The 57305-nt window shown below is 54.3% G+C and carries 54 protein-coding genes (2 of these 54 cut by a window edge); 27 read left to right on the forward strand and 27 right to left on the reverse strand.

Annotation, left to right across the window (positions count from 1 at the left end):
- The 9 genes from murC to mutT form a co-directional block, all read left to right on the forward strand.
- Positions 1–650, forward strand: partial view of a UDP-N-acetylmuramate--L-alanine ligase gene (gene murC, locus ACOTYN_RS00795; protein WP_014882545.1) — the end only. Its footprint begins 826 nt before the window's first position; 650 of the gene's 1476 nt are visible here — the last part of the coding sequence; its start codon lies off the left edge, out of view; its stop codon occupies positions 648–650.
- A complete protein-coding gene (locus tag ACOTYN_RS00800; protein ID WP_049010314.1) occupies positions 643–1563 on the forward strand; it encodes a D-alanine--D-alanine ligase in 921 nt (306 codons plus the stop codon). The genes murC and ACOTYN_RS00800 overlap by 8 nt, the downstream gene beginning before the upstream one ends.
- A gap of 1 nt (position 1564) precedes the next feature.
- Complete coding sequence (ftsQ, locus tag ACOTYN_RS00805) at positions 1565–2407, forward strand: cell division protein FtsQ (protein WP_014882547.1); 843 nt, start codon at positions 1565–1567, stop codon at positions 2405–2407.
- Positions 2404–3660 carry a cell division protein FtsA gene (ftsA, locus tag ACOTYN_RS00810; RefSeq protein ID WP_006173845.1) on the forward strand — a complete coding sequence of 419 codons (1257 nt, stop codon included), beginning with the start codon at positions 2404–2406 and terminating at the stop codon, positions 3658–3660. The genes ftsQ and ftsA overlap by 4 nt, the downstream gene beginning before the upstream one ends.
- 63 nt (positions 3661–3723) lie before the next feature.
- A complete protein-coding gene (gene ftsZ, locus ACOTYN_RS00815) occupies positions 3724–4875 on the forward strand; it encodes a cell division protein FtsZ (protein ID WP_008501978.1) in 1152 nt (383 codons plus the stop codon).
- A 101-nt stretch (positions 4876–4976) separates the two neighbouring features.
- Positions 4977–5894 carry a UDP-3-O-acyl-N-acetylglucosamine deacetylase gene (lpxC, locus tag ACOTYN_RS00820; protein ID WP_014882548.1) on the forward strand — a complete coding sequence of 306 codons (918 nt, stop codon included), beginning with the start codon at positions 4977–4979 and terminating at the stop codon, positions 5892–5894.
- A 279-nt stretch (positions 5895–6173) separates the two neighbouring features.
- Positions 6174–6677 (forward strand): secA translation cis-regulator SecM, encoded by a 504-nt coding sequence (gene secM / locus ACOTYN_RS00825; protein WP_014882549.1) that lies wholly within the window; start codon positions 6174–6176, stop codon positions 6675–6677.
- A 58-nt stretch (positions 6678–6735) separates the two neighbouring features.
- Positions 6736–9441 (forward strand): preprotein translocase subunit SecA, encoded by a 2706-nt coding sequence (gene secA / locus ACOTYN_RS00830; RefSeq protein ID WP_014882550.1) that lies wholly within the window; start codon positions 6736–6738, stop codon positions 9439–9441.
- A 57-nt stretch (positions 9442–9498) separates the two neighbouring features.
- Positions 9499–9891, forward strand: a complete 393-nt coding sequence (gene mutT / locus ACOTYN_RS00835) for an 8-oxo-dGTP diphosphatase MutT (protein WP_014882551.1) — start codon at positions 9499–9501, stop codon at positions 9889–9891.
- A gap of 33 nt (positions 9892–9924) precedes the next feature.
- On the opposite strand, the gene yacG is transcribed toward mutT, so the two are convergent.
- From yacG to coaE, 3 genes are read right to left on the reverse strand one after another with little or no spacing between them, the layout of a single operon-like run.
- Positions 9925–10119 carry a DNA gyrase inhibitor YacG gene (yacG, locus tag ACOTYN_RS00840; RefSeq protein ID WP_014882552.1) on the reverse strand — a complete coding sequence of 65 codons (195 nt, stop codon included), beginning with the start codon at positions 10117–10119 and terminating at the stop codon, positions 9925–9927.
- 9 nt (positions 10120–10128) lie between these two features.
- A complete protein-coding gene (gene zapD, locus ACOTYN_RS00845) occupies positions 10129–10872 on the reverse strand; it encodes a cell division protein ZapD (protein WP_014882553.1) in 744 nt (247 codons plus the stop codon).
- Positions 10872–11492, reverse strand: a complete 621-nt coding sequence (coaE, locus tag ACOTYN_RS00850; RefSeq protein WP_014882554.1) for a dephospho-CoA kinase — start codon at positions 11490–11492, stop codon at positions 10872–10874. The genes zapD and coaE overlap by 1 nt, the downstream gene beginning before the upstream one ends.
- A gap of 228 nt (positions 11493–11720) precedes the next feature.
- Here coaE and ACOTYN_RS00855 point away from each other — a divergent pair, with 228 nt between their 5' ends.
- Positions 11721–12764, forward strand: a complete 1044-nt coding sequence (locus ACOTYN_RS00855) for a GMP reductase (protein ID WP_014882555.1) — start codon at positions 11721–11723, stop codon at positions 12762–12764.
- A 40-nt stretch (positions 12765–12804) separates the two neighbouring features.
- On the opposite strand, the gene hofC is transcribed toward ACOTYN_RS00855, so the two are convergent.
- The 4 genes from hofC to nadC form a co-directional block, all read right to left on the reverse strand.
- Complete coding sequence (gene hofC, locus ACOTYN_RS00860) at positions 12805–13989, reverse strand: protein transport protein HofC (protein ID WP_332956120.1); 1185 nt, start codon at positions 13987–13989, stop codon at positions 12805–12807.
- Positions 13979–15361 carry a type II secretion system protein GspE gene (gspE, locus tag ACOTYN_RS00865; RefSeq protein WP_332956118.1) on the reverse strand — a complete coding sequence of 461 codons (1383 nt, stop codon included), beginning with the start codon at positions 15359–15361 and terminating at the stop codon, positions 13979–13981. Before gspE ends, hofC begins: the two co-directional genes overlap by 11 nt.
- 10 nt (positions 15362–15371) lie before the next feature.
- On the reverse strand, positions 15372–15809 hold the full coding sequence (gene ppdD / locus ACOTYN_RS00870) for a prepilin peptidase-dependent pilin (RefSeq protein ID WP_014882558.1): 438 nt from the start codon (positions 15807–15809) through the stop codon (positions 15372–15374).
- Positions 15810–15982: 173 nt separating this feature from the next.
- The gene (gene nadC, locus ACOTYN_RS00875; RefSeq protein WP_014882559.1) at positions 15983–16876 is read right to left on the reverse strand and encodes a carboxylating nicotinate-nucleotide diphosphorylase; all 894 of its coding nucleotides are present in this window, start codon (positions 16874–16876) and stop codon (positions 15983–15985) included.
- 87 nt (positions 16877–16963) lie between these two features.
- Here nadC and ampD point away from each other — a divergent pair, with 87 nt between their 5' ends.
- Both ampD and ampE read left to right on the forward strand, forming a co-directional pair.
- Complete coding sequence (gene ampD, locus ACOTYN_RS00880; protein WP_180253646.1) at positions 16964–17515, forward strand: 1,6-anhydro-N-acetylmuramyl-L-alanine amidase AmpD; 552 nt, start codon at positions 16964–16966, stop codon at positions 17513–17515.
- A 9-nt stretch (positions 17516–17524) separates the two neighbouring features.
- A complete protein-coding gene (gene ampE / locus ACOTYN_RS00885; protein ID WP_032637499.1) occupies positions 17525–18379 on the forward strand; it encodes a beta-lactamase regulator AmpE in 855 nt (284 codons plus the stop codon).
- A gap of 18 nt (positions 18380–18397) precedes the next feature.
- Here ampE and ACOTYN_RS00890 read toward each other — a convergent pair whose 3' ends face one another.
- The 4 genes from ACOTYN_RS00890 to ACOTYN_RS00905 all read right to left on the reverse strand — a co-directional run bounded on the left by ACOTYN_RS00890 (position 18398) and on the right by ACOTYN_RS00905 (position 22563).
- The gene (locus tag ACOTYN_RS00890) at positions 18398–19348 is read right to left on the reverse strand and encodes a family 43 glycosylhydrolase (RefSeq protein WP_014882562.1); all 951 of its coding nucleotides are present in this window, start codon (positions 19346–19348) and stop codon (positions 18398–18400) included.
- Positions 19349–19358: 10 nt separating this feature from the next.
- The gene (locus tag ACOTYN_RS00895) at positions 19359–20756 is read right to left on the reverse strand and encodes a glycoside-pentoside-hexuronide (GPH):cation symporter (protein ID WP_014882563.1); all 1398 of its coding nucleotides are present in this window, start codon (positions 20754–20756) and stop codon (positions 19359–19361) included.
- Between the two features lie 163 nt (positions 20757–20919).
- Positions 20920–22290, reverse strand: a complete 1371-nt coding sequence (gene aroP / locus ACOTYN_RS00900; RefSeq protein WP_332956111.1) for an aromatic amino acid transporter AroP — start codon at positions 22288–22290, stop codon at positions 20920–20922.
- A 45-nt stretch (positions 22291–22335) separates the two neighbouring features.
- Complete coding sequence (locus ACOTYN_RS00905) at positions 22336–22563, reverse strand: hypothetical protein (RefSeq protein WP_248227957.1); 228 nt, start codon at positions 22561–22563, stop codon at positions 22336–22338.
- A 263-nt stretch (positions 22564–22826) separates the two neighbouring features.
- On the opposite strand from ACOTYN_RS00905, the gene pdhR reads away from it, so the two are divergent.
- From pdhR to traT, 5 genes are all read left to right on the forward strand, one after another.
- Positions 22827–23591: a pyruvate dehydrogenase complex transcriptional repressor PdhR gene (gene pdhR / locus ACOTYN_RS00910; RefSeq protein WP_014882565.1), complete on the forward strand. Its 765-nt coding sequence runs from the start codon at positions 22827–22829 to the stop codon at positions 23589–23591.
- A gap of 123 nt (positions 23592–23714) precedes the next feature.
- Positions 23715–26378 (forward strand): pyruvate dehydrogenase (acetyl-transferring), homodimeric type, encoded by a 2664-nt coding sequence (gene aceE / locus ACOTYN_RS00915; protein ID WP_014882566.1) that lies wholly within the window; start codon positions 23715–23717, stop codon positions 26376–26378.
- 14 nt (positions 26379–26392) lie between these two features.
- Positions 26393–28288, forward strand: coding sequence for a pyruvate dehydrogenase complex dihydrolipoyllysine-residue acetyltransferase (gene aceF, locus ACOTYN_RS00920; RefSeq protein WP_014882567.1), 1896 nt, complete (start codon positions 26393–26395; stop codon positions 28286–28288).
- A gap of 175 nt (positions 28289–28463) precedes the next feature.
- Positions 28464–29888: a dihydrolipoyl dehydrogenase gene (lpdA, locus tag ACOTYN_RS00925; protein WP_023332094.1), complete on the forward strand. Its 1425-nt coding sequence runs from the start codon at positions 28464–28466 to the stop codon at positions 29886–29888.
- Between the two features lie 194 nt (positions 29889–30082).
- Entirely contained in the window at positions 30083–30814 is a 732-nt protein-coding gene (gene traT / locus ACOTYN_RS00930) for a conjugal transfer complement resistance protein TraT (protein WP_014882569.1), read from the forward strand.
- A 63-nt stretch (positions 30815–30877) separates the two neighbouring features.
- Here the strand turns inward: traT and ACOTYN_RS00935 are convergent, their stop codons facing one another.
- Together ACOTYN_RS00935 and ACOTYN_RS00940 are read right to left on the reverse strand one after the other, a co-directional pair.
- Positions 30878–31669 (reverse strand): DUF2950 domain-containing protein, encoded by a 792-nt coding sequence (locus tag ACOTYN_RS00935; RefSeq protein WP_117580917.1) that lies wholly within the window; start codon positions 31667–31669, stop codon positions 30878–30880.
- Positions 31670–31679: 10 nt separating this feature from the next.
- Positions 31680–33233: a DUF3300 domain-containing protein gene (locus ACOTYN_RS00940; protein WP_063434187.1), complete on the reverse strand. Its 1554-nt coding sequence runs from the start codon at positions 33231–33233 to the stop codon at positions 31680–31682.
- An 891-nt stretch (positions 33234–34124) separates the two neighbouring features.
- On the opposite strand from ACOTYN_RS00940, the gene acnB reads away from it, so the two are divergent.
- Both acnB and yacL read left to right on the forward strand, forming a co-directional pair.
- Positions 34125–36722: a bifunctional aconitate hydratase 2/2-methylisocitrate dehydratase gene (gene acnB / locus ACOTYN_RS00945; RefSeq protein ID WP_023332097.1), complete on the forward strand. Its 2598-nt coding sequence runs from the start codon at positions 34125–34127 to the stop codon at positions 36720–36722.
- A gap of 190 nt (positions 36723–36912) precedes the next feature.
- Positions 36913–37275 (forward strand): protein YacL, encoded by a 363-nt coding sequence (gene yacL, locus ACOTYN_RS00950; protein WP_014882574.1) that lies wholly within the window; start codon positions 36913–36915, stop codon positions 37273–37275.
- Between the two features lie 47 nt (positions 37276–37322).
- On the opposite strand, the gene ACOTYN_RS00955 is transcribed toward yacL, so the two are convergent.
- The 4 genes from ACOTYN_RS00955 to ACOTYN_RS00970 all read right to left on the reverse strand — a co-directional run bounded on the left by ACOTYN_RS00955 (position 37323) and on the right by ACOTYN_RS00970 (position 40225).
- Positions 37323–38294, reverse strand: coding sequence for a hypothetical protein (locus tag ACOTYN_RS00955; RefSeq protein WP_047344019.1), 972 nt, complete (start codon positions 38292–38294; stop codon positions 37323–37325).
- An 18-nt stretch (positions 38295–38312) separates the two neighbouring features.
- Entirely contained in the window at positions 38313–38762 is a 450-nt protein-coding gene (locus ACOTYN_RS00960; protein ID WP_023332099.1) for a lysozyme, read from the reverse strand.
- Complete coding sequence (locus ACOTYN_RS00965; protein ID WP_023339019.1) at positions 38755–39474, reverse strand: DUF2589 domain-containing protein; 720 nt, start codon at positions 39472–39474, stop codon at positions 38755–38757. Before ACOTYN_RS00965 ends, ACOTYN_RS00960 begins: the two co-directional genes overlap by 8 nt.
- 79 nt (positions 39475–39553) lie before the next feature.
- Positions 39554–40225 carry a DUF2589 domain-containing protein gene (locus ACOTYN_RS00970; protein ID WP_023332101.1) on the reverse strand — a complete coding sequence of 224 codons (672 nt, stop codon included), beginning with the start codon at positions 40223–40225 and terminating at the stop codon, positions 39554–39556.
- Between the two features lie 312 nt (positions 40226–40537).
- Here ACOTYN_RS00970 and ACOTYN_RS00975 point away from each other — a divergent pair, with 312 nt between their 5' ends.
- Positions 40538–40873, forward strand: coding sequence for a hypothetical protein (locus ACOTYN_RS00975; protein WP_332956103.1), 336 nt, complete (start codon positions 40538–40540; stop codon positions 40871–40873).
- A 72-nt stretch (positions 40874–40945) separates the two neighbouring features.
- Entirely contained in the window at positions 40946–41158 is a 213-nt protein-coding gene (locus ACOTYN_RS00980; RefSeq protein ID WP_245005210.1) for a response regulator transcription factor, read from the forward strand.
- 66 nt (positions 41159–41224) lie between these two features.
- Here ACOTYN_RS00980 and speD read toward each other — a convergent pair whose 3' ends face one another.
- From speD to ACOTYN_RS00995, 3 genes are all read right to left on the reverse strand, one after another.
- Positions 41225–42019, reverse strand: a complete 795-nt coding sequence (gene speD, locus ACOTYN_RS00985; protein WP_014882580.1) for an adenosylmethionine decarboxylase — start codon at positions 42017–42019, stop codon at positions 41225–41227.
- Positions 42020–42889: a polyamine aminopropyltransferase gene (gene speE, locus ACOTYN_RS00990; protein ID WP_014882581.1), complete on the reverse strand. Its 870-nt coding sequence runs from the start codon at positions 42887–42889 to the stop codon at positions 42020–42022. It abuts the gene before it with no gap.
- Positions 42890–43004: 115 nt separating this feature from the next.
- Positions 43005–43352, reverse strand: a complete 348-nt coding sequence (locus ACOTYN_RS00995) for a YacC family pilotin-like protein (protein ID WP_014882582.1) — start codon at positions 43350–43352, stop codon at positions 43005–43007.
- Positions 43353–43497: 145 nt separating this feature from the next.
- Here ACOTYN_RS00995 and cueO point away from each other — a divergent pair, with 145 nt between their 5' ends.
- On the forward strand, positions 43498–45057 hold the full coding sequence (gene cueO, locus ACOTYN_RS01000) for a multicopper oxidase CueO (protein ID WP_332956098.1): 1560 nt from the start codon (positions 43498–43500) through the stop codon (positions 45055–45057).
- A gap of 133 nt (positions 45058–45190) precedes the next feature.
- Here cueO and ACOTYN_RS01005 read toward each other — a convergent pair whose 3' ends face one another.
- The gene (locus ACOTYN_RS01005) at positions 45191–47581 is read right to left on the reverse strand and encodes a glucose/quinate/shikimate family membrane-bound PQQ-dependent dehydrogenase (protein ID WP_032637492.1); all 2391 of its coding nucleotides are present in this window, start codon (positions 47579–47581) and stop codon (positions 45191–45193) included.
- 208 nt (positions 47582–47789) lie between these two features.
- Between ACOTYN_RS01005 and hpt the strand changes: the two genes are divergently transcribed.
- Positions 47790–48326, forward strand: a complete 537-nt coding sequence (gene hpt, locus ACOTYN_RS01010) for a hypoxanthine phosphoribosyltransferase (RefSeq protein WP_014882585.1) — start codon at positions 47790–47792, stop codon at positions 48324–48326.
- A 129-nt stretch (positions 48327–48455) separates the two neighbouring features.
- Here hpt and can read toward each other — a convergent pair whose 3' ends face one another.
- Positions 48456–49118, reverse strand: coding sequence for a carbonate dehydratase (gene can, locus ACOTYN_RS01015; RefSeq protein WP_014882586.1), 663 nt, complete (start codon positions 49116–49118; stop codon positions 48456–48458).
- Between the two features lie 107 nt (positions 49119–49225).
- Between can and ACOTYN_RS01020 the strand changes: the two genes are divergently transcribed.
- The 4 genes from ACOTYN_RS01020 (at position 49226) to ACOTYN_RS01035 (ending at position 52775) form a co-directional block, all read left to right on the forward strand.
- The gene (locus tag ACOTYN_RS01020; RefSeq protein ID WP_023332105.1) at positions 49226–50152 is read left to right on the forward strand and encodes an ABC transporter ATP-binding protein; all 927 of its coding nucleotides are present in this window, start codon (positions 49226–49228) and stop codon (positions 50150–50152) included.
- Entirely contained in the window at positions 50149–50919 is a 771-nt protein-coding gene (locus ACOTYN_RS01025) for an ABC transporter permease (RefSeq protein ID WP_023332106.1), read from the forward strand. The genes ACOTYN_RS01020 and ACOTYN_RS01025 overlap by 4 nt, the downstream gene beginning before the upstream one ends.
- A gap of 104 nt (positions 50920–51023) precedes the next feature.
- Positions 51024–51464 carry a PTS sugar transporter subunit IIA gene (locus ACOTYN_RS01030; protein ID WP_014882589.1) on the forward strand — a complete coding sequence of 147 codons (441 nt, stop codon included), beginning with the start codon at positions 51024–51026 and terminating at the stop codon, positions 51462–51464.
- A gap of 63 nt (positions 51465–51527) precedes the next feature.
- Positions 51528–52775 (forward strand): polysaccharide deacetylase family protein, encoded by a 1248-nt coding sequence (locus tag ACOTYN_RS01035; RefSeq protein WP_332956201.1) that lies wholly within the window; start codon positions 51528–51530, stop codon positions 52773–52775.
- Positions 52776–52777: 2 nt separating this feature from the next.
- Here ACOTYN_RS01035 and ACOTYN_RS01040 read toward each other — a convergent pair whose 3' ends face one another.
- The 5 genes in view from ACOTYN_RS01040 to ACOTYN_RS01060 are tightly spaced (at most 25 nt apart) and all read right to left on the reverse strand, a layout consistent with a single transcriptional unit that may run on beyond the window.
- Positions 52778–53860 carry a fimbrial protein gene (locus ACOTYN_RS01040; RefSeq protein WP_193970142.1) on the reverse strand — a complete coding sequence of 361 codons (1083 nt, stop codon included), beginning with the start codon at positions 53858–53860 and terminating at the stop codon, positions 52778–52780.
- 25 nt (positions 53861–53885) lie between these two features.
- Complete coding sequence (locus ACOTYN_RS01045; RefSeq protein WP_332956094.1) at positions 53886–54488, reverse strand: fimbrial-like protein; 603 nt, start codon at positions 54486–54488, stop codon at positions 53886–53888.
- A 13-nt stretch (positions 54489–54501) separates the two neighbouring features.
- Positions 54502–55065, reverse strand: a complete 564-nt coding sequence (locus ACOTYN_RS01050; RefSeq protein WP_047026707.1) for a fimbrial protein — start codon at positions 55063–55065, stop codon at positions 54502–54504.
- A 25-nt stretch (positions 55066–55090) separates the two neighbouring features.
- Positions 55091–55663: a fimbrial protein gene (locus ACOTYN_RS01055; RefSeq protein WP_332956090.1), complete on the reverse strand. Its 573-nt coding sequence runs from the start codon at positions 55661–55663 to the stop codon at positions 55091–55093.
- Positions 55664–55686: 23 nt separating this feature from the next.
- Positions 55687–57305, reverse strand: the 3' portion of a protein-coding gene (locus tag ACOTYN_RS01060; RefSeq protein WP_045134590.1) for an outer membrane usher protein. It continues 979 nt past the right edge of the window; the window shows 1619 of its 2598 coding nt (coding positions 980–2598); the start codon falls outside the window, past its right edge; its stop codon occupies positions 55687–55689.

Raw genomic sequence — 57305 nt, forward strand, 5'->3', positions numbered from 1 at the left:
GTCAGGACAAAGAGCTGCTGCACGTTACGCTGAATGCGCCAGGGCGTCATAACGCCCTCAACGCCGCAGCGGCGGTGGCGGTGGCGACAGAAGAAGGCATCGATGATGAAGCGATCCTGCGCGCCCTGGAAAGCTTCCAGGGCACTGGACGTCGTTTCGATTTCCTCGGCGAATTCCCGCTGGAGGCAGTAAACGGTAAAGCCGGCACCGCTATGCTGGTGGATGACTACGGCCACCATCCAACCGAAGTGGACGCGACCATCAAAGCTGCACGCGCTGGCTGGCCTGAAAAAAATCTTGTCATGATCTTCCAGCCGCACCGCTATACGCGCACCCGCGATCTGTATGACGATTTCGCCAGCGTACTGTCGCAGGTGGATACGCTGCTGATGCTGGATGTTTATGCAGCGGGCGAAACTCCGATTCCGGGGGCTGACAGTCGTTCTTTGTGTCGCACGATTCGCGGACGCGGTAAAGTTGACCCTATTTTGGTTTCTGACCCGGTACAGGTGGCGGAAATTTTGGCACCTGTGCTGACCGGTAACGATCTGATTCTGATCCAGGGTGCGGGAAATATCGGCAAAATCGCCCGTACCTTAGCTGAAATCAAACTGAAGCCGCAAACTCAGGAGGATGAGCATCATGGCTGATAAGATTGCTGTCCTGTCTGGCGGCACGTCCGCCGAGCGCGAGGTTTCTCTGAATTCCGGCGCTGCCGTACTGGCGGGTCTGCGTGAAGGGGGCGTCAATGCGCACCTGGTCGATCCAAAAGAGGTCGACGTGACGCAGTTAAAAGCAATGGGCTTCGATAAAGTCTTTATCGCATTACATGGCCGTGGCGGAGAAGACGGAACCCTGCAGGGGCTTCTGGAGTTGATCGACATGCCGTACACCGGCAGCGGCGTGATGGCGTCTGCCATCTCTATGGATAAACTGCGCAGTAAGTTACTGTGGCAGGGCGCGGGGCTACCGGTTGCACCGTGGGTGGCGCTGACGCGTCGCGAATTTGAATTGGGCCTGTCTGACAGCGTTAATACACGCATTGCGGCACTGGGCTTACCGGTTATTGTAAAGCCGAGTCGGGAAGGGTCGAGCGTAGGAATGTCAAAAGTCGATAAAGCTGAAGATTTAGCGTCGGCTTTAGCATTGGCATTTCAACACGATGAAGAAGTTCTGATTGAAAAATGGCTCAGCGGGCCGGAATTTACCGTCGCGATGCTTGGCGAAGAAATTTTACCGTCAATTCGCATCCAACCCGCCGGAGTCTTCTATGATTATGAGGCGAAGTATCTCTCTGATGAGACGCAATATTTCTGCCCTTGTGGTCTGGAAGCTGAGCGTGAAGCGGATTTACAGTCCCTGGTGCTTAAAGCCTGGAATATTCTCGGGTGTCGCGGCTGGGGACGCATTGATGTGATGCAGGACAGTGACGGGCAATTTTACCTGCTGGAAGCCAATACCTCTCCGGGAATGACCAGCCATAGCCTTGTGCCGATGGCTGCGCGTCAGGCAGGAATGAGCTTCTCTCAGTTAGTCGTACGTATTCTGGACCAGGCGGGCTGATATGTCTCAGGCTGCATTGAACACGCGCAACCGCGATGACGAAGAAGAATATGCTTCTTCACGCCGGAGTAATGGAACGCGTCTTGCAGGGATTATTTTCCTGCTCGGGGTGCTGTGCACCGTGTTTATCAGCGGCTGGATGGTGCTGGGCTGGATGGAAGATGCGCAGCGGTTGCCGCTGTCAAAGCTGGTGGTGACCGGCGAGCGTCACTACACGCGTAACGATGATATTCGCCAGTCAATTCTGGCGCTGGGATCGCCCGGCACCTTTATGACTCAGGACGTCAATATTATTCAGAGTCAGATTGAACGTCTGCCCTGGATAAAACAGGCGAGTGTCAGAAAGCAATGGCCTGATGAATTGAAGATTCATCTGGTTGAATATGTGCCCATTGCGCGTTGGAATGATCAGCACATGGTTGACGTAGACGGAAATTCCTTCAGCGTCCCATCCGATCGTGTCAACAAGCAAAATTTACCGATGTTGTATGGCCCTGAAGGTAGCGAAAACGAAGTCTTGCAGGGTTTTCGTGAAATGGGTCAGGTGCTGGCGAAGGACAGGTTTACGTTAAAAGATGCTGCAATGACGGCGCGCCGCTCCTGGCAGCTTACGTTGACGAACGGCATTAAGCTCAACCTGGGGCGCGGCGACACAATGAAACGTCTGGCGCGTTTTGTAGAACTTTACCCGGTTTTACAGCAGCAGGCGCAGACGGACGGCAAACGGATAAGCTACGTTGATTTGCGCTATGACTCAGGCGCAGCAGTCGGTTGGGAGCCGGCTCCGGTCGAGGAACCTAATCAGCAACAGAATCAGGCACAGGTACAGGCAGAACAACAATGATCAAGGCGACGGACAGAAAACTGGTAGTTGGACTGGAGATTGGCACCGCTAAGGTTGCCGCTTTAGTAGGGGAAGTTCTGCCCGACGGTATGGTCAATATCATTGGCGTGGGCAGTTGCCCGTCCCGTGGTATGGATAAAGGTGGGGTAAATGACCTTGAGTCGGTGGTGAAATGCGTGCAGCGCGCCATCGATCAGGCTGAATTAATGGCGGATTGCCAGATTTCTTCTGTCTATCTGGCCCTTTCTGGCAAGCACATCAGCTGCCAGAACGAAATCGGTATGGTGCCGATTTCCGAAGAAGAAGTGACGCAGGAAGACGTTGAAAACGTGGTGCATACGGCGAAGTCCGTGCGCGTGCGCGATGAACATCGTGTACTGCATGTGATCCCGCAGGAATATGCGATCGACTATCAGGAAGGGATCAAAAACCCGGTCGGTCTGTCTGGCGTGCGTATGCAGGCAAAAGTGCACCTGATCACATGTCACAACGATATGGCGAAGAACATTGTAAAAGCCGTTGAACGTTGTGGCCTGAAAGTTGACCAACTTATTTTCGCCGGTCTGGCGGCAAGTTATTCCGTGTTGACCGAAGACGAACGTGAACTCGGTGTCTGTGTGGTCGATATTGGTGGTGGTACAATGGACATGGCTGTCTATACAGGCGGTGCGCTGCGCCACACCAAAGTGATCCCTTATGCCGGGAACGTTGTGACCAGCGATATCGCATACGCTTTTGGTACGCCACCGAGCGATGCAGAAGCGATTAAAGTGCGCCACGGCTGTGCGCTGGGTTCAATTGTTGGCAAAGATGAGAGCGTTGAAGTGCCGAGCGTGGGCGGTCGTCCGCCGCGCAGCCTGCAACGTCAGACGCTGGCAGAGGTGATTGAGCCGCGTTATACCGAGCTGCTCAACCTGGTCAACGAAGAGATTTTACAGTTACAGGAACAGCTTCGTCAGCAAGGTGTGAAACATCATCTCGCGGCGGGGATTGTATTAACCGGCGGGGCAGCGCAAATTGAAGGTCTTGCGGCCTGCGCTCAGCGCGTGTTCCATACGCAGGTGCGTATTGGTGCGCCGCTGAATATTACCGGTTTAACGGATTATGCTCAGGAGCCGTACTATTCGACGGCTGTGGGCCTGCTCCACTACGGGAAGGAATCTCATCTCAGTGGTGAAGCAGAAGTGGAAAAACGCGTTTCAGTGGGGTCGTGGGTCAAACGACTGAACAACTGGCTGCGAAAAGAGTTTTAATTTTTTTAAGAGACCGGAGAGAATTAGCGGTATCGGGCGACAGGCACAACGGAGAGAGAAATTATGTTTGAACCTATGGAACTGACCAACGACGCGGTGATTAAAGTCATCGGCGTCGGTGGCGGCGGCGGTAACGCCGTAGAGCATATGGTGCGTGAACGCATTGAAGGTGTTGAATTCTTTGCAGTTAACACCGATGCGCAGGCACTGCGTAAAACAGCAGTTGGCCAGACTATCCAGATCGGCGGTGGCATCACCAAAGGGCTGGGCGCTGGGGCAAACCCGGAAGTCGGTCGCAACGCGGCTGAAGAAGATCGTGAAGCCCTGCGTGCTGCACTGGAAGGTGCGGACATGGTCTTCATCGCAGCAGGTATGGGTGGCGGTACGGGTACCGGTGCAGCACCTGTTGTCGCAGAAGTCGCTAAAGATTTAGGTATCCTGACCGTTGCTGTCGTGACCAAGCCTTTCAACTTTGAAGGCAAGAAGCGTATGGCTTTCGCGGAGCAGGGTATCACCGAACTGTCCAAGCATGTGGACTCACTGATCACCATCCCGAACGACAAACTGTTGAAAGTTCTGGGTCGCGGTATCTCCCTGCTGGACGCCTTCGGCGCGGCAAACGACGTGCTGAAAGGCGCGGTTCAGGGTATCGCCGAACTGATTACCCGTCCTGGCCTGATGAACGTTGACTTTGCAGACGTTCGTACCGTGATGTCCGAAATGGGCTACGCGATGATGGGCTCTGGCGTGGCAAGCGGTGAAGACCGTGCAGAAGAAGCGGCTGAAATGGCTATCTCTTCTCCACTGCTGGAAGATATTGACCTGTCTGGTGCGCGCGGCGTGCTGGTCAACATTACCGCTGGCTTTGACCTGCGTCTGGATGAGTTCGAAACCGTGGGTAACACTATCCGTGCGTTCGCCTCTGACAATGCCACCGTGGTAATTGGTACGTCTCTCGACCCGGAAATGAACGACGAGCTGCGTGTAACTGTTGTTGCCACCGGTATCGGTATGGACAAGCGTCCTGAGATCACCCTGGTGACCAACAAACAGACTCAGCAACCGGTAATGGATCGTTACCAGCAGCACGGTATGTCTCCTCTGACTCAAGAGCAGAAACCGGCCGCGAAAGTGGTGAACGACCCAACGCCGCAAACGGCGAAAGAGCCAGATTATCTGGATATCCCGGCGTTCCTGCGTAAGCAAGCTGACTAAGAATTGGCTGGAATTTGGGGATTTGCGCTCTTTGTGCTAAACTGGCCCACCGTTAGTGATATACACTTTCGGTTGGATAGTTAATTTGGCGAGATTATACGATGATCAAACAAAGGACACTTAAACGTATCGTTCAGGCGACGGGTGTCGGTTTACATACCGGCAAGAAAGTCACACTGACGTTACGCCCTGCGCCGGCCAATACCGGGGTCATCTATCGTCGCACCGACTTGAATCCACCGGTAGATTTTCCGGCCGATGCCAAATCTGTGCGTGATACTATGCTCTGTACTTGTCTGGTGAACGAGCATGACGTGCGGATTTCTACCGTAGAGCACCTGAACGCCGCCCTGGCGGGTCTGGGTATCGACAACATTATGGTTGAAGTCGATGCGCCAGAAATCCCGATTATGGATGGCAGTGCTGCTCCGTTCGTTTATCTGTTGCTGGATGCCGGCATCGAAGAACTGAACTGCGCGAAGAAATTTGTTCGCATCAAAGAGACCGTTCGTGTCGAAGATGGCGACAAGTGGGCTGAATTCAAACCGTACAATGGTTTCTCGTTGGACTTTACCATCGACTTTAACCATCCGGCGATTGATGCCAGCACCCAACGCTATGCGATGAACTTCTCTGCTGATGCGTTTATGCGCCAGATTAGCCGCGCACGTACGTTTGGCTTCATGCGTGATATCGAATATCTGCAGTCCCGCGGCTTGTGCCTGGGCGGCAGCTTCGATTGTGCCATCGTTGTTGACGATTATCGCGTACTGAACGAAGACGGCCTGCGTTTTGAAGACGAATTCGTGCGTCACAAAATGCTGGATGCGATCGGCGACCTGTTTATGTGTGGTCACAACATCATTGGTGCATTCACCGCGTTTAAATCCGGTCATGCACTGAACAACAAACTGTTGCAGGCAGTCCTGGCAAAACAGGAAGCCTGGGAATATGTGACCTTTGAAGACGAAGCGGAACTGCCGCTGGCCTTCAAAGCACCAAGCACGGTTCTGGCTTAACGGTTCACACCGTTTCGTAAAAAATCGACTGGTTAACCTGGTACTCTCTCCGACCAGGAAGACCAGTCGTTTTTATTTTTACCCGTCTTCGTTTGCCTCAATATTCTCTCTTGTTTGTCTTGCGCAGAAAATGTGTGCGTTAGCTGCATTCTTGACCGTTTTTCCCTGCAACGATGCCTCATTCCTGCTGTTGTGTAGCGGCATTAGTGGTAATATCTGGGCGCTTAAAAAAAATAACTGAATTTAGCCTGTAACTGGCGGGCTTATGTGGTGGAGCAAGTGAGCGGAATACTGACGCGCTGGCGACAATTTGGCAGACGATACTTCTGGCCGCATCTCTTATTGGGGATGGTCGCGGCGAGTCTCGGCTTGCCTGCGCTCAGCAACAGTGCCGAAGCGGCGACGCCAGCGAAAACCTCCACAACCAAACACGATCTCAACACGCGGGTTAACTTTACTAACCTCGCGTGGCTTGAAGCCAGTCGTCGCCCGAATTTCTCCGTTGATTACTGGCACCAGCACGCTATCCGCACGGTCATTCGTCATCTGTCATTTGCGATGGCGCCGCAGACAATGCCTGTTGCCGAAGAGACGTTGCCGGTACAGGCACAGCACCTTGCCCTGCTGGATACGCTCAACGCGTTGCTCACGCAGGACGGCCAGCCGCCGGTTATGGTTCGCCAGACGGCGCAAACTGTGCTCACTCCGTCAGTCTCATTCTCTGTATCAACCTGGATTAGCCAGGCCCACGGCATCCGCGCCGGGCCGCAACGCCTCAGCTAAATTAACTTTTTCAATACCTTAATTTATCTGCCCACGATGGGGCGTTTGAGAATTTATTATGCTAATCAAATTATTAACTAAAGTTTTTGGTAGTCGTAACGATCGTACACTGCGCCGTATGCGCAAAGCTGTCGCTGTCATCAACGGTATGGAACCGGCGATGGAGAAGCTCTCCGATGACGAGCTGAAAGCAAAAACCGTGGAATTCCGCGCGCGTCTGGAAAAAGGGGAAACCTTAGAAAGCCTGATCCCGGAAGCCTTCGCCGTAGTGCGTGAAGCGAGTAAACGTGTGTTTGGCATGCGTCACTTCGACGTTCAGCTGCTGGGTGGTATGGTGCTTAACGAGCGCTGCATCGCGGAAATGCGTACTGGTGAAGGTAAAACCCTGACCGCAACGCTGCCGGCTTACCTGAACGCGCTGACCGGTAAAGGCGTTCACGTGGTTACCGTCAACGACTATCTGGCCCAGCGTGACGCCGAAAACAACCGTCCACTGTTCGAATTCCTCGGCATGACGGTCGGCATCAACATGTCCGGCCTGCCTGCGCCAGCCAAGCGTGAAGCGTATAACGCGGACATCACCTACGGCACCAACAACGAATACGGCTTCGACTACCTGCGTGACAACATGGCCTTCAGCCCTGAAGAGCGCGTCCAGCGTAAACTGCACTACGCGCTGGTGGATGAGGTGGACTCCATCCTGATCGATGAAGCGCGTACCCCGCTGATCATCTCCGGCCCTGCCGAAGACAGCTCTGAGATGTACCGCAAAGTCGACAAAATCATTCCGCACCTGCTGCGTCAGGAGAAAGAAGACTCCGACACCTTCCAGGGTGAAGGTCACTTCTCCGTTGATGAAAAAGCGCGCCAGGTGAACCTGACCGAGCGCGGTCTGGTGAAAATTGAAGAGCTGCTGGTCGCTGAAGGCATTATGGAAGAGGGGGAGTCCCTGTACTCTCCGAGCAACATCATGCTGATGCACCACGTAACGGCTGCACTGCGCGCCCACGCGCTGTTCACCCGTGACGTCGACTACATTGTGAAAGACGGCGAAGTCATCATCGTCGATGAACACACCGGCCGTACCATGCAGGGACGTCGCTGGTCTGACGGTCTGCACCAGGCTGTGGAAGCCAAAGAAGGTGTGGATATTCAGAATGAAAACCAGACCCTGGCGTCCATCACCTTCCAGAACTACTTCCGTCTGTACGAGAAGCTGGCGGGCATGACCGGTACTGCTGATACCGAAGCGTTTGAATTCAGCTCCATCTACAAGCTGGATACCGTTGTCGTTCCAACCAACCGTCCAATGATCCGTAAGGATATGCCGGACCTGGTGTACATGACCGAAGCGGAAAAAATTCAGGCAATCATCGAAGATATTCGCGACCGTACTGCCAATGGGCAGCCGGTTCTGGTGGGGACCATCTCCATCGAGAAATCTGAAGTGGTTTCCAATGAGCTGACGAAAGCAGGCATTAAACACAACGTTCTGAACGCCAAGTTCCATGCTAAAGAAGCGGATATCGTTGCTCAGGCGGGTTATCCGGCTGCCGTGACCATCGCTACCAACATGGCGGGTCGTGGTACCGATATTATGCTGGGCGGTAGCTGGCAGGCTGAGGTTGCTGAGCTGGAAAACCCAACGCCAGAACAGATTGCACAAATCAAAGCCGACTGGCAGGTACGTCACGACGCGGTTCTGGCTTCCGGTGGTTTGCACATTATTGGTACCGAGCGTCACGAATCTCGTCGTATCGACAACCAGCTGCGTGGCCGTGCGGGCCGTCAGGGGGATGCCGGTTCTTCTCGCTTCTACCTGTCTATGGAAGATGCGCTGATGCGTATTTTCGCCTCCGACCGCGTGTCCGGCATGATGCGTAAACTTGGCATGAAACCAGGCGAAGCCATCGAGCACCCGTGGGTCACTAAAGCGATTGCCAACGCGCAGCGTAAAGTGGAAAGCCGCAACTTTGATATTCGTAAGCAGCTGCTGGAGTATGATGACGTCGCGAACGATCAGCGTCGTGCGATCTACACCCAGCGTAACGAACTGCTGGACGTGTCCGACGTGAGCGAAACCATCAACAGCATTCGCGAAGATGTGTTCAAAGCGACCATTGACGGGCATATTCCACCGCAGTCTCTGGAAGAGATGTGGGATATCGAAGGCCTGCAGGAACGTCTAAAGAACGACTTTGACCTCGATCTGCCTATCAAAGAGTGGCTGGACAAAGAGCCTGAGCTGCACGAAGAGACGCTGCGCGAACGTATCTTTGAAACCGCGCTGGACGTTTATAAGCGTAAGGAAGAAGTGGTTGGCGCTGAGATGATGCGTCACTTCGAAAAAGGTGTGATGCTGCAGACGCTGGACTCCCTGTGGAAAGAGCACCTGGCGGCAATGGACTACCTGCGTCAGGGTATTCACCTGCGTGGCTATGCGCAGAAAGATCCGAAGCAGGAGTACAAGCGTGAATCCTTCTCCATGTTTGCGTCTATGCTGGAGTCGCTGAAGTATGAAGTGATCAGCACCCTGAGCAAAGTTCAGGTACGTATGCCGGAAGAAGTGGAAGCGATGGAACAACAGCGTCGTGAAGAAGCTGAGCGTCTGGCGCAGATGCAACAGCTGAGCCACCAGACTGACGAGAGCGAAGCTGCAGCGGCGATCGCCGCGCAGACTGGCGATCGTAAAGTGGGTCGTAACGATCCGTGCCCGTGTGGTTCCGGTAAAAAATATAAGGCCTGCCACGGCCGTCTGAGCTAAGTCCATAAGACAATGAAAAGGCGCAGATATCTGCGCCTTTTTTATGGAAGTGACAATATGAAAATACTGCAAATTGCCGTCGGGATTATTCGCAACCCGCAAAACCAGATCTTCATTACCCAGCGCGCTGCCGATGCCCATATGGCGAACAAATGGGAGTTTCCCGGTGGAAAAATTGAATCAGGGGAGACGCCGGAAGAGGCGCTGGTGCGTGAGCTTCAGGAAGAGGTAGGGATTACGCCAGTTGGCGCAACGCTGTTCGATAAGCTCGAATACCAGTTTCCGGACAGGCACATCACGCTTTGGTTCTGGCTGGTCGAAAACTGGGAAGGCGACCCCTGGGGAAAAGAGGGGCAACCCGGTAACTGGGTGGAGCTTCAGGCCAGTGATGCCGATAAATTCCCACCGGCAAATGCGCCCGTCATATCCCGACTGACGGACGACCTGTAGGCCTGCTAAGCGAAGCGCCAGCAGGCTTTAAAGCTATTGCTGCTCTTCACTCCAGTCATCGCTGTCCGAGAGATCGCCTTTGCTCGGAATGCGTTTCTCTTCCGCCGCCCATTCTCCAAGGTCAATTAACTGACAGCGCTTGCAGCAGAATGGACGGAACGGACTCATTTCGCCCCATACAACGGTTTTACCGCAGGTGGGGCAGTTTACGGTGGTCACTTCAGACATCGGCACTCCTTAACAACAGGCCAGTTCAAAATCGAGGCGTTCCGGCACGGTGCCATTCTCGCTGTCCAGAGGCATAAAGCGGATCGCAAAACGACTCTTATGCCCGGAAATCTGTGGGTAAAGCTGCTCGCCGAGCGATAAATTCAGACGCAGAAGATCGGCATCATCGCCGTTATCCTGATAGAAACCGTTCAGGCTGGTTTGCTTGCGGAACGGCGCCGAGTTACGGATGAGGTCGAGAATTAGCGACAGCGTCTGGTGCATGGGGGCGAGACTTTCCAGCCAGCTGTTCACCTGCGCATCACGCTGTGCTTGCGGCATATGCAGCCACATATGCAGCGTTGGCAGGTCGAAACTACAGCAGCCACCAGGAATACTCAGGCGCTGGCGCACCAGGCCGATCAGGCGATCTTCTCGCAAAAATTGCCCGACACGAGGTGCGGCCATCAGCGTACTGCTGCTGTTTTTAAGCTGCTGACGAAGTGAATCAATGCGGCTCTGATCCACGCCCGGCACTTCGGCCCAGGCCTGTAATTTACGCTGCTGGCGCTCCAGTTCTTTCAGAAGCTCTGTGCGGACGTCGCCCCGCTCAATGACATCCAGCAGATCCCCCACATTGCGGAAGAAGTGCAACGCAGTGGCATGATCGCTGACGGGCAAATGTTGTGAAAGTTGTTGAATCAGAAATTCGATACGCAGCCAGGTACGCATTTTTTCGTTGAGCGGATGCTCAAAAAGGATGTGGGTCGACATTATGGTTTTTCCTGTGCAACGGCCTGCGCGGCGAACGCCAAATACTGCGCATGCAGGCGGGCAACATCCGATGCAATGGCATCTGGTGCGCCGTTATTATCAATAACATCATCCGCAACGGCAAGGCGCTGAGCGCGCGTGGCCTGAGCGGCAAGAATTTGTTCAGCCTGTTCGCGCGAGACACGATCGCGCGTCACGGTGCGCTGGATTTGCGTTTCAGGCGAGACATCAATGACCAGCACCCGATCGGCTTTATTGTGCAGCTGATTCTCTACCAGCAACGGAACCACCCACAGAACATACGGCGAGCGGGCTGCGGCAATTTGACGCTGAGTTTCCTGGTGGATAATGGGGTGGAGCAGGGCATTAAGCCAGCGTTTTTCCGCAGAATCGGAAAAAATGCATTCGCGTAGCTTGCGGCGATTTAGCGTGCCATCTGCACTGATAATTGCCGGACCAAAATGGTTTTCGATGGCTTTTAGCGCGGGTGTATTGGGCTCTACCACCTGACGGGCAATGATATCGGCATCAATAATCGTGATACCCAGACGAGAAAATGCGTCCGCAACGGTACTTTTGCCACTACCGATGCCGCCGGTTAATGCGACGATATACCCCATTAAATCAAATCCTGGGAATTATTCATTATTAAAATCAGTTGGTTAAATTTCAAACGTGCATCAGCCACTGTTTAGCCCTGTTTACCGGCTTTTTACCAGGTAAATTTATAGGATTGTAGCGTAAAAAAAGAGAATTTCGCAGTCTTGCGGAGCAGGTATTAGTGCGTATGATAGCGTCACTGGAGTTGTGCTTTTAACATATTTGCCTCTAACCCCAGGAATCCGCACATGCGTATCGAAGAAGATCTGAAGTTAGGTTTCAAAGACGTTCTTATCCGCCCTAAACGCTCTACACTGAAAAGTCGCTCAGACGTTGAACTCGAACGTCAATTCACCTTTAAACATTCCGGTCAGACCTGGTCTGGCGTGCCGATTATCGCCGCCAATATGGATACGGTGGGCACCTTCGGGATGGCAACCGCCCTGGCGCAGTTCGATATTCTCACCGCAGTGCACAAACACTACAGCCCGGAAGAGTGGAATGCGTTTGTTGCATCCGCCTCTGCGGATGTGGTGAAGCATGTGATGGTCTCCACCGGCACCTCTGATGCCGATTTCGAGAAGACCAAACAGATCCTGAATGCGAACCCGGCGCTCAATTTTGTGTGTATTGATGTGGCGAACGGTTACTCCGAGCATTTCGTGCAGTTCGTCAGCAAGGCGCGTGAGGCCTGGCCAACGAAAACCATCATCGCGGGCAACGTGGTGACCGGTGAAATGTGTGAGGAGCTGATCCTCTCCGGTGCCGACATCGTGAAAGTGGGCATTGGCCCGGGCTCCGTATGCACCACGCGCGTCAAAACCGGCGTTGGGTATCCGCAGCTGTCCGCCGTTATCGAATGTGCCGATGCGGCGCATGGCCTGGGCGGCCAGATCATCAGTGACGGCGGTTGCACCATGCCGGGCGATGTGGCGAAGGCGTTTGGCGGCGGCGCAGACTTCGTGATGCTCGGCGGTATGCTGGCCGGTCATGAAGAGAGCGGCGGCACCGTGGTGGAAGAAAACGGCGAGAAATTCATGCTGTTCTACGGTATGAGCTCTGAGTCTGCAATGACCCGTCACGTTGGTGGTGTGGCAAAATACCGTGCGGCAGAAGGCAAAACCGTGAAGCTGCCTCTGCGTGGCCCGGTTGAAAACACCGCGCGCGACATCCTGGGCGGCCTGCGCTCAGCCTGTACCTACGTGGGTGCCTCCCGTCTGAAAGAGCTGACGAAACGTACGACGTTTATTCGCGTTCAGGAGCAGGAAAACCGCGTTTTCAATAGCCTGTAATGGCTTTCGCTGGCGCATGTCCGTGCGCCAGCACTATTGGCTATCCCGCGCTCATCGCATCCCCCAAATGGAAAATGGGCAAATACATTGCCACCACTAGCGTGCCGATGATGACCCCCGTGACAACCAGTAGTAACGGCTCCAGGAGTGCTGCCAGATTGTCGGCCAACTGAAAAGTTTGCTCCGTATGATGACGAGCAAGGTTTGCCAGCATGATGTCCAGTGAACCTGACATTTCGCCCGTTCGTAAAAGCTGAATACAGAGCGGGGTAAACATTGCCGCTTTCTGAAAGGATGACCAGACGGGAAGCCCTTTTTCAATATCTTCGCGTATTCTGCGAAGGATCCCTTTCCAGTAGCGGCTTTCGACGGTCTCTTCTGCGCTCTCAAGCCCCTGTAAAAAGGCAATGCCTGCCTGCTGCGTGAGCGACAGTACGGTGAAGATCTGCCCCAGCTTTTGCCCTTTCGCCAGCGCCCCCATTACAGGTAGATGCAGAAGAAATCGCTGCCAGCGAGGCGTGTGACGCAGAGTCCAGGCTGCGGTTAACGGAACAAGCAGCACCGCGAACAGTGCGAGAGCGTAGGACTGCATAAACGCGGATATACCCATCACCATCCGCGTCAGCGCCGGAAGGGGAGTGTTAAACGTTTTGTAGATTGCGGCGAACTCGGGCAACACCAGGGTGACCATGGCGAGTACGACGAGTACCGCCAGCGTCAGGATGATCGCCGGGTAGCGCAGCGCTTTTTTCACTTTCTGACCGAGCTGCTGCTGCGCTTTTTGTTGCTGGGCGAGCTGGCGACAGCACTCTTCCAGCTTCCCTGTCAGCTCACCCGTTTTTACCATTGAGATATGCAATGGGGTAAAGACCGTGGGCCACCGCCTGAGCGCCTCAGAAAAAGGGCACCCTTCACTGAGTTCATCGGCAACGCTTTGCAGCAGTGCCCGCCACGGTTCTGATGGATGCTGGTCAGCCAGCATTTGCAGGCTATGCGCAAGCGTTAGTCCGGCCTGCAGCAGCGTGGCGAGCTGGCGAAACATCTCGTAGCAGTGATGAGGGCGCCAGCGGTGTCTCTGAGGGCATCGGGAGAGGGCCAGAGGATGCAGGTCGTTCCGCATTAGCCTGGTGAAGGCCGCGTTGCGGTCTGTGGCCCAGAGTGTCCCGCTTCGGGGTTCTCCTTCTGTGGACAGGGCTCGCCAGCGCCAGAGGTGATTAGTGGCCATCGGGCATACCCAAAACACGCAATAATTCTTCGAGCGTGGTTAGCCCTTGCTCAATGGTCATACAGCCGTGTTCAAACAGCGAGATTAACCCTGCCTGCCGGGCACTGGCTTCTATCACCTCGGTGCCTGCCCCGCTGGCAATTGCCTGGCGCAGAGGGTTGTCGATTTTCAGTACTTCAAAAATCGCCACCCGGCCGTAAAAACCGTGGTAGCAACGATCGCAGCCTGTGGGTTGCCAGCGGGGAAGTGGTCGCGGCCAAACCGGGCGGGGTAAGCCTGAATGCTCCCCGTTTTGCTGTCGGCAATGTGGACAAAGACGCCGAACCAGCCGTTGGGCAATCACCATAGAGAGTGCGGAAGAGATCATCCAGCGCGCGACGCCCATCTGCTCCAGGCGAATCAGGGTTTCCGTTGTCGAGTTGGTATGCAGCGTCGACAATACCAGGTGCCCGGTCTGCGCGGCATTAATAGCGATCTCTGCCGTTTCGCCATCACGAATTTCGCCGACCATAATGATATCCGGATCCTGACGCAGCAGCGCCCTTAGCACGCTCTGAAATGTCAGGCCCGCTCGCGGGTTAATCTGCGTCTGATTCAATCCCGCAAGCGGGATTTCAATGGGATCCTCTACGCTGCAGATGTTGACGTCAGGGGTGTTAAGCGCCTGTAACGCGCTATAGAGGGTGACGGTTTTGCCGCTGCCTGTGGGGCCGGTAACCAGAATCAGCCCCTGTGGCTGGTGCAGTGACGCAGTAAAACAGGCCTGCTGCTCAGCGCTCATGCCGAGTGCTTTCGGTTCAAGAGCCTGCTGAACCTGATGCAGCAGGCGCAGCACAATTTTCTCACCGCCGTTGCAGGGAAGCGTGGCGATACGAAACGAGACCGGCTCGTTTGTCAGCTCAATGGTAAACTGACCATCCTGCGGTAAGCGGCGTTCAGCAATATCCAGATTACCCAGCACTTTTAACCGGGCGCAGAGCATCGTTGCCAGCGCGGCGGAAAGCGGAGGTTGCGGGCAAAGTACGCCATCGATACGTAAGCGAATCTGGCACGCGTGCTCCATCGGTTCAATATGGATGTCGGAGGCGCGCTGGTTTATCGCCTGTTGCAGCGTGTGGTTGAGGATATCCACCGCTGAATGTGCCTGCGAAACGTTAGGCAGATGCGATTGCGCGCTTAACTGCCGATGCTTTTCCATGCGTTCAGCGCTCCAGCACTCGATATCAATCCGTTTCTGCGTTGCGAAGCGCAGGGCTTCCATCAGTTCAGGTGCGGGGCTTCCCACGACGGCGATGCTGACCATGTCACTGTCGCTGGTGAGCAGCAGAGCATGATGGCGAAGGCAAAGTGCCACGAGTTGATCGTTGTTCATTGTCCGCCCCTCAGTTATTGTCGAAGCGGAAGACGTCTTCACAGGCCTGCTTAAGCTCGCTGTCAGCACTGATGTTGCAGTCACGCGTCCAGCCTGTCATACCGTTGCCGTTATTCCACTGTGGCGTCATGGTCACCGTCAGTCCGTTGAGACTCTCCTGACCCGTCAAGGTCACGATCCCTTTTGCCACGTTCATTGCTGAGACGTAACGCGTCGTCGTCGGGGAAGGGATGCCGTTACTGCCTGCGTCACAGCTCTCCACGCCACCGTGATCGAGCGCGCAAAGCTCAATGGCAGTGCGATAGGGAATGAAGGTTTGCAGCATATCGGTGAGGGCGGCTTTACGCAGGTAGTTCTGATAGGCGGGAACGCCGATGGCGCTCAGAATCGCAATAATGCCAATGACCACCATCAGCTCAATGAGTGTGAATCCTTGTTGTCTGTCCATATCTGCTCCTTATGCAAAGTGGCGCTACTCTGGCAGCGCGAAAGGAGAGAAACGAGGGGCAAAAAAGGGAACGGGAAAGGGGCTTCAGAGAATTCATGCAGTGTTGCAGGGAAGAACAACGGATTTGCGAGCAAGACTGAAATTCCCCTCTCCGGGCGGAGAGGGAAAGCGTGTTATTTGAAGCGCATGGAGAGGTCAAGGGCGCGAACGTGTTTGGTCAGCGCGCCGACGGAGATGTAGTCCACACCGGTTTCGGCGAATTCACGGATCGTGTCGAACGTGACGTTCCCGGAAACTTCAAGCTGGGCGCGGCCGTTAGTCAGTTTTACTGCCTCGCGCATCTGCTCAGTTTCGAAATTGTCGAGCATGATGATATCGGCTCCGGCCTTAACGGCCTGCTCCAGCTCTTCCAGGCTTTCGACTTCCACTTCAACAGGGACGTCCGGGTGCAGCCAGAAGGCTTTCTCAACGGCCTGGCGCACGGAACCCGACGCAATAATGTGGTTCTCTTTGATCAGGAAGGCATCGGATAAGCCCAGTCGATGGTTGGCGCCGCCCCCACAGAGCACCGCGTACTTCAGCGCAGTGCGCAGGCCTGGCAGCGTTTTGCGGGTATCCAGCAGCTGAGTGTGGGTGCCGGCCAGGAGGTCAACATAGCGACGCACTTCGCTGGCGACGCCAGAGAGCGTTTGTACAAAATTGAGCGCGGTGCGTTCGCCGGTCAGCAAGACGCGCGAGGGACCGTCCAGCTCGAACAGCGGCTGATTGGCTGTAATCGCATCACCATCTTCAACGTGCCAGGTCACCTGCACATCATCGCCCGCCAGTTGAGTAAATACCTCTTCAACCCAACGCTTGCCGCAAAAAACGCCCTCTTCACGGGTAATAATGACCGCGTGGGAACGTGTCTCTTTTGGCAATAATTGTGCGGTAATGTCTTTATCGGCATTCACGTCACCCCCAAGGTCTTCTTTTAACGCATGGGCAACGCTTGCCGGAATATCCATATTAATACGTTCCAGAAGTGCTTCACGTCGGTGGTCGGGGTTGTAGCGGCGAGGCGGCATGATAAAACTCCAAATTGGTAACGAATCATAATATTGAAACATGCTACTCTGAACCGAGTCATTGCACCATACAGAAGGAGTTCCAGCATGTTGTTAGAAAACGGATGGCTGGTGGATGCGCGGCGTGTACCCTCGCCGCACCACGATTGCCGCCCGGAGGATGAAAAGCCCACACTGCTGGTGGTTCATAATATTAGTCTCCCGCCGGGTGAATTTGGCGGCCCGTGGATCGATGCGTTATTCATGGGAACGATAGATCCCAATGCCCATCCTTTCTTCGCTGAGATTGCGCATTTGCGCGTGTCGGCTCACTGTCTGATTCGTCGTGATGGTGAGGTGGTTCAGTATGTTCCTTTTGATAAGCGCGCCTGGCATGCCGGGGTGTCGATGTATCACGGGCGCGAACGGTGCAACGATTTCTCCATTGGGATCGAGCTGGAAGGCACGGATACTACGCCCTACACCGACTCACAGTATCAAAAGTTAGCGGCTGTGACCCGTACACTTATCGGACTCTACCCGGCAATCGCCGACAACATTACCGGACACAGTGATATCGCTCCGGCGAGAAAAACCGATCCTGGCCCGGCATTTGACTGGCCCCGCTTTCGCGCCATGCTCACCGCGTCGTCAGAATAAGGAGATACCATGACGTTGTTTACCATGCTGCTGGTTATCATCGCTGAACGTCTGTTCAAGCTCGGTGAGCACTGGCATCTGGATCACCGGCTGGAGGTGTTATTCCGCCGCATCAGGCACTTTTCCATGCTGCGCACGCTGCTGATGATGGCGGGTGTGATGGTGATTACCTTCCTGCTGCTGCGCGCGCTGTACGGACTCTTTTTTAATGTGCCGCTGCTGGTGGTGTGGATCCTGCTTGGCGTGCTGTGCATTGGTGCGGGCAAGGTGCGTTTGCACTACCACGCTTATCTTAAAGCGGCCTCCCGCGATGATGCCCACGCGCGCGGTGCCATGGCGAGCGAACTGACGATGATCCACGGCGTGCCGCCGGATTGCGACGAGCGCGAGTTCCTGCGCGAGCTGCAAAATGCGCTGCTGTGGATTAACTTCCGTTACTACCTCGCGCCGCTGTTCTGGTTTGTGGTGGGCGGCCCGATGGGACCCGTCTTGCTGATGGGGTATGCGTTCCTGCGTGCCTGGCAGACCTGGCTTGCCCGTTATCTGACACCGCATGAACGTTTGCTCTCCGGCATTGATGCCATCCTGCATGTGCTCGACTGGCTGCCGGTGCGTCTGGTGGGTGTGGTGTACGCGCTCATTGGCCACGGTGAAAAAGCATTGCCAGCGTGGTTTGCGTCTCTGGGCGACCGACACACCTCGCAGTATCAGGTGTTAACCCGTCTGGCGCAGTTTTCCCTGGCGCGTGAGCCGCATACCGACAAGATTGAAACGCCAAAAGCGGCGGTTTCAATGGCAAAGAAAACGTCGTTTGTGGTGGTGGTGGTTGTGGCGCTGCTGACCATTTACGGCACGCTGGTGTAAGCCAGCGCGCCGCAAACGCTATAGCGTATCCGCAGGCGGGATGCCGAAATCAGGCATCCCGTTTTCGTCCCAACGAACACGCTTCAGGCGGGTATGACGATTGGGATCGTAAAGCGGATCGCCTTCGATTTCGGTGTAATTTCTGGCGTGATACACCAGCACATCTTCCCCTTCTGAGGTCTTTGTGAAGCTGTTATGGCCCGGCCCAAACTGGCGGTTTTCATAACGGGTGGTGAATACCGGACGCGCAGATTTGTGCCAGTTCGCCGGCTGTTGCGGATCGGCATTCAGGTCTATCCACAATAACCCCATGCAGTAGTTCTCATCGGTGGCGCTAGCGGAGTAGCTGATAAACAGCTTGTCGCCGTGAACCAGCACCGCCGGACCTTCGTTAACCAGAAATCCGCGGCATTCCCAGTCATATTCAGGTTTACTGAGCATCACCGGCTCGCCTTTCAGCGTCCATGGATTTTCCATTTCACACAGATAAAGGTTGGAATTTCCGGCGATGTCCGGCGCTTTTTGCGCCCACAGATACCAGCGTTTCCCCTGATGGACAAAGGTGGTGGCATCGAGGGCGAAAGTGTCGAATGGCGTTTTTATTTGCCCCTTCTCGACCCACGTACCGGCGAGCGGATCGCTGTCGGTACACTCCAGCGCAAACATTCGGTGCTGGAACATGCCGAGGCTATCAAGCGCCTGGGTGTGCGTCGCGGCAAAATAGATATACCACTTCCCGTCGATGTGATGCAGTTCTGGGGCCCAAATCAACTGGCTCATTGGACCGGTGTCGGGTTTGCGCCAGACCACTATCTCTTCGGCGCTGCGCAAGCCCTCCAGCGAGTCAGCACGGCGGATAGCCAGCCTGTCGTACTCCGGCACGGAGGCAATAAAATAGTATTCCCCCTCATGATGTAAAATGTACGGGTCGGCGCGTTGTTCAATAAACGGGTTTGGCCAGGTTTGCATGCAACTTTCCTTATTTTGTCTCTGCGGCTTTGAGTTCCTGATAAGCGTTCAGCTCGCGGTAGTTGGCGCGGCGCTTTTCCAGATCGGACTGGATCATCTTCATGGTTTCGCGGTCCACTTTCAGCAGGCGTACAACGCCCGCGGTAATTAAGTATCCAACGCCAGGAATAACGGTAAACAGCAGTACGATACCGTTAATGGCCTCCGCGCTTTGCGCTTTTGCGCCTGCGTCGTAACCGTACCAGGAGAGCAGAAAACCGACCATTGCCCCGGCAATCGCCAGACCCAGCTTCAGGAAGAAAATGTTGCCGGAGAAGCTGATCCCGGTGATGCGTTTCCCGGTTTTCCACTCGCCGTAGTCATCCACGTCAGCCATCAGCGACCAGTGCAGCGGAGACGGGATCTGGTGCAGGATGTTCAGCAGAACGTAGAGCACCACGATGGTGACGGTGGCTTTCGGGTCGAAGAAATAGAAGGCGCAGGAAAATATCGCCAGCACGATATTGGTCCAGAAGAAGACCTTCAGTTTACACCAGCGGTCAGTCAGCACTTTTGCCAGCACGCTGCCAAGCATCATGCCGATAACCCCCAGGCTGATAAACACGGTGGCGAAGTGGGTGCTCTGGCCCATCACCCAGGTGACGTAATACATGGTTGCCGCCATGCGGATAAAGCCCGGGCAGACGTTGCACAGGGTCAGGAGCAAAATTCGCACCCACTGGTCGTTTTTCCACACGTCTTTCAGGTCATTTTTCAGCTCGTCGTGGGTCTGCACCGCCGGGCGCACGCGCTCGCGCACGGTGGCGAAGCAGAACAGGAACATGCAGGTGCCAATCAGCGCCAGTACGGTCATTGCCATCTGGTAGCCTTTGGCTTTGTTATCCCCGCCAAACCAGTCGGCCATCGGCAGCAGCGTCAATGACAGCAGCAACGTGGCGATGCCGACCAGCACGAAGCGGTAGGACTGGCAGGCCACACGCTCTTTCGGATCGTTGGTGATCACCCCTCCTAACGAACAGTAAGGGATGTTGATGGCCGTATAGGTTAATGAGAGCAGGAAGTAGGTGACAAACGCATAGATAACTTTGCTGTTATAGCTCCACTCCGGTGTGGTGAACATCAGAATACTGAACAGCGCGTAGGGGAAGGCAATCCACAGCAGCCATGGACGAAAACGGCCATATTTACTGCGGGTGCGGTCGGCAATTGCCCCCATGATAGGGTCGGTGACGGCGTCAATCACACGAACCGACAGCAGTAAGACCCCCACCAGTGCAGGCGCGAGGCCAAATATGTCGGTATAAAAATAGTTAACAAACAGCATGATGGCGCCAAAGATGATGTTGCAACCTGCATCGCCCATCCCATAGCCGATCTTTTCTTTTACTGACAGTTTAGCGTTATCCATAGACTGCTCTCCGGGTTTCGGTATGGAGAGAATTATTTGCTGGCAAACGAATATATGCGTTGCAGTATCAGGGCGGTGATATGGATAAAAACGCTGTAGGGATGAAAGTGTGAGGGAGGTAACAACGCGCGGTACCCGCAAAAGCAGGTACCGCGGAGGAGGCTTAGTGGGCCTTCATGGCCTTGCGGCTTTTCTGGCTGAAGAGATAGCCAACGCCCAGCACGGCAATCCAGACTGGGATCAGGTAGACGGAGATTGCCATACCCGGCGTGATCAGCATGATCACCAGCACGGCCGCCATAAACAGCAGGCAGATCCAGTTACCCAGCGGATAGAGCAGGGCAGGGAAGCGCGTCGTCACGCCCTGCTGCTGTTTCGCGCGGCGGAACTTGATGTGTGCCAGGCTGATCATCGCCCAGTTGATGACCAGTGCAGAGACCACCAGTGCCATTAGCAGGCCAAATGCGGATTCCGGCGCCATGTAGTTAATCAGCACGCACAGCGCCGTCACGATGGCTGAAACAATGATGGTGTTGACCGGCACGCCGCGTTTATCAACGTTGAGCAGCATCTTCGGCGCATTGCCCTGCTGGGCCAGACCGAACAGCATACGGCTGTTGCAGTATACGCAGCTGTTGTACACGGAAAGCGCCGCGGTCAGCACCACGACATTGAGCGCGTTCGCCACGACGGTATCACCCAGTTCGTGGAAAATCAGCACAAACGGACTGGTGTCGGCAGTGACGCGCGTCCACGGCAGCAGGGAGAGCAGGACCGCCAGCGAGCCCACATAGAAGATCAGAATTCGGTAGATAACCTGATTCGTCGCTTTCGGGATGCTCTGTTCAGGGTTGTCGGCTTCTGCGGCGGTGATACCCACCAGTTCCAGACCGCCGAAAGAAAACATAATGATGGCCATCATCATCACCAGACCGGTCATGCCGTGAGGCAGGAAGCCGCCCTGTTCCCAGAGGTTACGCACGGTTGCCTGTGGGCCACCGTTGCCGCTGAACAGCAGCCAGCCGCCAAAGATAATCATCGCCACGACGGCGATCACTTTGATGATGGCAAACCAGAACTCCATCTCGCCGAACACTTTTACGTTGGTGAGGTTAATGGCGTTGATAATGGCGAAGAAAGCTGCAGCAGAAACCCAGGTTGGGATGTCGGGATACCAGAACTGAATATACTTCCCGACGGCAGTCAGCTCGGCCATGGCAACCAGAACGTACAGTACCCAGTAGTTCCAGCCGGAAGCGAAACCGGCAAAGCTGCCCCAGTACTTATAGGCAAAGTGGCTGAAGGAGCCAGCGACCGGCTCCTCGACAACCATTTCACCTAACTGGCGCATGATCAGAAAAGCAATGAAACCCGCAATCGCGTAACCCAAAATAATGCCCGGACCGGCAGACTGGATAACGGATGCGCTGCCCAGAAACAGGCCGGTACCAATAGCACCGCCCAGTGCGATGAGCTGAATATGGCGGTTTTTTAGCCCGCGCTTTAGCTGATCGCCGTGCTGTTGAGCTTCCATTTGAAACCTCGTGTGTGGTTGTTATGTCACGCTGTGCGTGTGTAATTATGAAAATCCATATTCTGTATTTATTTCTTTACGGTTAAACGAACCGAAAAAAGCGGAGATGACTTCCGTAAGCGCCAGAATAGTGGTAAGTGCCTGTGAATGCACCTGCTTTATGAAGGGCTGATGACGAATTGAATAAAAAGAAAGCATTTGTAAATCACTCCGCTCTCGCTTCTTACCCCAACCTATAGAATAGAAATGCGCCTTAAGTGGGCGAATTTTCATAATTTGCCTTGTTGAATCGCTTCAGATTGCAAAAACCCTCGTTTCATTATGGTTAAAACTCCCACTTTGGGAGTAATCAACTCATTTGTGCAAAGTTACATTTCTGAAACGTTATTTCTGTAAGGTTGTTAAAATGTGCAGGGTTTACTGATTTCAATCAAAACCAATATGGACAGAAGGTGAATACTTTGTTACTTTAGCGATACGAAATATAAATTGGTAAGACCAATTGACTCCGGGCAAAAAGGCGTAAGACAGGGAATATGGCCTACAGCAAAATTCGCCAACCAAAACTATCTGATGTGATTGAGCAGCAGCTGGAGTTTTTAATCCTCGAAGGGACTCTGCGCCCGGGTGAGAAACTTCCGCCAGAACGCGAACTGGCAAAACAGTTCGACGTTTCACGTCCCTCTCTGCGTGAGGCGATTCAACGCCTCGAAGCAAAGGGCTTGCTGCTTCGTCGCCAGGGCGGCGGAACCTTTGTGCAAAACAGCCTGTGGCAGAGCTTCAGCGATCCGCTGGTAGAACTTCTCTCTGACCACCCAGAATCCCAGTTTGACCTGCTTGAGACCCGTCACGCGCTGGAAGGTATTGCGGCCTATTACGCCGCCCTTCGCAGCACTGATGAAGATCGCGTGCGTATCCGCGAGCTGCATCAGGCCATTGAACGGGCACAGCAGTCCGGCGATTTAGACGCCGAGTCCAGCGCCGTCGTCCAGTATCAAATCGCCGTCACCGAAGCGGCACATAATGTGGTGCTCCTCCATCTGCTACGCTGCATGGAGCCGATGCTGGCCCAGAACGTTCGTCAGAATTTTGAATTGTTGTATGCCCGTCGGGAGATGCTCCCACTGGTAAGCAACCATCGCACCCGAATATTCGAGGCGATAATGGCCGGGGAACCGGAGCAGGCGCGCGAAGCGTCGCACCGTCACCTGGCTTTCATTGAGGAAATCTTGCTGGACCGCAGCCGTGAACAATCGCGTCGCGAACGTTCATTACGCCGCATACAGCAACGAAAGGATTAAGCGCCAGGTACTTTTAGAGCGCGGCAACTAAACGCAGAACCTGTCTTATTGTGTTCTTGCTGAAGAGCACAATGGGACAGGTTCCAGACAAATCAACGTATTAGATAGATAAGGAATACCCCCATGTCAGAACGTCTCCAAAATGACGTGGATCCGATCGAAACTCGCGACTGGCTACAGGCGATCGAATCGGTCATCCGTGAAGAAGGTGTTGAGCGCGCTCAGTATCTGATTGATCAGCTGCTTTCTGAAGCCCGCAAAGGCGGCGTGAAGGTTGCTTCAGGTGCAGGGGCTAGCAACTACGTAAACACGATTGCCGTTGAAGACGAACCGGAATACCCGGGCAATCTGGATCTGGAACGTCGTATCCGTTCAGCTATCCGCTGGAACGCCATCATGACTGTTCTGCGCGCGTCCAAGAAAGATCTGGAGCTGGGTGGCCACATGGCGTCCTTCCAGTCTTCTGCGACCGTTTACGAAGTGTGCTTTAACCACTTCTTCCGTGCAGCGAACGAGAAAGACGGCGGCGATCTGGTGTACTTCCAGGGCCACATCTCTCCGGGCATCTATGCACGTGCATTCCTGGAAGGTCGTCTGACTGAAGAGCAGATGAACAACTTCCGTCAGGAAGTTCACGGTAAAGGTCTGTCTTCTTACCCGCACCCTAAACTGATGCCTGAATTCTGGCAGTTCCCGACCGTATCCATGGGTCTGGGTCCAATCGGTGCGATCTATCAGGCTAAATTCCTGAAATATCTGGAACACCGTGGTCTGAAAGACACCTCTGAGCAGACCGTTTACGCCTTCCTGGGCGACGGCGAAATGGATGAGCCAGAATCTAAAGGTGCGATCACCATCGCAACCCGTGAGAAGCTGGACAACCTGTGCTTCATCATCAACTGTAACCTGCAGCGTCTGGATGGTCCGGTAACCGGTAACGGCAAGATTATCAACGAACTGGAAGGCATCTTCGCGGGTGCTGGCTGGAACGTAATCAAAGTCATGTGGGGTTCCCGTTGGGACGAACTGCTGCGTAAAGACACCAGCGGTAAACTGATCCAACTGATGAACGAAACCGTTGACGGTGACTACCAGACCTTCAAATCCAAAGACGGTGCCTACGTGCGTGAGCACTTCTTCGGTAAATATCCTGAAACCGCCGCACTGGTTGCAGACTGGACTGATGAGCAGATCTGGGCGCTGAACCGTGGTGGTCACGATCCGAAGAAAATCTACGCGGCACTGAAAAAAGCGCGTGAGACCAAAGGTAAAGCGACTGTTATCCTGGCCCATACCATCAAAGGTTACGGCATGGGTGATACCGCAGAAGGTAAAAACATCGCTCACCAGGTTAAGAAAATGAACATGGACGGCGTGCGTTATATCCGCGACCGTTTCAACGTTCCAGTGACCGATGAGCAGGTAGAAAACCTGTCTTACATCACCTTCCCGGAAGGTTCTGAAGAGCACAAGTACCTGCACGAACGTCGTCAGGCGCTGAAAGGCTACCTGCCAGCTCGTCAGCCTAACTTCACCGAGAAGCTGGAACTGCCAGCGCTGGAAGACTTCTCACAGCTGCTCGAAGAGCAGAACAAAGAGATCTCTACCACTATCGCTTTCGTTCGTGCCCTGAACGTGATGCTGAAGAACAAGTCGATCAAAGATCGTCTGGTGCCAATCATCGCCGACGAAGCGCGTACTTTCGGTATGGAAGGTCTGTTCCGTCAGATCGGTATCTACAGCCCGAACGGCCAGCAGTACACCCCGCAGGACCGTGAGCAGGTTGCTTACTATAAAGAAGACGAGAAAGGTCAGATCCTGCAGGAAGGTATCAACGAGCTGGGTGCAGGCGCATCCTGGCTGGCTGCTGCGACATCTTACAGCACCAACAACCTGCCGATGATCCCGTTCTACATTTACTACTCCATGTTCGGGTTCCAGCGTATCGGTGACCTGTGCTGGCAGGCAGGCGACCAGCAGGCTCGCGGCTTCCTGATCGGTGGTACTTCTGGTCGTACGACCCTGAACGGTGAAGGTCTGCAGCACGAAGATGGTCACAGCCACATTCAGTCTCTGACTATCCCTAACTGTATCTCTTACGACCCGTCTTACGCGTACGAAGTGGCAGTCATCATGCATGACGGTCTGCAGCGCATGTACGGTGAAGCGCAAGAGAACATTTACTACTACATCACCACCCTGAACGAAAACTACCACATGCCGGCAATGCCAGCAGGTGCCGAGGAAGGTATCCGTAAAGGTATCTACAAACTCGAAACTGTTGAAGGTAGCAAAGGTAAAGTTCAGCTGCTGGGCTCCGGCTCTATCCTGCGTCACGTGCGTGAAGCCGCACAGATCCTGGCGAAGGACTACGGTGTCGGTTCCGACGTGTACAGCGTGACCTCCTTCACTGAACTGGCTCGTGATGGCCAGGATTGTGAGCGCTGGAACATGCTGCACCCAATGGAAACTCCACGCGTTCCGTACATCGCTCAGGTGATGAACGACGCGCCAGCGGTGGCGTCTACTGATTATATGAAACTGTTCGCTGAGCAGGTTCGTACTTACGTTCCAGCTGATGATTATCGCGTACTGGGTACTGACGGCTTCGGTCGTTCCGACAGCCGCGAAAACCTGCGTCACCACTTCGAAGTTGATGCTTCTTACGTGGTTGTAGCAGCACTGGGCGAACTGGCTAAACGTGGCGAAATCGATAAGAAAGTGGTTGCGGACGCAATTACCAAATTCAACATCGATGCAGATAAAGTTAACCCGCGTCTGGCGTAAGAGGTAAAAGAATAATGGCTATCGAAATCAATGTACCGGACATCGGGGCTGATGAAGTTGAAATCACCGAGATCCTGGTCAAAGTGGGCGACAAAGTTGAAGCTGAACAGTCGCTGATCACCGTAGAAGGCGACAAAGCCTCTATGGAAGTCCCGTCTCCTCAGGCTGGCATCGTTAAAGAGATTAAAGTCTCTGTTGGCGATAAAACCGAGACCGGCAAACTGATCATGATTTTCGATTCCGCCGACGGTGCAGCAGCAGCTGCACCTGCGCAGGAAGAGAAGAAAGAAGCCGCTCCGGCTGCTGCTCCAGCAGCTGCCGCCGCAGCAAAAGAAGTGAACGTGCCTGACATCGGCGGTGACGAAGTTGAAGTCACCGAAATCCTGGTGAAAGTGGGCGACACCGTTGCGGCTGAGCAGTCACTGATCACCGTAGAAGGTGACAAAGCCTCTATGGAAGTCCCTGCGCCGTTCGCGGGTACCGTTAAAGAGATCAAGATCAACACCGGTGACAAAGTGTCTACAGGCTCCCTGATCATGGTCTTCGAAGTGGCGGGTGCTGCACCTGCTTCCGCGCCTGCTCAGGCTGCTGCTCCGGCTCCGGCCGCTGCACCGGCTGCTGCTGGCGGCGCGAAAGACGTTAACGTACCGGACATCGGCGGTGACGAAGTTGAAGTGACGGAAGTGATGGTGAAAGTGGGCGACAAAGTTGCCGCTGAACAGTCACTGATCACCGTTGAAGGCGATAAAGCTTCCATGGAAGTTCCTGCGCCGTTCGCGGGTACCGTTAAAGAGATCAAAATCAGCACTGGCGACAAAGTGTCTACCGGCTCTCTGATCATGGTCTTCGAAGTGGAAGGCGCTGCGCCTGCCGCCGCTCCGGCTGCCGCTGCTGCTCCAGCACCGGCTGCTGCACCGGCTCAGGCTGCTAAACCTGCTGCTGCCCCTGCTGCGAAAGCTGAAAAATCTGAATTCGCTGAAAACGACGCGTATGTCCACGCCACCCCGCTGATTCGTCGCCTGGCGCGCGAGTTCGGTGTGAACCTGGCGAAAGTGAAAGGGACTGGCCGTAAGGGTCGTATCCTGCGCGAAGACGTTCAGACCTACGTTAAAGACGCGGTGAAACGTGCCGAAGCTGCACCTGCTGCAGCCGCTGGCGGCGGTATCCCGGGCATGCTGCCATGGCCGAAAGTGGACTTCAGCAAGTTCGGCGAAATCGAAGAAGTGGAACTGGGCCGTATCCAGAAAATCTCTGGTGCTAACCTGAGCCGTAACTGGGTGATGATCCCGCACGTTACGCACTTCGACAAAACCGATATCACCGATCTGGAAGCGTTCCGTAAACAGCAGAACGCCGAAGCTGAGAAGCGTAAACTGGACGTGAAATTCACCCCAGTGGTCTTCATCATGAAAGCCGTTGCCGCTGCACTTGAGCAGATGCCACGCTTCAACAGCTCCCTGTCTGAAGACGGCCAGAAGCTGACGCTGAAGAAATACATCAACATCGGTGTTGCGGTTGATACGCCAAATGGTCTGGTTGTTCCGGTCTTCAAGGACGTGAACAAGAAGAGCATCACTGAGCTGTCCCGTGAACTGACCACCATCTCCAAAAAAGCGCGTGATGGTAAGCTGACTGCCGGCGAAATGCAGGGCGGCTGCTTCACTATCTCCAGCATCGGCGGCCTGGGCACTACCCACTTCGCGCCGATTGTGAACGCGCCGGAAGTGGCTATCCTCGGTGTGTCCAAGTCCGCGATGGAGCCGGTGTGGAATGGTAAAGAGTTTGTGCCGCGTCTGATGATGCCAATCTCTCTGTCCTTCGACCACCGCGTGATCGACGGTGCTGATGGTGCGCGTTTCATCACCATCATCAACAACATGCTGAGCGACATTCGCCGCCTGGTGATGTAATCGAAAAGCCGGCCAGTCGGCCGGCTTTTTTCTGGTAATCTCATGCTGTTTTTGAGGTTACTGGCGTAAGCAAAAATTCATGAGCCGTTTGTTGTTTCAAAATTGTTAACAATTTTGTAAAATGCGGGCGGATAGAACGACCCGGTGGACGACGGGTATAAATTAAGAGGTCATGATGAGCACAGAAATCAAAACTCAGGTCGTAGTACTTGGGGCAGGCCCGGCAGGTTATTCCGCAGCATTCCGCGCCGCGGATTTAGGTCTGGAAACCGTCATCGTAGAACGTTACAGCACCCTCGGTGGTGTTTGTCTGAACGTCGGCTGTATCCCTTCTAAAGCGCTGCTGCACGTCGCGAAAGTGATCGAAGAAGCCAAAGCGCTGGCTGAACACGGTATCGTCTTCGGCGAGCCGAAAACCGATATCGACAAAATTCGTACCTGGAAAGAGAAAGTTATCACTCAGCTGACCGGCGGTCTGGCGGGTATGGCCAAAGGCCGTAAAGTGAAAGTGGTAAACGGTCTGGGTAAATTCACCGGTGCGAACACCCTGGAAGTGGAAGGCGAAAACGGCAAAACCGTGATCAACTTCGACAACGCGATCATCGCGGCAGGTTCTCGCCCAATCGAACTGCCATTCATTCCACATGAAGATCCGCGCGTGTGGGATTCCACCGACGCACTGGAGCTGAAAACTGTTCCTAAGCGCCTGCTGGTTATGGGCGGCGGTATCATCGGTCTGGAAATGGGTACCGTGTACCATGCGCTGGGTTCAGACATTGACGTGGTTGAAATGTTCGACCAGGTTATCCCGGCTGCAGACAAAGACATCGTTAAAGTCTTCACCAAACGTATCAGCAAGAAATTCAACCTGATGCTGGAAACCAAAGTAACTGCCGTTGAAGCCAAAGAAGACGGTATTTACGTTTCCATGGAAGGCAAAAAAGCCCCATCCGAACCACAGCGTTACGACGCCGTGCTGGTGGCTATCGGCCGTGTGCCGAACGGTAAAAACCTCGACGCGGGCAAAGCTGGCGTGGAAGTGGACGACCGTGGTTTTATCCGCGTTGACAAACAGCTGCGCACTAACGTGCCGCACATCTTTGCTATCGGCGATATCGTCGGTCAGCCAATGCTGGCGCACAAAGGTGTTCACGAAGGTCACGTTGCCGCTGAAGTTATCGCCGGCATGAAACACTACTTCGATCCGAAAGTGATCCCATCTATCGCGTACACCGAGCCAGAAGTGGCATGGGTGGGTCTGACTGAGAAAGAAGCGAAAGAGAAAGGCATCAGCTACGAAACCGCCACCTTCCCGTGGGCTGCTTCTGGCCGTGCTATCGCTTCCGACTGCGCAGACGGTATGACCAAACTGATCTTCGACAAAGAGACTCACCGCGTGATCGGTGGTGCGATTGTCGGGACCAACGGCGGCGAGCTGCTGGGTGAAATCGGTCTGGCGATCGAAATGGGTTGCGACGCGGAAGACATCGCGCTGACCATCCACGCTCACCCGACTCTGCACGAGTCCGTGGGCCTGGCGGCAGAAGTGTTTGAAGGTAGCATCACCGACCTGCCAAACGCGAAAGCGAAGAAGAAATAAGTTTCTTTTGATTGCTAAACGCCTCTCCGGAGGCGTTTTTTTTGCCCTGAAACTACCCAAATTGGTAGTCATCTCGTTGATATTTCCGCTAAAAATTCCTCTTCATCTGCCGATACTTTTTTCACCGTTGTGTGGCTACTGGCTGCGCTGTTCAGGGGTTCTGGACTTTTAATTACACGAAAAAAGGAAAACGCATGTCTTTAAAGAAAGTTGTGGGAATTGGCTTACTGGCGTCAGTCATGACGCTGACCGGATGTGGCGCGATGACGACAGCCGTGAAAAAACGCAACCTGGAAGTGAAAACCCAGATGAGTGAGACCATCTGGCTTGAGCCTTCCAGTGAAAAAACGGTCTACATCCAGGTTAAAAACACCTCCGATAAAGACATGAGCAACCTCCAGACGCTGCTGGCAAACGATCTGAGCGCTAAAGGGTATAAGGTAACGTCCTCACCTGACAGCGCATACTACTGGGTGCAGGCTAACGTCCTTAAAGCAGACAAAATGGACCTGCGCGAGTCTCAGGGCTATCTGAAAACCGGCTATGAAGGTGCCGCCGTGGGGGCCGCTCTGGGTGCCGGTATTACCGCCTACAACAGCAACTCCTCTGGCGCCGCGCTGGGCGTGGGTCTGGCTGCTGGGCTAATTGGCATGGCGGCAGATGCGATGGTAGAAGATGTGAACTACACCATGGTTACCGACCTGCAGATCTCTGAGCGTAGCAAAGCGAAAGTCACCACCGATAACATTGCGGCGCTGCGTCAGGGTACGTCCGGCGTGAAGCTTCAAACCAGCAGCGAGCAGGGCGATCGCGCGAAGTATCAGACCCGTGTGGTATCGAATGCTAACAAGGTCAATTTGAAATTCGAAGAAGCGAAACCAGTTCTGGAAGCGCAGTTGGCGAAATCAGTGGCAAATATTCTGTAAGTAAAATAGCCGGGTGGCGGCTTCGCCTTACCCGGCCTACAAAACGTGGTCCGTTGACATTACTCAGGGTTCGACGGGCTGCCAGGTTTTATCCGGGTTATACGCGGTCATCGCCCGGGCTTTCTGCTCAGAATCGCGACCGAGATCGGACTGGTAAACCTTGTCGTTCTGGTTTATCACGAAGCTCATCACGCCGGTTTGACCATAGCTGACCGGCCAGGCCACCATCGCGAAACCGTTATTATCCGGCAGGATGCGGAAGCGATAGCCGTGGTATCCCGCCCCAGGCTCTTTCGGACTGAACGCCGGACCAAGTGGGCTTGGCGTTTCGCCTGGCGAGACGGGCCAGTACAAACCATCCTTTTTCCCGTCCGCGCTGACAATTTTCTGCGCGTATTTCTGGTTCAGCGCAAAATAGTTCTGCTGGGCATCCACATAGGCATGTAAGGCTTCAATGGCGGCAAGCTCGTTACGCCCAATCTCGCGGGTCAGGATCTCCTCGGCCCCTTCTTTCATGTCAAATTGCCAGCCGGAAGCGGTTTTAACCACCGGGATGGGAAGCTGCCAGCCGCTGTCTCCGACAGCAAGATGTGCTGTGTTACCCTCGACAACCGTGTTGTGCCGGACTTTCCAGTCACGCAGGAAGCGAGCAACGGCATCAGGATCTACCCCTTCAGGCGGCAGAAAGTCGCGCCAGTTTTCGCCGAGCAGATTGCTCATCGCACTTTCGTTTTGCTCGCTGATGGCGCTGGCCAGCGCATCTGTTGCCTGTTCTGGCGTGCTGAAAGATTGCTGCGCCATCGCGGACGCCGACATCATGAACACCACCATTCCACAGAGAAGTTTATTTTTCATGTTTGCTCCCTTAACGATGACGGAATTCACGGTGTTCAACACGTCCGGCAGATGCCTGACGCGGCGGCTGATGACGGGCAGCCAGTTGTCTGCTTTGCGAACCACGCTGCTGCTGGGCTTGCCAGTTGGCGGAGCGACTGTCGTTACCGCTCAGCGCATTCGCCCGGGGCTGACTGGTTCGCTGCTGTAGCGCGTGTTGCTGCGCAGGTTGTGAGATTCGTTTCTCCTGTCGCTGCGTTGCGGTCTGGCGGTTTTCGCGCTGCTGTGTGGTTGTCCGCTTCGCCGTCTGAGGTTTGGTGTCATAGCCACGGTAGTTACTGCGCTGAGAAATCTGCTTGAGCTGTTCGCTTGAGGCCTGCCGCTGTGCATCTTTAATCCCCGGGTGCGCTGTCTGTGGGAAGGTTTTGCCTGTCGATTTCTCCATCTGGCTGAGGGCGGCCTGACGCTGGCTATCGCGGCTAACCGGTTTTTGCTGTGTTGCGCTGAGCCCCGTAGCCGTGTTGGTGGAGTGGAAGCGCGTGTTGAGCTGGTTTGTCGGGTAGGGCACACCTTCCCGATAGGCCGGGTTGTGCTGCCAGGTGCGGCTGGCGTCCGTCAGACGCTGACCACTGATTTTATTAAAGTTCTGAACGTTAATATTGATGTTGTTATCACCGTTGCGATTATAGCCGCCGTGATCCCAGTCATCGTCATGATGGTGATGATCCCAGTCATCATCGTCATCCCAGTCGATATTGCTGAAGATGGCGTAGGTTGTCGCCACGCCCAGGCTAAAGCCTAAGCCTTTCACCAGGCTGTCGGTAAATTGCTCGCCAGGCGAGGGCGGGAGATAGGTTGGCGGATACGCGGTGTTTGGCCAGGTACCGTAAACCGTATTGGGGTTATAGGTAGGGACATAAACAACCTGCGGATCGGCAGATTCAATTTTGATTACCGTTGGGGCGGGCGCGGAAGTCGTGGCTGTCGTTGTTTCAGTGGTGCTGGTTTTCGCTGGCGCCGGTTTTGTCACGGTGGTGACCGTCTGCTGAGGCGTGGTTTGTAAAGCGCCGGTCTTCTGCGCCAGCGCGCGCAGGCGCTGAACGGAATCCATCACGTCCTTCGGCTGCGCGAGAAACGCATCGCCGAGGTTTTGTACCCACGGCGGATTTCCGCCCATCAGCGACATTAACTGAGGAAACGCCACCAGCGATTTCACGCTGGGATCCCACGGCTGGCTCGCCACCGCCTGAATTGCGGCATCGCCCTGCATGTTGGGGTTATCTTTTGACCACTGCGCGGCCTGGATAACGTTGGCCGGATAGGTCGATGCCATTAAAATTTGAGACAGCAGCGCGTCCGGATAGAGCGCAATCGGGGCGACCCACTGATCGATTTGCGCGGCCGTGTAAGCTGGTGCGACAACGGGAGCGGGTTGGGCCGCAGGTGTTGCCACCTGTTGTTGGGTGACAGGCGCGGGAGCGACAGGCTCTGATGCACGGCTTTTGACAAACATCACGCCAGAGGCGGCAAACAGCCCGGTACTGCACAGAAGGACGAGCAGATGTGGCTTAAAGGGCAACTTCATATAGTGACTCCAACGAGACAAGCGCTGTGCCGTGAGGCGTTACGGTTGGCGTGAGTATTATTCACCCGTCTTTTACGGTTTTGACTTTTCTTGGGAAGCGTCGATTTTGTCCGGACAAAGAGTGTGAATATTTATTACACAATTATATCGGATGGTTGAAAAACCGCCGGGGTTTCAGAAGGCCGCTCTTGCGAGCGGCCAGCAGCTAGTTGCCGAGGTTGACGACGAACAGCACCGTGATGTCGGATATGTTCCAGCCACCGTGTAGTGCGGTAAGCAGTAAACCGATCGCAACGATCAGCGCAGTGATTCGCATCTCCATTGCATGCGTTCCTGTACAGGCTACGCGGGTTCATTCTTCACCGGGAAAGGCAGAACCAGGCAAGTTGATGTTGCCGCGTAGGTTACGGAACTGCTCCCGGGCCCGGTGACTGGTTGCTACACCAGCGGAGCAGGCCGCGGAGAAGAATAGTCAGTTCAAGGGATCTGAAGAAGGCAAAAAATGCAATTACATGGGCTTTCATACGAAATGGGAAGGCGCTACGCAAAATCGCGATAGCGGCTTGCAAGCCAACAGGCGGTGATGCACAATCTCTCACGTTGATGTTGCCGCAAATCTGCCAACCCGGTGTGCTACCACCGCAAGGCAACAAATTAACCGCTGTGAGGCGGTTTTTTTGTGCCCCGAATTCGTCTCGTTTCCCCGCTACACCATGCTTAACGATTCAGCAAATATTTTAATGTTGCTTTTTTGTAAACAGATTAACACTGTGCAGAAATCCTGCTATGCTGCCCGACGCGGTATCGGGCATTTACCCTACAAACTGCTGTCTCACAGGAGCGTGAAGAGAACGCCCGCCGCATATGACAATGAGAGCGAGGAGAACCGTCGTGCTAGAAGAATACCGTAAGCACGTAGCAGAACGTGCCGCCGAGGGAATTGTACCCAAACCGTTAGATGCAACCCAAATGGCCGCGCTCGTCGAGCTGCTGAAGAACCCGCCTAAGGGCGAAGAAGAATTCCTGTTAGATCTGCTGATCAACCGCGTACCGCCTGGCGTAGATGAAGCTGCCTACGTAAAAGCCGGATTCCTTGCTGCTATCGCCAAAGGCGAAGCCACCTCCCCACTGGTTACTCCTGAAAAAGCCATTGAACTGCTCGGCACTATGCAGGGTGGTTACAACATTCATCCACTGATTGACGCGCTGGATAACGACACGCTGGCACCGATTGCCGCGAAAGCGCTCTCTTCAACGCTGCTGATGTTCGATAACTTCTACGATGTCGAAGAAAAAGCCAAAGCGGGCAATGTCTATGCGAAGCAGGTGATGCAGTCCTGGGCGGACGCCGAATGGTTCCTCAACCGTCCGGCCCTGGCAGAAAAAATTACCGTGACCGTCTTCAAAGTGACCGGTGAAACCAACACCGATGACCTCTCTCCGGCGCCGGATGCGTGGTCTCGTCCTGATATCCCTCTTCACGCCCTGGCGATGCTGAAGAACGCCCGTGAAGGCATTGAGCCGGATCAGCCGGGTAGCGTCGGCCCGATCAAACAGATCGAAGCGCTTCAGGAGAAAGGTTTCCCGCTGGCCTATGTGGGTGATGTTGTGGGTACCGGTTCTTCCCGTAAGTCCGCAACCAACTCCGTACTGTGGTTCATGGGTGACGACATTCCGCACGTGCCTAACAAGCGCGGCGGCGGCCTGTGCCTCGGCGGCAAAATTGCCCCTATCTTCTTTAACACCATGGAAGATGCAGGTGCGCTGCCAATTGAAGTGGATGTCAGTAACCTGAACATGGGCGACGTGATTGACGTCTACCCGTATAAAGGCGAAGTGCGTAACCACGACACTAACGAACTGCTGGCAAGCTTCGAGCTGAAAACCGACGTGCTGATTGACGAAGTGCGTGCCGGTGGCCGTATCCCGCTGATCATCGGCCGTGGCCTGACCACCAAAGCGCGTGAAGCGCTGGGCCTGCCGCACTCAGACGTGTTCCGTCACGCGAAAGATGTTGCGGAAAGCAACCGTGGTTATTCGCTGGCGCAGAAAATGGTGGGTCGCGCGTGCGGCGTCGCGGGTATTCGCCCTGGCGCATACTGCGAGCCGAAGATGACTTCCGTGGGGTCTCAGGACACCACCGGCCCAATGACCCGTGACGAACTGAAAGACCTGGCGTGCCTGGGCTTCTCTTCTGATCTGGTGATGCAGTCCTTCTGTCACACAGCGGCGTATCCGAAGCCGGTTGACGTGACCACGCACCACACGCTGCCAGACTTCATCATGAACCGTGGCGGTGTCTCCCTGCGTCCGGGTGACGGTGTTATCCACTCCTGGCTGAACCGCATGCTGCTGCCGGATACCGTGGGTACCGGTGGTGACTCCCACACCCGTTTCCCTATCGGTATCTCCTTCCCGGCGGGCTCCGGTCTGGTGGCATTTGCGGCTGCGACCGGCGTGATGCCGCTGGATATGCCGGAATCAGTGCTGGTGCGCTTCAAAGGTAAAATGCAGCCGGGTATCACCCTGCGCGACCTGGTTCACGCGATCCCGCTGTATGCGATTAAACAGGGCCTGCTGACCGTTGAGAAGAAAGGGAAGAAAAACATCTTCTCTGGCCGCATTCTGGAAATCGAAGGTCTGCCGGATCTGAAAGTGGAGCAGGCGTTCGAGCTGACCGATGCCTCCGCTGAGCGTTCTGCGGCGGGCTGTACCATCAAGCTGAACAAAGAGCCGATTATTGAGTATCTGACCTCCAACATCGTGCTGCTGAAGTGGATGATTGCAGAAGGCTACGGCGACCGTCGTACGCTGGAGCGTCGTATCCAGGGCATGGAGAAATGGCTGGCGGATCCGCAGCTGCTGGAAGCGGACGCTGACGCAGAGTATGCGGCAGTGATCGACATCGATCTGGCGGATATCAAAGAGCCAATCCTGTGTGCACCGAACGATCCTGACGATGCGCGTCTGCTCTCTGATGTGCAGGGCGATAAGATCGACGAAGTGTTCATCGGCTCCTGCATGACCAACATCGGTCACTTCCGTGCTGCCGGTAAGCTGCTGGATACCCATAAAGGCCAGCTGCCGACCCGCCTGTGGGTGGCACCGCCAACCCGTATGGATGCCGCACAGCTGACGGAAGAAGGTTACTACAGCGTGTTTGGTAAGAGTGGTGCGCGTATCGAAATCCCAGGTTGTTCCCTGTGTATGGGTAACCAGGCGCGCGTGGCGGACGGTGCGACGGTGGTCTCCACCTCTACCCGTAACTTCCCGAACCGTTTAGGTACCGGTGCGAACGTTTACCTGGCTTCTGCGGAGCTGGCTGCGGTTGCGGCGCTGATTGGCAAGCTGCCAACGCCGGAAGAGTACCAGACCTTTGTGGCTCAGGTAGATAAGACGGCGGTGGACACCTATCGCTATCTGAACTTCGACCAGCTCTCTCAGTACACCGAGAAGGCTGACGGGGTTATCTTCCAGACCGCGGTATAAACGGCAAAACCGTCTCTGTTGAGACGGTTTTTAGTGTTTGCACCCTCTCCCGTGGGAGAGGGACGGGGTGAGGGCATCAGGCCGCTGGGTCTTGCTCTCACTTTTTATTTTCATTCCTCCCGCCTCTCCCGCTTTTTTTCTTCCTCTCTGCTGCGATAATTACCCTAATGGCTTTGCAGAGGAAAATACTATGGATTACGAATTTCTGCGCGACATCACCGGAGTGGTGAAAGTGCGTATGTCGATGGGGCACGAAGCCGTTGGCCACTGGTTTAACGAAGAGGTGAAAGAGGATCTCGCGCTGCTGGATGAAGTTGAACAGGCGGCGAAGACGGTAAAAGGCAGTGAACGCTCCTGGCAACGTGCCGGACATGAATACACGCTGTGGATGGATGGCGAAGAGGTGATGGTGCGCGCCAACCAGCTGGAGTTTTCGGGTGATGAGATGGAAGAGGGGATGAGCTACTACGATGAAGAGAGCCTGTCGCTGTGCGGCGTCGAGGACTTTTTGCAGGTGGTAGCTGCGTACCGGGCGTTTATGAAACAGAAGTAACGGAAATTCCCTCCGGAGAGTACCGGAGGGAATCTGCGGGTTTTACGCTACAGTAAAAATCTCACAAAATTAGCGGTAGGGTTGGTCGCTGCAACGGGCGTTGCCCTCCCGGCGCTGAACGACCACGCCTGGCATTGAGACGCGACTGGCATACCGTCGTTACGTACAAGGAATTTCACCCCACCCGGGTTTTGCGGCGGATCGCTGACCGGCATTCCGCAGGCGATCAGAAAATCAATGTCGCTGTTTTTGCTCTGCAGCTCCGCTATCCGTTGCTCCCAGCCCGCCGGGCGAACATTCCCCTGCGTGAAGTAATCCAGACAGATATCAATGCTGAACGGCTTATCGCCCGCATAAGTATTGGTGAAGTAATCGGTGACAACGATCCCATGCAATGATTCTGCCGACACTTCGCTGCTGTCGCCGATATGAATGATCTGACCATCCGGCAATTGGGCAGAAATATGCCCCGGGATCGCGTGGCTGTCCGTCTGAGGAAAGAAATCAATCGTGGAAACGTAGCGTTTCGGCCACATCGTCAGGGATTTATCGCTACGGGTATTTTGCCCGCACAGCAGCCAGTTCACGGCGTGAAAAACGGCGTCGTGGCAGGGCGTCTTCTCACTCTCGTCATCGTCTCGATACAGGATGGCACAGGTTCCCGCCAGAAAGGTGATGGCAGAGGAGGGATCCCCGGAACGGGCAGGGAAGGCATCAATCAGTCTGTTAACGTAGTCGCTGACATTGCTCATGTAGAAATCACCGAGCTTCATGATGTCATCTTCACTGTGCACATTACTCCAGCGGGTATTCCAGAAGAATTCTGGAAGCGTGACAAAGGTATGGTCCCAGCTGCCGGAGTCGGTTTCCAGTACCGTTTTGAGCTGAGCACTGACCTGACTCAGGCGGAATTCCATCCGCTCTTTGGCGTGTGCCAGCAGATCTTCATCCGCCCCTCGCAGGTCGTCTGCCTCATGCGTAAAGGAGTCAGCACACCAGGAAAGAATTCGAATTGTCATGTTACACCTCGTGATTGATCAGGATAAAAACAGGTTTTTTTCAGCGTTCCGACGTGCAGTCAGGCCCGCCAGAACCTGGCCACCGGCATGGTTCCATTTCGGAAATTCCTCAGCTGCGCCGTTGAAGTCTCCGCTGTTCACTTTGCGCAACAGGGTTGAACTCTTCAGATTGGCTGGCCCCAGGTTAAAGGCGAAGCTCACCAGGGCATCGAACTGGTTCTGGGTGACTTCCACCGTCAGCATGTTGTTGACGTCATGCTCAAAACGCTGCAAGTCCTCACGAAGGATCTGCTCTGCGTCTTCAGCGGTGATGGTTCGCGTGCCGCCTGGTGGGATCGGGTTTTCGACATGGCCATAACCGATGGTTGGAATGCCGACGGCATCTTTGTAGGTGGTTAAACGCAGGCCTTCATACTGTTTGATAAGGGCAATGCCGCCATTGCCCGTTGTTTTCAAAGCATCACTCATGGTTTTTCTCCTTTACGGGGACGGGAGTCATACGGTGGATGAATTCATCAAGCAGGCGCAGCACCGCTTCTGGCGGCTCCTGAGCGACAAAATCAATTTCAATATCAATGTTTTGGGTGTCCGTTTTACCTTCATGGGGCTGGGGCGCCATGGTGACGAGGAAGTGGCCACGCTCTCCCTGTCCTGTTAGCGTGCTTATGGATTCGGTTGCATCACCGCGAACGGTCAGGCGCATCTTCATTCTCTCCATCGAGAGATTGCGCGGTGGTGCAAGCGTTACCAGCGGCACGTTCAAACGATGCTCATCATCCAGCTGAAGCTCGGCGTAGTCGGGTTTGTAGCTACCGTCCGGAGCCTGCTCAAACAACTGGGAGAGCACGGCGATGTACTGATGGGTCATATACTGGTTGGCACTGAAAGCCGCGTGCTGGAGCCCTTGTACCAGGGTATCTAAGCCCATAGCGTGGTTGCCCTTGTTGCCGGCAGGAGGCGGCGGCGTACCGTTATCGCCTCCACCGGCACCGCCGTTATTTCCCCCGTCATTGCCTCCGGTGTTGCCGTTTTCGCCGGAGGGAGCATGGGACGGCGTTATGTCCGGTGGATCTTCTGATGACAGCGTTGTCGGTTTATCCGCCGGGGTTTCGGGACTGGTTTCAGGCGTTACAGCGTCGGGCGATTTACGGCTGAACCAGAATCGACGTGAATCAGGCATGCTTTTTCTCCTTCAGGCAGGTGTCCGTAAGCCGGGCACCTGCCAGGGGTATTAAATGCGTTTGAATGTGTGGTGTGGGTTAACCGTTACCCCCTTGAGGCGGCGCGACCGGGGCAGGGGCCGGTGCTGGGGTAATCAGACCTGAACTGTTGGTGGCAGGCAGTGTGGCAGGCTGATCTTCTGCGCGTTGTGCCGGTTTGGTGGCAGCATTTGTCAGATAATCGACCACGCGGCTGAGCGCCTCCGGCATCGGCTGACGTTTTACAGAGGTGTGGATGGAGTATTTGGCTCGGGTATCGGTCGAGCGGGTCTGTTCTGACTTATGGCTAACACTCCCCTTCACGCTGACGGAGAATGGACCCCAGCCGATTTTGCCCTCAAGGGAGCCTTCCTGGCTGCTGCTTTCGTTGCTGGCTGCGCTCTGGTGGATCTCAAGCTCGAAGTCGATAGTCCCTTCTTCGATACAGATGATGGGATGCACGACTGCCGCGAGCAGAGGAATACGCATGACTTTGGTCTGTGTACCGGTCGTCACGCCTTTCTCATCGACGAGCGTTTCCTCATAATCAAACTGTACCGAAACGGCCTTGCCGTCCTTAATACAGACACTTAATAAGAAATCGGTATAACTTTTTGCTGCCTGGGTTTGGGCTTTAATCATTGCCTGTAGTGGCGCAGAAATCATACTGTCTAGCGGCAATGAACTAATAACTGAACCTATAAATCCGGCATCAACATTTGCATCTGGCATAATTCATTCCTCGATATTTTGGTGGTTGCAGAATATGTCTGCCCCTTAATCATGGATATCGATGAATAAAGCATCTATGAGCGTAAAGTTATGTTTTCAGAAATCATTCCGTCTGTATGGAATGGCCTGTATCGAAAGTTACATGGCGAAATGTGACGGGCTGTGCTTAATAAATTAAACCGGCATTACTCCTGCAATTGAAAATTTCATCTGGTGTTATTGCTTTTCATCGCACAGCAGCTCTCGCGTTGAGGTCTGTATGAGGTTTTTAAGTGCCGCTAACAAGATAACGATTATTTAAGTGGGACGACAATGAATATACTTATTTATGATGAATTGCCGCTGTTCATTCATGGCATCCGATGCCGTTGGGCTGAACTTGCGCCCGCACTACATATCACAGCAGCACATAGCGAAGATGAGGTCTGGAAAGGGTTAATAAAAAACCGGGCTGATATTATTATTCTGGATGCTGATTACGAGATTGAGAAAAAAATAGCATTATTAACGCAGTTAACATCACAGGCGGATCATGTTTTCGTGTTGATGAACTTTTCACGGCTGGATAATGTAAACCCGATTTGTTTTTTGGAGAATGGTGCCGCCGGGATTTTGACAAAGAAAATGGAGTCGGAAGAGTTATTGTAGGCGATCGAATGGGTGCGGCAAGGGAGAATATATTTACCGGATAGTTGCCTGCGTGAGCATAAATTAATACGAATGCATAATTCCCCGCCCCCTTTGCGCACACTCTCACCCCGGCAGCGCGAGATCCTGCATCTTGTTGTCCAAGGACACAGTAATAAACAAATTTGTCGTGTGCTGGGGATTGCGGAAGGAACGGTTAAGAATCATCTCCATGCCTTGTTTCGTCAACTGGGTGTCAGAAATCGTACGGAAGCGGCGATGATACTGGCACAAACGCCGGTTTAAGAAACAAACAAAATAATAAAGAAGGAAAAATCATCGCTTTTCCTTCTTTATCCGTTTGCATGCGTGTTACACGGCAGGAATATTGCGGCCGTAGTAGATTTCCCGCATCTCTTTCCAGAGCAGGTCGGTAATGGCCTTGCGCTCGTCTTCGCTCAAATCTTCTGGCCGGGTGTGGAACATGTAGTGCTTAAGGTCAAACTCCTTAAGTAACATCTTGGTATGGAAGATGTTTTCCTGATACACGTTCACATCCATCATGTCATACAGCGACTTCATGTCGTCAGACATAAAGTTCTGGATGGAGTTGATCTCATGGTCGATGAAGTGCTTCATCCCGTTGATATCGCGGGTGAAGCCGCGCACGCGATAATCAATGGTCACGATGTCCGATTCCAGCTGGTGGATTAAATAGTTCAGCGCGTTCAGCGGGGAAATCACGCCACAGGTCGACACTTCTATGTCAGCCCGGAAAGTACACAGCCCACCTTCCGGGTGGCTCTCCGGATAGGTGTGCACGCAGATATGGCTTTTATCGAGGTGCGCGACGACCACTTCCGGCAGCGGGCCCGGATGCTCCGTTTTGTCGATAAGCTTCGGGTCGACCGGCTCTTCGCTGACCAGAATGGTCACGCTGGCACCCTGGGGTTCGTAATCCTGACGCGCGATGTTCAGGATGTTGGCGCCAATGATTGAACAGGTTTCTGTCAGGATCTCGGTCAGACGGTTGGCGTTGTAGAGTTCGTCGATATAGGCGATGTAACCATCGCGTTCTTCCGCTGTTTTGGCATAGCAGATATCGTAAATACAAAAACTCAGGCTTTTGGTCAGGTTGTTAAAGCCATGCAGTTTAAGCTTTTTCAATTAGCTCACCCCCTTAGTGGATAATGCGTCTTGCAGGTACTGCGGCAGCGCAAACGCGGCGGTATGAATTGCCGGATTGTAGTAGCGGCACGTGAGACCAGCCTGATGGAAGCGGGCCTGAATAATTTCAGTCGAGAGGTGGCGCAGCACGTCGTTATCCGTCGCCCAGGCAAAGGTCATGATCCCGCCGTAATAGGTAGGAATGGCCGCCTGATAGAAGCTGACGTCAGAAAAATAGGTGCTGAGCTTGCGATGGCTGTCGAGCGCTTCATCCTGCTGCAGGAAGCAGACGCCGTTTTGTGCGACAAAGATCCCGCCAGGGTTCAGGCAGCGCTTACAGCCTTCGTAGAACGAGGAGGTAAACAGCGATGCACCCGGGCCGATAGGGTCGGTGCAGTCGGAGATAATGACGTCAAAGGTCTGCGAGGTCTGGTTAACGAAGTTAACGCCGTCGTCAATCACCAGGTTAAACCGCGGATCGTCATAGCTACCGGCATTGTGGTTGGGCAGGTACTGACGGCAGAAAGAGACCACACCCGCGTCGATCTCGACCATCGTAATGGTTTCAATCGATTGATGACGGGACACTTCACGCAGCATTGCGCCGTCGCCACCGCCGATAATCAGAACGTGTTTCGCGTGCCCGTGCGCCAGCAGCGGAACGTGGGTCATCATCTCGTGATAGATAAACTCGTCACGCTCGGTCGTTTGTACTACGCCATCCAGTGCCATGACGCGGCCAAAAGCGGCATTCTCAAAGATGATGAGATCCTGGTGATCGGTTTTCTCATGATAGAGCACGTTATCAACGGCAAAATACTGACCAAACTGGTCATGCAGTGTTTCATGCCACAACGTGTGGTCGGCCATACGCGGACTCCTCCTTTGTTAACATCCGTAACACTCATAAAAAATGAGCGAAACATGATAGCTAACTATAACCATGGTTGCACGGTTATAGGGTGAACAGGGGGCGTCGGGAAGATTATTTCACGTAGGCGAGCAGGCTGAGTGAATCGCGAGCCAGCGCTTTGCATTTTTTAGCCGTGGGAATGCCAATACCGCTCAAGTCACGGTAACTGTCTTCACCGAGCGCCTTCATGTCAAAGCTGTCGTAGTTGCTGAGATCCCATTGGTTCTGCTGGGCGAAAAAGACCAGCGCACGGCGAATTTGCCCGTTGGGTAAATTCTGGTAGCCACAATCATTTTTCAGGAATACAAAAACCGCCGTCAGGTCGGCCATATCTTCCGCTTCATTTTCACTGAGCGCATAGCTGTTCGCACACATTGCCATCAGGCTACCGAACAAAATTGTCCTGAAAAACGTCTTCATTGCTTCTACCACTTCTTCACGGAAAATTAACGTTAGCATACTTGATGCCAGTGCGACGATCTTTATTATTGCCGCCCGACTTGACCTTCCGGTAAGGGGAGGGTTTATGCTCAAAAGATCGCCTGCTGGAAATAAGGAAATGAACATGCAACGTCGTGATTTTTTAAAATATTCCGTTGCGCTGGGGGCTGCCAGCGCACTACCACTCTGGAGCCGCGCCGTTTTCGCGGCTGAAAGACCTGCCTTACCCATCCCTGATTTACTGACCGCTGACGCCCGTAGCCGTATCCAGCTCGTTGTTCAGTCCGGTCAAACATCCTTTGGCGGGCACAACGCCACGACGTGGGGCTATAACGGCAATTTGCTCGGTCCGGCGCTTCAGCTACGTAAAGGGAAAGCGGTGACGGTGGATATCCACAACACGCTCGCAGAAGAGACGACGCTCCACTGGCACGGGCTGGAAGTGCCGGGTGAAGTCGACGGTGGACCACAGGGCATTATCAAGGCCGGTGGTAAACGTAGCGTGACTTTTACGCCCGAGCAGCGTGCGGCGACCTGCTGGTTCCATCCGCATCAGCATGGCAAAACCGGCCATCAGGTTGCGATGGGGTTGGCCGGGCTGGTGCTGATTGAAGACGATGAAAGCCGCCTGCTGCGTCTGCCGAAACAGTGGGGCATCGATGATGTGCCGGTGATTGTGCAGGACAAAAAATTCACCGCAGACGGGCAGATTGACTACCAGCTGGACGTCATGAGCGCGGCGGTCGGCTGGTTCGGGGATACGCTGCTGACCAACGGTGCGATTTACCCTCAGCACGCCGCGCCAAAAGGCTGGCTGCGTTTACGTCTGCTTAACGGCTGTAACGCGCGTTCCCTTAATTTTGCGACCAGTGATAAACGCCCTTTGTACGTGGTCGCCAGCGACGGGGGGCTTCTGCCCGAGCCAGTTAAAGTGGATGCGCTGCCGATGCTCATGGGGGAGCGCTTTGAGGTGCTGGTGGATATCAGCGACGGCAAGGCGTTTGACCTGGTGACCCTCCCGGTCAGCCAGATGGGGATGGCGGTTGCGCCATTTGATAAGCCGCATCCAGTGTTACGCATTCAGCCGTTACTGGTTACCGCGTCGGGCACGCTGCCGGATACGTTAACCACGCTGACTGCACTCCCGTCGCTTGACGGGCTCACGCAACGCAAGCTTCAGCTCTCCATGGATCCGATGCTCGACATGATGGGCATGCAGGCGCTGATGAAGAAGTATGGCAATCAGGCAATGGCGGGAATGCATCACGGTCAGATGATGGGCCATATGAATATGGACCACGGCAAAATGGGCGGCATGGATCATGGCGGCCATGGCTTTGATTTCCACAACGCCAATAAGATCAACGGTAAATCGTTTGATATGAACACGCCGATGTTTGCCGCTACAAAAGGGCAGTTTGAGCGCTGGGTGATTTCAGGCGAAGGCGACATGATGCTGCACCCGTTCCACATCCACGGCACGCAGTTCCGCATTCTTTCTGAGAACGGCAACGCGCCGGATGCGCATCGCGCAGGCTGGAAGGACACCGTGAGAGTGGAGGGCGGCGTGAGCGAGGTGCTGGTGAAGTTTGACCACGACGCGCCGAAGGAGTTTGCCTACATGGCGCATTGCCATCTGCTGGAGCATGAAGATACGGGGATGATGCTCGGTTTTACCGTATAAAAAAAGCCGGGTGGCGGCTTCGCCTTACCCGGCCTACTTTTCGCTGGTGCGGCCTGATGCCCTCACCCTGACCCTCTCCCACGGGGAGAGGGAACAGACACTAAAAACGGCAACTTTCGTTGCCGTTTTGCTTTTACCTTGCGTCGTCAGGCAGCGCATACGCGACGATATAGTCGCCCATCTTCGTGCCAAACGAACCGTGACCACCCGCAGAGATGACAACGTACTGCTTGCCATTCACTTCATAGGTCATCGGCGTTGCCTGTCCACCCGCAGGCAGACGGCCTTGCCACAGTTTCTCACCATTGGTCATGTTGTACGCGCGCAGGTAGTTATCTGCGGTTGCCGCGATGAACAGCACGTTACCGGCGGTAGAGATTGGGCCACCCAGCATTGGCATACCCATATTGAACGGCACCGGAACCGGCATTGGGAACGGCATGCTGTCCTGTGGCGTACCAATACGTTTTTTCCACACAATCTGGTTGGTTTTCAGATCCAGACCGGAGATGTAACCCCAGGCAGGCTGTTTACACGGCAGACCAAACGGTGACAGGAACGGGTTCAGGGTCACGCCATACGGTACGCCATACTGCGGCTGGATACCGGCTTCGGTACCGCTACCTTTCGCATCTTTCGGCTGCTCCATTGGGTTGCCCGGACCGCGTGGGATCAGGCGGGAAACGAACGGCAGCGCCATTGGGTTGGCAATAGCAACCTGACGGTTCGGGTCGACGGAAATACCGCCCCATTCGAACATCCCCAGGTTACCCGGGAAGACCAGCGTGCCCTGCTCAGAAGGTGGTGTGAAGATGCCTTCATAGCGCAGCTGATGGAACATCACGCGGCATACCAGCTGGTCAAACATGGTGGCACCCCACATGTCTGCCCCGCTCAGGTCTTTCTTCGGACGGAAGCTCAGGTCAGAGAACGGCTGCGTTTTAGAGACGTAATCGCCTTTCGCCGCGCCCTGCGGAACCGGTTTTTCCGGCGCAGGCACAACCAGCTTGCCGTTGCTGCGATCCAGCACGAAGATGTTGCCCGTCTTGGCCGGAGCGTAAATCACCGGAACGGTTTTGCCGTTAACGGTAATGTCCGCCAGCGTCGGCTGGGACGGCATATCCATATCCCACAGATCGTGGTGAACGGTCTGGTAGCTCCAGGCCAGCTTACCGGTGGTCGCGTTCAGCGCCACGATGGCGCTCGCATAGCGCTCCTGCTCCGGCGTGCGGTTACCGCCCCAGATATCTGGCGTGGTCACACCCATCGGCAGGTACACCAGGTCCAGCTTCGCGTCATACGCGGCAGGCGCCCAGGAGTTTGGCGAGTTGAAGGTAAACGTGTGTTCGTCTGACGGGATCGCGTTAGGATCTTTCGCGCCCGGGTCGAATGCCCACAGCAGTTTACCGGTATTCACGTCGAAGCCGCGGATCACGCCCGAGGTTTCACGCGTGGAGAAGTTATCCGTCACCGAACCGGCAATCACGATGGTTTTATCGGTGATGATTGGCGGAGAAGTCGGTTCATACAGACCCGGCGTGGTGTCCGGCATGTTGGTCTGCAGATTCAGGATACCTTTGTTGGCGAAGGTTTCGCACAGCTTGCCGGTTTCTGCGTTGATGGCAAACAGACGGCCATCGTTCACAGGCAGCATAATGCGGCGAGGACAGTCGGCAACCACTTCCGGGCTCGCATTATCCGCACGCGCTTCGTGGTAAGAGACGCCACGGCAGGTCACGTGCTGGAATGACGGGTTGGAATTCAGCTGTGGATCGAAGTGCCATTTCTCTTTACCGGTGGCCGCGTCGAGCGCGAACAGACGCTGGTGCGCCGTACACAGATAAAGCATGTTGCCGACTTTAATTGGCGTCACTTCGTTGGTCAGTTCGCCCGGATCGTTCGGCATCTTCAGGTCGCCGGTGCGGAATACCCAGGCTTCTTTCAGGTTTTTAACGTTGTCCGCGTTGATCTGCTTAAGCGGGGAGTAACGCTGACCTTCCTGGTTACGGCCATAGGCCGGCCAGTCACCGTCAGCAACCTGCGAGATAGCCGCCGCAGGGGTAGACTCCGCATTCAGCGTCCCGTTGATCTCCTGCGGATCGTTAAAACCGGCCCAGGTGAGCATACCGCCGCTGATGAGCAACGCCACCAGCAGTGCCGCTACGGCACCGCGGGAAGGCACAATCAGGCGACGCCAGACGAACGGCAGGATCAGCCAGATACCGAAGAAGACCAGGATGTCGCTGCGCGGCGTCAGTGCCCAGAAGTCGAAGCCGACTTCCCAGACGCCCCAGATCATGGTTGCGAGGAGTAAAACTGCATACAGCCACAGTGCAGATTGTTTTCTACGCCAGAGCAGGACGGTTACGCCAAGCATAACCAGGCCCGCGATTGGGTAGTACCATGAGCCGCCGATCGCGACCAGCCAGACGCCACCGATTAACAGGTACAGGCCGCAGAAGGCGGCGAATAACGCTGTTAGTGTCACCAGTAGACGCGGCTGTTTAGAGTGTGTTTCAGCCATAGAAAGTGTACTCGTCAGTTTTTGTTAATAATTTGCTAGCAACTAATTATAGGTATTAACAAGTGTGATCGGAATCACAATATTTGCTTTTTATAACTCATACGCCAGGCTTATCCATTTGCTGATATAATGGCTGGCTTGCGTATCAATGCCTGAAGTGAGTTCATCTGCATTGAGAGATTTTCATTAAAATCATATGGTTAGTAATATGAAACATACTGTTGAAGTGATGATCCCGGAAGCCGAGATCAAAGCGCGTATCGCCGAACTGGGTCGTCAAATCACCGAACATTACAAGGACAGCGGCAGCGAAATGGTGCTGGTTGGTCTGTTGCGTGGCTCTTTCATGTTCATGGCGGACCTGTGCCGTGAAGTGCAGGTGCCTCACGAGGTCGATTTTATGACCGCCTCCAGCTACGGCAGCGGCATGTCCACAACCCGTGATGTGAAAATCCTGAAAGATCTGGATGAAGATATTCGTGGCAAAGACGTGTTGATCGTGGAGGATATTATCGACTCCGGTAACACGCTCTCTAAAGTGCGCGAGATCCTGAGCCTGCGCGAGCCGAAATCACTGGCAATTTGTACGCTGCTGGATAAACCTGACCGTCGCGAAGTGCAGGTCCCGGTAGAGTTTGTCGGTTTCTCCATTCCGGACGAATTCGTGGTGGGTTACGGCATCGACTACGCACAGCGTTATCGTCATCTGCCGTATGTGGGAAAAGTGGTATTACTGGACGAGTAAACGAGTTGGGTGCGGCCTGATGCCCTCACCCCGGCCCTCTCCCACAGGGAGAGGGAGCAAACCCAAAAAACGGCAACCTGGTTGCCGTTTTGCTTTTACCTCGGCGCCACCCGGCTTTTTAACGTGCACTTATTTATGGTTCACATGCTTAAGCTTGAGGTTGGCAATCCCTGAGCGGTAACGCTGTTCCAGCGTTTCGCGGTTGGTGGCGGTGACTTCCAGATTGCGCAGCAGACCATCGTGAATACCGTACGCCCAGCCGTGGATAGAGACCTTCTGCCCGCGTTTCCACGCTGACTGCATGATGGTCGAATGCCCAAGGTTATACACCTGCTCCATCACGTTGAGTTCGCACAGAGTGTCCATGCGACGCTCCTGCGGCATTTCGCCCAGCAGTGAGCTATGTTTGAACCAGATATCGCGGATGTGCAGCAGCCAGTTATCAATCAATCCCAGTTCCGGGTTTTCAACCGCCGCCTGCACGCCGCCGCAGCCGTAGTGGCCACAAATAATGATGTGCTCGACTTCCAGAACGTCAACGGCATACTGAACCACAGACAGGCAGTTGAGATCGGTGTGAATCACCAGGTTGGCGACATTACGGTGAACAAACAGTTCTCCTGGCTCAAGGCCAGTCAGACGTTCGGCCGGCACGCGGCTGTCGGAACAGCCAATCCAGAGAAAGCGCGGGTTCTGGGCTTGTGCGAGTTTTCCAAAAAATCCGGGGTCTTCCTCCACCAGCATTTTTGACCATAGTGCATTGTTGCTAATGAGTGTATCTATGTCGTTCATGGAGGTTAGCGACCTGTAACCAAGTAATTGCGTTGCGCTACTATAGGGTAACCCGACTTTTAATGAAACCACACAACGTGTGTAAGAACTGAAGGTAAGTTAAATTCATGGCAATTGCACTGGAGCTTGAGCAGCTTAAAAAAACCTATTCGGGTGGCGTTCAGGCGCTACGCGGGATAGATCTTAAAGTAGAGGCCGGGGATTTTTACGCGCTTCTGGGGCCGAATGGGGCAGGGAAATCTACCACCATCGGGATCATCAGCTCGCTGGTGAACAAAACCTCCGGCCGCGTTAGCGTGTTCGGATACGATCTGCAAAAAGATGTGGTTAACGCCAAACGCCAGCTGGGGCTGGTACCGCAGGAGTTCAACTTCAACCCGTTCGAGACGGTGCAGCAGATCGTCGTTAACCAGGCGGGTTATTACGGCGTTGAGCGCAAAGAGGCGCTGGAGCGCAGCGAAAAGTACCTGAAGCAGCTCGATCTGTGGGAAAAACGTAACGAACGTGCGCGGATGTTGTCCGGCGGGATGAAACGCCGCCTGATGATTGCCCGTGCGCTGATGCATGAGCCAAAACTGCTGATCCTCGATGAACCGACCGCGGGTGTGGATATCGAACTGCGCCGCTCGATGTGGGGCTTCCTGAAGGATCTGAACGATAAAGGCACCACCATTATTCTGACTACCCACTATCTGGAAGAGGCTGAAATGCTGTGCCGCAACATCGGCATCATTCAGCACGGCGAGCTGGTGGAAAACACTTCGATGAAAAACCTGCTTTCCAAGCTGAAATCAGAAACCTTTATCCTCGACCTGGCGGCAAAAAGCCCGCTGCCGAAGCTGGAAGGGTACCAGTATCGTCTGGTGGATACCTCGACGCTGGAAGTGGAAGTGCTGCGCGAGCAGGGGATCAACAGCGTGTTCTCTCAGCTGAGCGCGCAGGGGATTCAGGTTTTAAGTATGCGTAACAAAGCGAACCGACTGGAAGAGCTGTTTGTCTCTCTGGTGCAGGATAAACAAGGAGACAAGGCATGACGCATCTTTATTGGGTCGCGCTGAAAAGCATCTGGGCGAAAGAGATTAACCGCTTTATGCGTATCTGGGTGCAAACCCTCGTGCCACCGGTGATCACCATGACGCTCTATTTCATCATCTTCGGTAATCTGATTGGTTCCCGGATTGGTGAGATGCACGGTTTTACCTATATGCAATTTATCGTGCCGGGTCTGATCATGATGGCGGTGATCACCAACGCCTACGCGAATGTGGCGTCGTCGTTCTTTAGCGCCAAATTCCAGCGCAATATTGAAGAGCTGCTGGTGGCACCCGTGCCGACGCATGTGATTATCGCCGGGTACGTGGGCGGCGGCGTAGCGCGCGGTCTGTGCGTGGGGATCCTGGTGACGGCGATTTCGCTGTTCTTCGTCCCGTTCCAGGTCCACTCCTGGCTATTTGTCGCGCTGACGCTGCTTCTGACGGCAATCCTGTTCTCGCTGGCCGGTCTGCTGAACGCGGTATTTGCCAAAACGTTTGACGACATCAGCCTAATCCCGACCTTCGTGCTGACGCCGCTCACCTACCTCGGCGGGGTCTTCTACTCCCTGACGCTGCTGCCGCCCTTCTGGCAGGCGCTGTCGCACCTGAACCCGATCGTCTACATGATCAGCGGCTTCCGCTTTGGCTTCCTCGGTATTACCGATGTACCGCTGTTTACGACGGTGGCGGTGCTGGGGGTATTCATTGTCGCGTTCTACCTGCTGTGCTGGTATCTGATTCAGCGCGGTCGCGGTCTTCGCAGCTAACCTTTTGCCCGGCGACGCTCTGTTTGCCGGGCGCTTTCTTTGACAGTTATCACCGTAAGCTAACCTTCACTCCGCTAAACTACTTGCCTGCTAAGGAGAGAGTTATGCTGGGATGGGTTATCACCTGCCACGATGAACAGGCGCAGGAAATGCTGGACAAGCTTGAGGCCCGATTGGGTCCGCTGGTGCAATGCCGGGCGGTTAACTACTGGCGTGGGTTAAGCACCAACATGCTCAGCCGGATGATGTGCGATGCGCTGCATGAAACAGACACCGGTGATGGGGTAATTTTTCTGACGGATAAATCAGGCGCTGCACCTTATCGGGCCGCCGCGTTGCTGAGCCACAAGCACGATAATTGTGAAGTGATCTCCGGTATCAGTCTGCCTTTACTCGAAGCCATGTATCCCCTTCGCGCCTCATTAAGCAGCGCGGAGTTTCGTCACGCCATTGTGGGGGAGGGCATGCCTGGGGTGAGCAGCTTGTGGCACCAGCAGCAGAAGAACCCGCCTTTCGTTCTGCTTCACGATCTGTATAAACATTAAACATTGGTATTGATGTCGCTTTTGCTACAATGGCGACTGATTTTCCGTGTCGATTTATATCCTATGTTCATGCGCGTTATCTTTATCCTTTTGCTGCTGGTGTCCGGTGGGGCGTCTGCCAGCCTGGTGAGTCAGCAAGGTCTCCCTGCTCACTATATGCAAACCACTGAGGATGCAGCCATCTGGGCCCAGGTGGGTAACGACGTGGTTAACGTGGGCAATGTGCGCGCCGGGCAGATCCTCGCGGTCTTTCCCGCCGCGGCGGATTATTATGAATTTCGCTTCGGGTTCGGCACGGGGTTTATTGATAAAGCGCACCTTGAAAACGTGCAGGGCAAGCAGCGTGTAGAGGACAGTCTGGGCGATCTGAATAAGCCGCTCAGTAACCAAAACCTCATCACATGGAAAGATACCCCCGTTTATAACGCGCCCAGTAGCGGAAGTGCGCCCTTTGGCACCCTTAGCGCCAACCTGCGTTACCCCATTCTGAATAAGCTCAAAGACCGTCTGAATCAGACGTGGTATCAAATCCGCATTGGCAATCGCCTGGCGTGGATCAGCAGCCTGGATGCGCAGGAAGATAACGGCATCCCGGTTCTCACCTACCACCATATTCTGCGCGACGAAGAAAACACCCGTTTTCGCCATACCTCCACGACCACCAGCGTACGTGCGTTCAGCAACCAGATGACCTGGCTTCGCGATCAGGGATACGCGACGCTGACGATGTACCAGCTGGAAGGCTACGTGCGTAACAAGATGAACCTGCCCGCGAAGGCGGTGGTGATTACGTTTGACGATGGGCTGAAGTCGGTGAGCCGTTACGCTTACCCGGTTTTGAAAGAATATGGCTTCAACGCGACCGCGTTTATTATTTCGTCACGCATCAAAGGTCATCCGCAGAAGTGGGACCCAAAATCGCTGCAGTTTATGAGCGTTCAGGAAATTAAGGGCATACAGGACGTGTTCGACATTCAGTCTCACACTCACTTCCTGCATCGCGTGGATGGGTATAAACACCCGATTTTATTGAGCCGCAGCTATCACGTGATCCTGTTCGATTTTGAACGTTCCCGCCGTGCGCTGTCGCAGTTCAACCCGCGCGTGCTGTACCTTTCTTACCCGTTTGGCGACTATGACAATAAAGCGATCAAGGCAGCGAACGACGCCGGTTTTCATCTGGCGGTAACGACGGTGAAAGGGAAGGTCAAGCCGGGGGATAATCCGTTCTTACTGAAACGCCTCTATATCTTAAGAACGGATTCGCTGGAGACGATGTCGCGGCTGATCAGCAATCAGCCGCAGGGGTAGGATTAATTGTAGGAGATGGTGAACACGCCGGAAGCGCTAAACGCGCCGGGGGTAATCATGCTGCCATCTGCGATCAGTTGGGCCACAAAGTTTATCTGCGTCGACGTGGGGACGCCTGTTTCCGTCATGTCATACGACGAGTTCGCATCATTGGGAATAAGCTGCGAGTTCCCGTTGTTATACAAGATCTTCACGCCCGCACCTTGCGCCCCTGTTGAAAGCGTATTGCCGAGAAGGTCATGGTCTATACCCGTCAGTTTGGTTGTCGTGAGCTTAGTGGTATATCGTGCCACGCTGGTGCAGTCGTTGAAATTTATGCTAAAAGGCACGTCTTTGACGCGCTTGTATCTGATGTCGGAAACAAAATAATCTCCCAGATCCACCGTGTGCGTGCCGTTACCCAGCATAACGATATCACAGGTAGGCAATACGACGGGGATCTGGAATGAGTTCTCATCTATTGTAAATGTCCAGGGCTGGTTATTGCTGTCCGCGGGATCGCCTATCGACATTTTTCCCAGGGTACCCGGTCTCGGTTTTATAACGGTTTCCCTGTTTGGGTTACCCTGGTAGTCATAACCGACGTAGAGAAATATGTACGTATTAAGCCACTTTCCGTCCAGCGGTGTATTTGGCCCCCATGCTGCTGTCGTATACCAGCCGGTAGTATTCGTGCCAAAAAGGCCGCCGATTCCGGTGTCGGACGTTTTAACCTTCACGCTGTAATAGATGCCGGGGATATTGGTCGCAAACATGCCCTCATTGTACTTGCTGCCTGCCAGCAGCTCAGGGTTGGTTTGCGCCATCAGATTGTAGCCGTCATTCCCCTTAACCGGACTACAATTTATCTGGATGCCCGGCGTCAGGTTAACGGTAAAGATTTCATTGATATACGCCCCCTGATCGGGTAAGCGAATTGTTGCCCCCGAGTATTCAGAGTTGACCAGTTTTGTTGTACCGCCATAGCCATCAGCCATTCGGCATTCTCCCGCCCAACTTGACTGGCAAAAAGAGAAAAGCAGGCCGGTTAAGGCAACCTTCACAGCACCGTTAATAAAGGGGCTGTGTGTGAATTCTTTGAACATTCTCATCCATTTCCTGTTCTGGTTATTATTCATAAGTGACGTCAACGCGTATTTTGCTGGTCACCGTCCCGCCAGTAACAACGCCTGTGTTTTGATATCTGACGTAGAATTCATAATCCGTTATATATGCAGAACCCTCACCACTCACGTCGTAGACGACTTTTGACGTTCCGTCGTTATTTAATACGTTGGCTTTATTTTTTCCGGAAAAAATCACCACGCCGACGTTTCTCGCCGTTCCTGCAGCAGTATCATCGCTTTTAAATACCTGGTTTTGTCCCGGCCAGAATCCTGATTGAGGAGAGAAGCTGAAATTCAGCTTTGCAGGGTTGCCGCTTTCACCATAGCAGTCATCGACATAAATCTTAAAAGGTGTGCCGCCTGCATCATCGCCAGGAACATAGCGATCGCTACCATCAGCGTTATAAAACCAACTACGTATAACCGTGGGGAGATAGATTTCTCCTCCATTATCAACGGTTACCTTACAACTGCTATTAACAATGTTGGCGGTAATGTTCGTATCCAGGCCTGAATTTGCCCGGCCTACGTCAGGTAAAAGCCCACCAGCCAGGCCGACAAGCAACACAAGACCGGGCTGGCGAAAGAGAATCGGTAATTGTTGCATGACAATTCCTGTATTACTGATAGGTTACGGTGAAGGTCACAGGCGCAGTTACCGAGCCTGTACCCACATCAGCGATGGTCTTATCCTTCGCGATCACGATACGGGAGTTCATCGGGAACTCACCCACGCCGCTGGTGATGGTAACCGCCTGCGCTGCGGGTGGTGTTTTACAGTTCAGTTGAAGGCCGGAATCCACCGCACCAGACCAGAGCTCAAAGGCGGTGTTCTGGCCGGCGGCATAAGCGTCACCGTCCAGGTTATTACCTGAGCATGAGCCGCCTGTACCGGACGCCGCAGACACCATGGCTTTTTTCACGCCAGCGCAGCCCGTGAATGAGATTTTCAGCGGTTCTACGCGACTTTTGTTTTCCAGATCAGCTTTATACACATCACCAAAGTTCACCTCAGTGGCATCCGCGCCCGCGCTGTTGGTCACTTTCGCCGTACAGGTGCCAGCGGTGATGGTTGACTGGACGGTTAGCTTGGCGCTGGGGGTGCCTGTAATCGCTGCATTTGCCGTGTCGGTAGCGAAAAGGGCAGCAACGGACAGGGCGAGTAAAGTTGAGTTAAATTTCATTTGAGTGCTCCGTTATCTGCACAAATCATTCGTAGCTGAATTCAAACGTCACTATGGCTTCGAAATCGCCTGTGGTCATTTTGCCGGTTTGGGTTTCTTTCAGAGTCGCCACCAGGGGGATTTCCTTGCTGGTGATTTCCGCCGCGGACCAGACCAGACGCTGAGCATCGTTGGTCGAGTTAATGGTGAACGGTGCGTCCGGGGCGGATGCACGGGCAATGGTGACGGCTGCATAATCTGCACCGCCGCTGGCGGTCGTTTTCGAGTTACTTACACCCGTTAACAGATCGGTGTTCTGCGTACCCTTCACCGTGGTTTTCAGGTCGCTCAGCGAGGACGGACATTCAACGATGGCCAGCTTGAATTCAGCTGTCGCTGTACCGGCCTGCACCTGGTCGAGACGGATTTTGCCCTGTGAGTCTCCGATTTTAAGCGTCTGCTCGGTATTGGAACCTGAGCCGCCAACCAGCTTCATATCACAGGTCGTTTCACGAAGGTTGGCGGTAAAGTTAACCGTAAGATCGGTACTGTGTGCCGGCCCTGAAAGCGTCAGCGCTGTCATGGCAATGACAGACAGGCTGAGAAGCATCTTTTTCATATGATTTCTCTTAATTTCCCGGATTACATTTCACATGTTTGGTTATTGAGGAGGGTAATGAGCCCGGCTTTCTCTAAATCGGGTTTCAGCTGATAGCGCACTGTGCAGGAGCCGTCCTTGTCACCGCTCCAGACCACGCGGAGCACGCCGCTGTTCTCGATACCGCGAACATAGGCCTGACCGGCCTGGCCCACGGAACCCACCGATTCATTTTTTTCATTCAGCACGTCAGCGCCCAGTGGAATAAAGCCGTTATCGTTACGCTTAAGCTCAAGAACGACCGAACGTCCTTCGTCGGTTTCAAAATTCACCAGCACGACAGAACCGCTGCGCGGTACGGTGGTGGTGGTGGTATTTTTCACTTCAACGTCGTTTTCGAGGGTCCTGATATCCAGCGAAACCCGGTTTTCCCGATACGCGGACATATACGGCAGAATGCCGTAGCCCGAGTCGTCAATTGTGCCTGCGCCGTAGCCCACACCCGCGCCCTTCGCACCGCTGGCCTTGACTACCGCGATGGCATCGTTATCGCCAATGCTGCCCGGTGCGAAGGCGATGCCGCCCGCGTGTGCGACCATCCCGCCGCTGTAAGAGGCGGAGAACTGCTTGCTATTGTCGTCACCAAACGAGGCGGAAACGCCGAGCGGACCATAGCTGCTATTTAGCGAGCTATAACCACTGATTTGGTTCAGGTTGCCGTAGTTACCGCTGCTGGACGACGTACTGACGGAGTAGCTGACCTTGTTATCCTGAGTGTTGCCACTCGCGGAGCTGTTGAAGTTAGTACCGCCTTTAAGATCGGAACGCAGGCCCATGTTGACGTTCGAGAACCCAGCTAAACGCGAGTTGTCCTGCGAGAAGACGCTCAGCGGCACGCTCAGGCTGAGGTAAACGCTGTCATCCTGTTGACCGCGCTGGTCGTAAGTCCGCTGTAACGACAGGCTATAGCTACCGTAGGCGAAGCTGTTGTTGTAGCCCACGTTGTAGTTAGAGTTAGAGCCTTCCCCGTTCCAGTAATCTTGCCAGGTTCCGCTGACGTACAGTGAACCGTAATCCTTTTCAGCCGCCCTCAGAGGCTGGTTAAGGCTGATTTGGATCTGGTTTTTAGTACGCTGGTAGTCATCGTAAAGAGCCGTATTTGACTCATAGCTACGGTTGGCATAGTTCTGCTGTTTGATGCTGTTACGCAGTTGCGCGGCATCGTTCAGGCTCAGATAGTCTTCGGTAGAGAAGCGATAGGCCGCCACGTTGAACGAGGTGTTCGTGGCTTCAATGCGCTTACTGTATGTCAGACGATAACTCTGCCCACTGCGCGTGCCCAGGTCTTCGATATCCGCGTGCGACTGGGTGATGTCCAGCGCGAAAGCACCGATGGGGGTGTTCATTGCCAGGCCGAGGATGCCTGCATAGAAGTCCATGTCGGTGTACTGGGCGCCAGCATAGCCCGTGAAGGTATTGTTGAGGCCGTAGTAGAGCGTACCGTAGCCTACCTGGGGCTTGTCGATCAGCGAGTCGTCGTTCAGTTCACCCATGCCAACGTCCCAGCGTGAGGATCCAGGGCGTAGCATCTGGGTCACGGACGAGAACGGCACCGTGAACGTGCGCTTGCTGCCGTCCGCCTCTTCAATGGTGACCAGCAGAT

This window comes from Enterobacter cloacae complex sp. IR5458, from assembly GCF_049238025.1.
Lineage (GTDB): Bacteria > Pseudomonadota > Gammaproteobacteria > Enterobacterales > Enterobacteriaceae > Enterobacter > Enterobacter kobei.

Bases quoted from the DNA above. Each gene is read 5' to 3' on its own strand.
- ACOTYN_RS00800 (WP_049010314.1), top strand. From the start codon at position 643: ATGGCTGATAAGATTGCTGTCCTGTCTGGCGGCACGTCCGCCGAGCGC.
- ftsQ (WP_014882547.1), top strand. From the start codon at position 1,565: ATGTCTCAGGCTGCATTGAACACGCGCAACCGCGATGACGAAGAAGAA.
- ftsA (WP_006173845.1), top strand. From the start codon at position 2,404: ATGATCAAGGCGACGGACAGAAAACTGGTAGTTGGACTGGAGATTGGC.
- ftsZ (WP_008501978.1), top strand. From the start codon at position 3,724: ATGTTTGAACCTATGGAACTGACCAACGACGCGGTGATTAAAGTCATC.
- lpxC (WP_014882548.1), top strand. From the start codon at position 4,977: ATGATCAAACAAAGGACACTTAAACGTATCGTTCAGGCGACGGGTGTC.
- secA (WP_014882550.1), top strand. From the start codon at position 6,736: ATGCTAATCAAATTATTAACTAAAGTTTTTGGTAGTCGTAACGATCGT.
- mutT (WP_014882551.1), top strand. From the start codon at position 9,499: ATGAAAATACTGCAAATTGCCGTCGGGATTATTCGCAACCCGCAAAAC.
- yacG (WP_014882552.1), bottom strand. From the start codon at position 10,119: ATGTCTGAAGTGACCACCGTAAACTGCCCCACCTGCGGTAAAACCGTT.
- zapD (WP_014882553.1), bottom strand. From the start codon at position 10,872: ATGTCGACCCACATCCTTTTTGAGCATCCGCTCAACGAAAAAATGCGT.
- coaE (WP_014882554.1), bottom strand. From the start codon at position 11,492: ATGGGGTATATCGTCGCATTAACCGGCGGCATCGGTAGTGGCAAAAGT.
- ACOTYN_RS00855 (WP_014882555.1), top strand. From the start codon at position 11,721: ATGCGTATCGAAGAAGATCTGAAGTTAGGTTTCAAAGACGTTCTTATC.
- hofC (WP_332956120.1), bottom strand. From the start codon at position 13,989: ATGGCCACTAATCACCTCTGGCGCTGGCGAGCCCTGTCCACAGAAGGA.
- gspE (WP_332956118.1), bottom strand. From the start codon at position 15,361: ATGAACAACGATCAACTCGTGGCACTTTGCCTTCGCCATCATGCTCTG.
- ppdD (WP_014882558.1), bottom strand. From the start codon at position 15,809: ATGGACAGACAACAAGGATTCACACTCATTGAGCTGATGGTGGTCATT.
- nadC (WP_014882559.1), bottom strand. From the start codon at position 16,876: ATGCCGCCTCGCCGCTACAACCCCGACCACCGACGTGAAGCACTTCTG.
- ampD (WP_180253646.1), top strand. From the start codon at position 16,964: ATGTTGTTAGAAAACGGATGGCTGGTGGATGCGCGGCGTGTACCCTCG.
- ampE (WP_032637499.1), top strand. From the start codon at position 17,525: ATGACGTTGTTTACCATGCTGCTGGTTATCATCGCTGAACGTCTGTTC.
- ACOTYN_RS00890 (WP_014882562.1), bottom strand. From the start codon at position 19,348: ATGCAAACCTGGCCAAACCCGTTTATTGAACAACGCGCCGACCCGTAC.
- ACOTYN_RS00895 (WP_014882563.1), bottom strand. From the start codon at position 20,756: ATGGATAACGCTAAACTGTCAGTAAAAGAAAAGATCGGCTATGGGATG.
- aroP (WP_332956111.1), bottom strand. From the start codon at position 22,290: ATGGAAGCTCAACAGCACGGCGATCAGCTAAAGCGCGGGCTAAAAAAC.
- ACOTYN_RS00905 (WP_248227957.1), bottom strand. From the start codon at position 22,563: ATGAAAATTCGCCCACTTAAGGCGCATTTCTATTCTATAGGTTGGGGT.
- pdhR (WP_014882565.1), top strand. From the start codon at position 22,827: ATGGCCTACAGCAAAATTCGCCAACCAAAACTATCTGATGTGATTGAG.
- aceE (WP_014882566.1), top strand. From the start codon at position 23,715: ATGTCAGAACGTCTCCAAAATGACGTGGATCCGATCGAAACTCGCGAC.
- aceF (WP_014882567.1), top strand. From the start codon at position 26,393: ATGGCTATCGAAATCAATGTACCGGACATCGGGGCTGATGAAGTTGAA.
- lpdA (WP_023332094.1), top strand. From the start codon at position 28,464: ATGAGCACAGAAATCAAAACTCAGGTCGTAGTACTTGGGGCAGGCCCG.
- traT (WP_014882569.1), top strand. From the start codon at position 30,083: ATGTCTTTAAAGAAAGTTGTGGGAATTGGCTTACTGGCGTCAGTCATG.
- ACOTYN_RS00935 (WP_117580917.1), bottom strand. From the start codon at position 31,669: ATGAAAAATAAACTTCTCTGTGGAATGGTGGTGTTCATGATGTCGGCG.
- ACOTYN_RS00940 (WP_063434187.1), bottom strand. From the start codon at position 33,233: ATGAAGTTGCCCTTTAAGCCACATCTGCTCGTCCTTCTGTGCAGTACC.
- yacL (WP_014882574.1), top strand. From the start codon at position 36,913: ATGGATTACGAATTTCTGCGCGACATCACCGGAGTGGTGAAAGTGCGT.
- ACOTYN_RS00955 (WP_047344019.1), bottom strand. From the start codon at position 38,294: ATGACAATTCGAATTCTTTCCTGGTGTGCTGACTCCTTTACGCATGAG.
- ACOTYN_RS00960 (WP_023332099.1), bottom strand. From the start codon at position 38,762: ATGAGTGATGCTTTGAAAACAACGGGCAATGGCGGCATTGCCCTTATC.
- ACOTYN_RS00965 (WP_023339019.1), bottom strand. From the start codon at position 39,474: ATGCCTGATTCACGTCGATTCTGGTTCAGCCGTAAATCGCCCGACGCT.
- ACOTYN_RS00970 (WP_023332101.1), bottom strand. From the start codon at position 40,225: ATGCCAGATGCAAATGTTGATGCCGGATTTATAGGTTCAGTTATTAGT.
- ACOTYN_RS00975 (WP_332956103.1), top strand. From the start codon at position 40,538: ATGAATATACTTATTTATGATGAATTGCCGCTGTTCATTCATGGCATC.
- ACOTYN_RS00980 (WP_245005210.1), top strand. From the start codon at position 40,946: ATGCATAATTCCCCGCCCCCTTTGCGCACACTCTCACCCCGGCAGCGC.
- speE (WP_014882581.1), bottom strand. From the start codon at position 42,889: ATGGCCGACCACACGTTGTGGCATGAAACACTGCATGACCAGTTTGGT.
- ACOTYN_RS00995 (WP_014882582.1), bottom strand. From the start codon at position 43,352: ATGAAGACGTTTTTCAGGACAATTTTGTTCGGTAGCCTGATGGCAATG.
- cueO (WP_332956098.1), top strand. From the start codon at position 43,498: ATGCAACGTCGTGATTTTTTAAAATATTCCGTTGCGCTGGGGGCTGCC.
- ACOTYN_RS01005 (WP_032637492.1), bottom strand. From the start codon at position 47,581: ATGGCTGAAACACACTCTAAACAGCCGCGTCTACTGGTGACACTAACA.
- hpt (WP_014882585.1), top strand. From the start codon at position 47,790: ATGAAACATACTGTTGAAGTGATGATCCCGGAAGCCGAGATCAAAGCG.
- can (WP_014882586.1), bottom strand. From the start codon at position 49,118: ATGAACGACATAGATACACTCATTAGCAACAATGCACTATGGTCAAAA.
- ACOTYN_RS01020 (WP_023332105.1), top strand. From the start codon at position 49,226: ATGGCAATTGCACTGGAGCTTGAGCAGCTTAAAAAAACCTATTCGGGT.
- ACOTYN_RS01025 (WP_023332106.1), top strand. From the start codon at position 50,149: ATGACGCATCTTTATTGGGTCGCGCTGAAAAGCATCTGGGCGAAAGAG.
- ACOTYN_RS01030 (WP_014882589.1), top strand. From the start codon at position 51,024: ATGCTGGGATGGGTTATCACCTGCCACGATGAACAGGCGCAGGAAATG.
- ACOTYN_RS01035 (WP_332956201.1), top strand. From the start codon at position 51,528: ATGTTCATGCGCGTTATCTTTATCCTTTTGCTGCTGGTGTCCGGTGGG.
- ACOTYN_RS01040 (WP_193970142.1), bottom strand. From the start codon at position 53,860: ATGTTCAAAGAATTCACACACAGCCCCTTTATTAACGGTGCTGTGAAG.
- ACOTYN_RS01045 (WP_332956094.1), bottom strand. From the start codon at position 54,488: ATGCAACAATTACCGATTCTCTTTCGCCAGCCCGGTCTTGTGTTGCTT.
- ACOTYN_RS01050 (WP_047026707.1), bottom strand. From the start codon at position 55,065: ATGAAATTTAACTCAACTTTACTCGCCCTGTCCGTTGCTGCCCTTTTC.
- ACOTYN_RS01055 (WP_332956090.1), bottom strand. From the start codon at position 55,663: ATGAAAAAGATGCTTCTCAGCCTGTCTGTCATTGCCATGACAGCGCTG.